General features: G+C 63.7%; 48 protein-coding genes and 2 tRNA genes (2 of these 50 only partly in view). 20 read left to right on the forward strand and 30 right to left on the reverse strand.

What is annotated here, in order from left to right; translation table 11 throughout:
- Positions 1–189, forward strand: partial view of an exodeoxyribonuclease I gene (gene sbcB, locus ACFPQ5_RS00545; RefSeq protein WP_379750843.1) — the 3' portion only. The gene continues 1,260 nt to the left of window position 1, outside the view; the window shows 189 of its 1,449 coding nt (coding positions 1,261–1,449); its start codon lies off the left edge, out of view; its stop codon occupies positions 187–189.
- A 197-nt stretch (positions 190–386) separates the two neighbouring features.
- On the opposite strand, the gene pyrF is transcribed toward sbcB, so the two are convergent.
- Positions 387–1,208 (reverse strand): orotidine-5'-phosphate decarboxylase, encoded by an 822-nt coding sequence (pyrF, locus tag ACFPQ5_RS00550; RefSeq protein ID WP_379750845.1) that lies wholly within the window; start codon positions 1,206–1,208, stop codon positions 387–389.
- A 148-nt stretch (positions 1,209–1,356) separates the two neighbouring features.
- Here pyrF and ACFPQ5_RS00555 point away from each other — a divergent pair, with 148 nt between their 5' ends.
- The 7 genes from ACFPQ5_RS00555 to ACFPQ5_RS00585 all read left to right on the forward strand — a co-directional run bounded on the left by ACFPQ5_RS00555 (position 1,357) and on the right by ACFPQ5_RS00585 (position 6,351).
- Positions 1,357–1,968: a LemA family protein gene (locus tag ACFPQ5_RS00555; protein ID WP_379750847.1), complete on the forward strand. Its 612-nt coding sequence runs from the start codon at positions 1,357–1,359 to the stop codon at positions 1,966–1,968.
- A 2-nt stretch (positions 1,969–1,970) separates the two neighbouring features.
- Positions 1,971–2,801 carry a TPM domain-containing protein gene (locus ACFPQ5_RS00560; protein ID WP_379750849.1) on the forward strand — a complete coding sequence of 277 codons (831 nt, stop codon included), beginning with the start codon at positions 1,971–1,973 and terminating at the stop codon, positions 2,799–2,801.
- A gap of 11 nt (positions 2,802–2,812) precedes the next feature.
- Positions 2,813–3,331 carry a TPM domain-containing protein gene (locus ACFPQ5_RS00565; RefSeq protein WP_379750851.1) on the forward strand — a complete coding sequence of 173 codons (519 nt, stop codon included), beginning with the start codon at positions 2,813–2,815 and terminating at the stop codon, positions 3,329–3,331.
- 67 nt (positions 3,332–3,398) lie between these two features.
- On the forward strand, positions 3,399–4,163 hold the full coding sequence (locus tag ACFPQ5_RS00570; RefSeq protein ID WP_379750853.1) for an SDR family NAD(P)-dependent oxidoreductase: 765 nt from the start codon (positions 3,399–3,401) through the stop codon (positions 4,161–4,163).
- 583 nt (positions 4,164–4,746) lie between these two features.
- Positions 4,747–5,058: a hypothetical protein gene (locus ACFPQ5_RS00575; RefSeq protein ID WP_379750855.1), complete on the forward strand. Its 312-nt coding sequence runs from the start codon at positions 4,747–4,749 to the stop codon at positions 5,056–5,058.
- A 77-nt stretch (positions 5,059–5,135) separates the two neighbouring features.
- Complete coding sequence (locus ACFPQ5_RS00580; protein WP_379750857.1) at positions 5,136–5,534, forward strand: VanZ family protein; 399 nt, start codon at positions 5,136–5,138, stop codon at positions 5,532–5,534.
- Positions 5,535–5,703: 169 nt separating this feature from the next.
- Positions 5,704–6,351, forward strand: coding sequence for a hypothetical protein (locus ACFPQ5_RS00585; protein ID WP_379750859.1), 648 nt, complete (start codon positions 5,704–5,706; stop codon positions 6,349–6,351).
- A gap of 92 nt (positions 6,352–6,443) precedes the next feature.
- On the opposite strand, the gene ACFPQ5_RS00590 is transcribed toward ACFPQ5_RS00585, so the two are convergent.
- The 5 genes from ACFPQ5_RS00590 to ACFPQ5_RS00610 all read right to left on the reverse strand — a co-directional run bounded on the left by ACFPQ5_RS00590 (position 6,444) and on the right by ACFPQ5_RS00610 (position 13,530).
- Positions 6,444–8,273: a glycoside hydrolase family 2 protein gene (locus ACFPQ5_RS00590; protein ID WP_379750861.1), complete on the reverse strand. Its 1,830-nt coding sequence runs from the start codon at positions 8,271–8,273 to the stop codon at positions 6,444–6,446.
- Entirely contained in the window at positions 8,260–9,357 is a 1,098-nt protein-coding gene (galK, locus tag ACFPQ5_RS00595) for a galactokinase (RefSeq protein WP_379750863.1), read from the reverse strand. Before galK ends, ACFPQ5_RS00590 begins: the two co-directional genes overlap by 14 nt.
- Complete coding sequence (locus ACFPQ5_RS00600; protein WP_379750865.1) at positions 9,357–10,445, reverse strand: M24 family metallopeptidase; 1,089 nt, start codon at positions 10,443–10,445, stop codon at positions 9,357–9,359. Before ACFPQ5_RS00600 ends, galK begins: the two co-directional genes overlap by 1 nt.
- A complete protein-coding gene (gene galT, locus ACFPQ5_RS00605) occupies positions 10,442–11,536 on the reverse strand; it encodes a galactose-1-phosphate uridylyltransferase (RefSeq protein ID WP_379750867.1) in 1,095 nt (364 codons plus the stop codon). The genes ACFPQ5_RS00600 and galT overlap by 4 nt, the downstream gene beginning before the upstream one ends.
- A 479-nt stretch (positions 11,537–12,015) precedes the next feature.
- A complete protein-coding gene (locus tag ACFPQ5_RS00610) occupies positions 12,016–13,530 on the reverse strand; it encodes a dipeptidase (protein ID WP_379750869.1) in 1,515 nt (504 codons plus the stop codon).
- Between the two features lie 116 nt (positions 13,531–13,646).
- Between ACFPQ5_RS00610 and ACFPQ5_RS00615 the strand changes: the two genes are divergently transcribed.
- Together ACFPQ5_RS00615 and ACFPQ5_RS00620 are read left to right on the forward strand one after the other, a co-directional pair.
- The gene (locus ACFPQ5_RS00615) at positions 13,647–14,510 is read left to right on the forward strand and encodes a pirin family protein (RefSeq protein ID WP_379750871.1); all 864 of its coding nucleotides are present in this window, start codon (positions 13,647–13,649) and stop codon (positions 14,508–14,510) included.
- 278 nt (positions 14,511–14,788) lie between these two features.
- Positions 14,789–15,811: an asparaginase gene (locus tag ACFPQ5_RS00620; RefSeq protein ID WP_379750873.1), complete on the forward strand. Its 1,023-nt coding sequence runs from the start codon at positions 14,789–14,791 to the stop codon at positions 15,809–15,811.
- A 122-nt stretch (positions 15,812–15,933) separates the two neighbouring features.
- Here ACFPQ5_RS00620 and ACFPQ5_RS00625 read toward each other — a convergent pair whose 3' ends face one another.
- Positions 15,934–16,803, reverse strand: coding sequence for a hypothetical protein (locus ACFPQ5_RS00625; protein WP_379750875.1), 870 nt, complete (start codon positions 16,801–16,803; stop codon positions 15,934–15,936).
- 274 nt (positions 16,804–17,077) lie between these two features.
- On the opposite strand from ACFPQ5_RS00625, the gene ACFPQ5_RS00630 reads away from it, so the two are divergent.
- Positions 17,078–17,863 (forward strand): hypothetical protein, encoded by a 786-nt coding sequence (locus ACFPQ5_RS00630; protein WP_379750877.1) that lies wholly within the window; start codon positions 17,078–17,080, stop codon positions 17,861–17,863.
- A 2-nt stretch (positions 17,864–17,865) separates the two neighbouring features.
- Here the strand turns inward: ACFPQ5_RS00630 and ACFPQ5_RS00635 are convergent, their stop codons facing one another.
- From ACFPQ5_RS00635 to ACFPQ5_RS00650, 4 genes are all read right to left on the reverse strand, one after another.
- Complete coding sequence (locus tag ACFPQ5_RS00635; RefSeq protein WP_379750879.1) at positions 17,866–20,016, reverse strand: hybrid sensor histidine kinase/response regulator; 2,151 nt, start codon at positions 20,014–20,016, stop codon at positions 17,866–17,868.
- A gap of 177 nt (positions 20,017–20,193) precedes the next feature.
- Positions 20,194–21,240 (reverse strand): aldose epimerase family protein, encoded by a 1,047-nt coding sequence (locus tag ACFPQ5_RS00640; RefSeq protein WP_379750881.1) that lies wholly within the window; start codon positions 21,238–21,240, stop codon positions 20,194–20,196.
- Positions 21,241–21,373: 133 nt separating this feature from the next.
- Complete coding sequence (locus tag ACFPQ5_RS00645) at positions 21,374–23,086, reverse strand: methyl-accepting chemotaxis protein (RefSeq protein WP_379750883.1); 1,713 nt, start codon at positions 23,084–23,086, stop codon at positions 21,374–21,376.
- A gap of 24 nt (positions 23,087–23,110) precedes the next feature.
- On the reverse strand, positions 23,111–23,605 hold the full coding sequence (locus ACFPQ5_RS00650; RefSeq protein ID WP_379750885.1) for a chemotaxis protein CheW: 495 nt from the start codon (positions 23,603–23,605) through the stop codon (positions 23,111–23,113).
- A gap of 303 nt (positions 23,606–23,908) precedes the next feature.
- Here ACFPQ5_RS00650 and ACFPQ5_RS00655 point away from each other — a divergent pair, with 303 nt between their 5' ends.
- On the forward strand, positions 23,909–25,771 hold the full coding sequence (locus ACFPQ5_RS00655) for a PAS domain S-box protein (RefSeq protein WP_379750887.1): 1,863 nt from the start codon (positions 23,909–23,911) through the stop codon (positions 25,769–25,771).
- Positions 25,772–25,783: 12 nt separating this feature from the next.
- Here ACFPQ5_RS00655 and ACFPQ5_RS00660 read toward each other — a convergent pair whose 3' ends face one another.
- From ACFPQ5_RS00660 to ACFPQ5_RS00680, 5 genes are all read right to left on the reverse strand, one after another.
- Positions 25,784–27,412, reverse strand: coding sequence for a M28 family peptidase (locus ACFPQ5_RS00660; RefSeq protein ID WP_379751613.1), 1,629 nt, complete (start codon positions 27,410–27,412; stop codon positions 25,784–25,786).
- A gap of 63 nt (positions 27,413–27,475) precedes the next feature.
- Positions 27,476–28,843, reverse strand: coding sequence for an HD-GYP domain-containing protein (locus ACFPQ5_RS00665; protein ID WP_379750889.1), 1,368 nt, complete (start codon positions 28,841–28,843; stop codon positions 27,476–27,478).
- A gap of 270 nt (positions 28,844–29,113) precedes the next feature.
- Complete coding sequence (locus ACFPQ5_RS00670; RefSeq protein WP_379750891.1) at positions 29,114–29,512, reverse strand: KGG domain-containing protein; 399 nt, start codon at positions 29,510–29,512, stop codon at positions 29,114–29,116.
- 258 nt (positions 29,513–29,770) lie between these two features.
- Positions 29,771–30,352: a PEP-CTERM sorting domain-containing protein gene (locus tag ACFPQ5_RS00675; RefSeq protein ID WP_379750893.1), complete on the reverse strand. Its 582-nt coding sequence runs from the start codon at positions 30,350–30,352 to the stop codon at positions 29,771–29,773.
- 25 nt (positions 30,353–30,377) lie between these two features.
- Positions 30,378–31,880 (reverse strand): PhoX family protein, encoded by a 1,503-nt coding sequence (locus ACFPQ5_RS00680; RefSeq protein ID WP_379750895.1) that lies wholly within the window; start codon positions 31,878–31,880, stop codon positions 30,378–30,380.
- A gap of 290 nt (positions 31,881–32,170) precedes the next feature.
- Between ACFPQ5_RS00680 and ACFPQ5_RS00685 the strand changes: the two genes are divergently transcribed.
- Positions 32,171–33,709, forward strand: a complete 1,539-nt coding sequence (locus ACFPQ5_RS00685) for a sensor histidine kinase (RefSeq protein WP_379750897.1) — start codon at positions 32,171–32,173, stop codon at positions 33,707–33,709.
- 82 nt (positions 33,710–33,791) lie between these two features.
- Positions 33,792–33,882, forward strand: a tRNA-Ser gene (locus tag ACFPQ5_RS00690).
- Between the two features lie 294 nt (positions 33,883–34,176).
- Here ACFPQ5_RS00690 and ACFPQ5_RS00695 read toward each other — a convergent pair.
- Both ACFPQ5_RS00695 and ACFPQ5_RS00700 read right to left on the reverse strand, forming a co-directional pair.
- Positions 34,177–35,019, reverse strand: a complete 843-nt coding sequence (locus tag ACFPQ5_RS00695) for a ParB N-terminal domain-containing protein (protein WP_379750899.1) — start codon at positions 35,017–35,019, stop codon at positions 34,177–34,179.
- A gap of 168 nt (positions 35,020–35,187) precedes the next feature.
- Positions 35,188–35,859, reverse strand: a complete 672-nt coding sequence (locus ACFPQ5_RS00700) for a recombinase family protein (protein WP_379750901.1) — start codon at positions 35,857–35,859, stop codon at positions 35,188–35,190.
- 308 nt (positions 35,860–36,167) lie between these two features.
- On the opposite strand from ACFPQ5_RS00700, the gene ACFPQ5_RS00705 reads away from it, so the two are divergent.
- A complete protein-coding gene (locus tag ACFPQ5_RS00705) occupies positions 36,168–36,746 on the forward strand; it encodes a hypothetical protein (protein WP_379750903.1) in 579 nt (192 codons plus the stop codon).
- A gap of 170 nt (positions 36,747–36,916) precedes the next feature.
- Here ACFPQ5_RS00705 and ACFPQ5_RS00710 read toward each other — a convergent pair whose 3' ends face one another.
- From ACFPQ5_RS00710 to ACFPQ5_RS00720, 3 genes are all read right to left on the reverse strand, one after another.
- The gene (locus ACFPQ5_RS00710; protein ID WP_379750905.1) at positions 36,917–37,648 is read right to left on the reverse strand and encodes a hypothetical protein; all 732 of its coding nucleotides are present in this window, start codon (positions 37,646–37,648) and stop codon (positions 36,917–36,919) included.
- Positions 37,641–38,411: a hypothetical protein gene (locus ACFPQ5_RS00715; RefSeq protein ID WP_379750908.1), complete on the reverse strand. Its 771-nt coding sequence runs from the start codon at positions 38,409–38,411 to the stop codon at positions 37,641–37,643. The genes ACFPQ5_RS00710 and ACFPQ5_RS00715 overlap by 8 nt, the downstream gene beginning before the upstream one ends.
- A 767-nt stretch (positions 38,412–39,178) precedes the next feature.
- Positions 39,179–40,453 (reverse strand): tyrosine-type recombinase/integrase, encoded by a 1,275-nt coding sequence (locus ACFPQ5_RS00720; protein WP_379750910.1) that lies wholly within the window; start codon positions 40,451–40,453, stop codon positions 39,179–39,181.
- A 484-nt stretch (positions 40,454–40,937) separates the two neighbouring features.
- Here ACFPQ5_RS00720 and ACFPQ5_RS00725 point away from each other — a divergent pair, with 484 nt between their 5' ends.
- Positions 40,938–41,261, forward strand: a complete 324-nt coding sequence (locus ACFPQ5_RS00725; protein ID WP_379750912.1) for a hypothetical protein — start codon at positions 40,938–40,940, stop codon at positions 41,259–41,261.
- Between the two features lie 49 nt (positions 41,262–41,310).
- Here the strand turns inward: ACFPQ5_RS00725 and ACFPQ5_RS00730 are convergent, their stop codons facing one another.
- The 3 genes from ACFPQ5_RS00730 to acs form a co-directional block, all read right to left on the reverse strand.
- Positions 41,311–43,602 (reverse strand): TonB-dependent receptor, encoded by a 2,292-nt coding sequence (locus ACFPQ5_RS00730; RefSeq protein WP_379750914.1) that lies wholly within the window; start codon positions 43,600–43,602, stop codon positions 41,311–41,313.
- Between the two features lie 125 nt (positions 43,603–43,727).
- Positions 43,728–44,099 (reverse strand): DUF2946 domain-containing protein, encoded by a 372-nt coding sequence (locus ACFPQ5_RS00735; protein ID WP_379750916.1) that lies wholly within the window; start codon positions 44,097–44,099, stop codon positions 43,728–43,730.
- A gap of 60 nt (positions 44,100–44,159) precedes the next feature.
- Positions 44,160–46,157, reverse strand: coding sequence for an acetate--CoA ligase (acs, locus tag ACFPQ5_RS00740; protein ID WP_379750918.1), 1,998 nt, complete (start codon positions 46,155–46,157; stop codon positions 44,160–44,162).
- 214 nt (positions 46,158–46,371) lie between these two features.
- Between acs and ACFPQ5_RS00745 the strand changes: the two genes are divergently transcribed.
- The 4 genes from ACFPQ5_RS00745 (at position 46,372) to ACFPQ5_RS00760 (ending at position 49,598) form a co-directional block, all read left to right on the forward strand.
- Positions 46,372–46,977, forward strand: a complete 606-nt coding sequence (locus ACFPQ5_RS00745) for a TIGR00645 family protein (protein WP_379750920.1) — start codon at positions 46,372–46,374, stop codon at positions 46,975–46,977.
- Between the two features lie 18 nt (positions 46,978–46,995).
- On the forward strand, positions 46,996–48,528 hold the full coding sequence (locus tag ACFPQ5_RS00750) for a fumarate hydratase (protein WP_379750922.1): 1,533 nt from the start codon (positions 46,996–46,998) through the stop codon (positions 48,526–48,528).
- A gap of 56 nt (positions 48,529–48,584) precedes the next feature.
- Positions 48,585–49,448, forward strand: coding sequence for a glutamate racemase (gene murI / locus ACFPQ5_RS00755; RefSeq protein WP_379750924.1), 864 nt, complete (start codon positions 48,585–48,587; stop codon positions 49,446–49,448).
- Positions 49,449–49,522: 74 nt separating this feature from the next.
- Positions 49,523–49,598, forward strand: a tRNA-His gene (locus tag ACFPQ5_RS00760).
- 174 nt (positions 49,599–49,772) lie between these two features.
- Here the strand turns inward: ACFPQ5_RS00760 and ACFPQ5_RS00765 are convergent.
- The 6 genes from ACFPQ5_RS00765 to dusA all read right to left on the reverse strand — a co-directional run.
- On the reverse strand, positions 49,773–51,866 hold the full coding sequence (locus ACFPQ5_RS00765) for a hybrid sensor histidine kinase/response regulator (RefSeq protein ID WP_379750926.1): 2,094 nt from the start codon (positions 51,864–51,866) through the stop codon (positions 49,773–49,775).
- Positions 51,863–53,074, reverse strand: coding sequence for an ABC transporter substrate-binding protein (locus ACFPQ5_RS00770; protein ID WP_379750928.1), 1,212 nt, complete (start codon positions 53,072–53,074; stop codon positions 51,863–51,865). The genes ACFPQ5_RS00765 and ACFPQ5_RS00770 overlap by 4 nt, the downstream gene beginning before the upstream one ends.
- Positions 53,075–53,237: 163 nt before the next feature.
- Complete coding sequence (locus ACFPQ5_RS00775; protein ID WP_379750930.1) at positions 53,238–53,660, reverse strand: hypothetical protein; 423 nt, start codon at positions 53,658–53,660, stop codon at positions 53,238–53,240.
- 235 nt (positions 53,661–53,895) lie between these two features.
- Positions 53,896–54,240 carry an energy transducer TonB gene (locus ACFPQ5_RS00780; protein WP_379750932.1) on the reverse strand — a complete coding sequence of 115 codons (345 nt, stop codon included), beginning with the start codon at positions 54,238–54,240 and terminating at the stop codon, positions 53,896–53,898.
- A gap of 78 nt (positions 54,241–54,318) precedes the next feature.
- Complete coding sequence (locus ACFPQ5_RS00785; protein WP_379750934.1) at positions 54,319–56,076, reverse strand: methyl-accepting chemotaxis protein; 1,758 nt, start codon at positions 56,074–56,076, stop codon at positions 54,319–54,321.
- 467 nt (positions 56,077–56,543) lie between these two features.
- Positions 56,544–57,237, reverse strand: the 3' portion of a protein-coding gene (dusA, locus tag ACFPQ5_RS00790) for a tRNA dihydrouridine(20/20a) synthase DusA (protein ID WP_379750936.1). It continues 314 nt past the right edge of the window; only the last 694 of its 1,008 coding nucleotides appear in the window; the start codon falls outside the window, past its right edge; its stop codon occupies positions 56,544–56,546.

The following is a 57,237-nucleotide window of genomic DNA, read 5'->3' on the forward strand; positions in this document are numbered from 1 at the left end:
GAGCAGGAAATGGAAAGCTGGGAAGAGCACCGGGCGGCGCGCTTGTTCGACGGCGCCGGCGGGGCGCGCACGGTGGATCAGTTGTTTGGGGAAATCGATGCGCTGTCGGAGACGGCGGACGAGCGGGCCGAGGAAATCCTCGGTGCGCTGTATGAATATGTAGAGGCGATTGCGCCGAGCAGGTATTGAAGGTCGTGGGGCTGTCGCCTGCCCTGCTATCGGTTGGATGAATCCGCGTGGGCACGGAGTGCCCACCCTACGGGACACGCTACGTATCCGGTTTTCGTGTGACCTTGCCGTTGACGGCGACCGTAGGGTGGGCACTCCGTGCCCACGCCGATCATGCTTACCACGACCGGCACAGGCAACAGCCCCCTGTCAGCACATCATCCCCGATACCGGTTGATCTCGTCGCGCGTCTCACGCGCAACCCGCCGCGCCGCGGCCGCAAAATCCTCACCCTCCTGCGCCGCCGCATACAAGATTGCGCGCGAAGAATTGATCATCATCCCCGTCCCGTTCGCCGTGCGACCTGCACGCACGGTCGCAGCGACATCGCCCCCTTGCGCACCGACACCCGGCACCAATAAAGGCATGTCGCCGATGATCTTGCGCACCTGCGCCAGTTCTTCCGGGAAGGTCGCCCCCACCACCAGCGCGTACTGGCCGTTGCGGTTCCACTTCTCGGCCACGAGTTTCGCCACGTGCTGGTACAGCGGCACCCCGCCCACATCCAGAAATTGCAGGTCCGAGCCGCCCGCATTCGAGGTGCGGCACAGCACGATCACGCCGCGGTCGGGCCAGTCGAAATAGGGCTCGACCGAATCGGAACCCATGTAGGGGCTGACCGTGACGGCGTCGGCGCCGTAGCGCTCGAAGGCTTCGCGCGCGTACTGGTGCGCGGTGGCGCCGATGTCGCCGCGCTTGGCATCGAGGATCAGGGGAATGTGCGGGTAGGTTTCGCGCAGGTAGCGGCAGATGGCTTCCAGCTGGTCTTCGGCGCCGAGGGCGGCGAAATAGGCGATCTGCGGCTTGAAGGCGCAGGCGAGATCGGCCGTGGCGTCGATGATGGCCTTGCAGAACTGGACAATCGCGTCCGGTTGATCCTTCAGGTGCGTGGGGAAACGCGCCAGGTCCGGATCGAGTCCTACGCACAGGAGCGAGTCGTTGCGGGTCCAGGCCGCGGAGAGTTTATCGATGAAATTCACGTCCAGCCCCTTGTCAGTAGTCGTTGCAAACCCATTATTGTACCCGCCGCATGGGCCGCGGTGGCACGACGGGCGCGACCGTGCGACCGCCAACGGGCGACTCCTGTATATTTTTATTCATTCGACAACTCGCAATGGACAGGACATCATGACGTCTTCCGTATTCTCGCGCTGGACCCGCCTGCTGGCGGTCGCCGCCCTGGCAAGCTCGCTGCTCTCGGGCTGCGGCTACAACGAATTCCAGACCAAGGACGAAGCCACCAAGGCCGCCTGGGGCGAAGTGGTCAACCAGTACCAGCGCCGCGCCGACCTGATTCCGAACCTGGTGAACACCGTCAAGGGCTACGCCTCGCACGAACGCGAGACCCTGGAAGCGGTCACCCGTGCGCGCGCCGCCGCCACCAGCTTCCAGATCACACCCGAAGTACTGAACAACCCGCAAGCCTTCCAGAAGTTCCAGCAGGTGCAGGGAGAATTGTCGAGCGCGCTGTCGCGCCTGATGGTCGTGTCCGAGAAATATCCGGAACTCAAGGCCGACACCAGCTTCCGCGACCTGCAGTCGCAGCTGGAGGGTACGGAGAACCGCATCACGGTCGCGCGCCAGCGTTATATCGCCTCGGTGCAGGACTATAACGTCACCGTACGTAAATTCCCGACCAACCTGACCGCGATGATGTTCGGCTACGAAGCCAAGCCTTCGTTCACGGTCGAGAACGAAAAAGCGATCTCGACCGCACCGACGGTCAACTTCGGTAAGTGACGATGCGCTTCCTACGACCACTCTGGCTGTTCGTGCTGGCCTTCATGCTGGCCGGCGCGGCCCAGGCCCAGCTGAAACCGGTGCCGACGCTCACCAGCCGCGTCACCGACGAGGCCGGCATGCTCGACGCCACCCAGCGCCAGCGCCTGGAAGCGGTGCTGGCTGAGCACGAAGCCAAGAGCGGCAACCAGATCGCGGTCCTGCTGGTGAAGTCGACCGAACCGGAAGCGATCGAGCAATACGGCATCCGCGTGGTCGAGGCCTGGAAGCTGGGGCGCAAGGGCATCGACGACGGCGTGCTGCTGCTGGTCGCGCGCGACAACCCGAGCTCGCTACGCCGCCTGCGCATCGAGGCCGGACGCGGGGTGCAGGGCGTGCTCACGGATGCGCAATCGAAGCGCATCCTGCAGGACGTCATCGCGCCGCACTTTCGTCAAAACCATTACTACGAGGGCCTGGTCGCAGGCGTGGGCGCGATCGCCACGCTGCTGAACCGGGAGCGATTTCCCGAGCCGGCACCGCAGGTAAGCCCTGCAAACACGGCCCAGGCAGAACAAGGAGGCGGGATCGGTATGTTTGGCATCTTGATGTTGATCTTTGGTTTCATGCTGGTGCGCTCGATGTTCAAGCCGCGCCGCTCGCGCCTGTCGCGCGGCGGCTGGGGCAGCAGCGGCGCCACCGGATTCATTCTCGGCAGCATCCTGAGTAATGCAGGACGCGGCGGCGGCGGCTTCGGCGGCTTTTCCGGCGGTGGCGGCTTCGGCGGCGGCGGCGGTGGTTTCGGCGGCGGTGGCGGCAGTTTCGATGGCGGCGGCGCCTCGGGAGACTGGTGATGGCGGACCACATGACCCACGAATCCTTCGGGCAGCGCTGCGGCCGCGTGCTGCGGCACTGGCGCAGTAGCAAGGCCGACGCCCAGCGCGCCTTCCCCGACAGCACGCTCGAAGCCGTCGCCCAGGCGATCACAGCGGGCGAGCAGACCCACCGCGGCGAAGTGCGCTTCATCGTCGAAAAATCGCTGCCGACCGACGAGGTCTGGGACGGCGTGACCAACCGCCAGCGCGCCCTCGCCCTGTTCGCCGACTACGGCGTCTGGGACACCGAGGACAATTGCGGCGTGCTGATCTACGTGAACCTGGCCGAGCATAAGGTCGACATCGTGGCCGACCGCGGCATCGACCGCAAGATCGACGCCGCGACCTGGCAGGCCGTGTGCCGCACCATGACCGAGGGTTTCAGGCAGGGCAATTACCGTGATGCCACGCTCGCGGCCATCGAACAGGTGAACACGCTGCTGCGCACGCATTTCCCGGCCAACGGCGCCCGTCCCAACGAATTGCCCGACAGCCCGATCATGCTGTGAGCGCCGGCTATCACGGAGACAGGGCCGCCGTTAGAATGACGGCAACCTCATTCTGTGAAAGCCTGCCATGAAACTCGAAAACAAGATCGCCCTCGTCACCGGCGCCGGCCAGGGCATCGGCCTGGCCTGCGCCCAGCGCCTCGTGCGCGAAGGCGCGCGCGTGATGCTGGCCGACGTGCGCCCGGAAGTGGCCGAAGCCGCCGCCGCGCTAGGCGACGCCGCCCGCTACTTCGTCGCCGACGTCAGCCAGAAAGCCGACGTCGACGCCCTCTTCCAGGCTACCTTCGAAGCCTTCGGCCGGATCGACATCCTGGTCAACAACGCCGGCGTCACCCATGCGGCCGACTTCCTCGACCTGCGCGAGGAAGACTTCGACCGCGTCATGCGGGTCAACCTGAAGTCGATGTTCCTGTGCAGCCAGGCGGCCGCGCGCGACATGCTCACGCGCCAGAACGGCTGCATCATCAATATGTCGAGCGTGAACGCCGAACTGGTGATCCCGAACCAGGTGCCCTACGTGATCTCGAAAGGCGGCGTCAACCAGCTCACGCGGGTGGCGGCCGTCAGCCTGGCCCAGCACGGCATCCGCGTGAATGCCATCGGTCCGGGCACAATTTTGACCGAACTGGCGAAACAGGCCGTGCTGTCCAGTCCGGAAGCGCGCCACACCATCCTCTCGCGCACGCCGCTCGGACGCTGCGGCGAGCCGGAAGAAGTGGCCGCGATTGCCGCCTTCCTCGCCAGCGACGACGCCTCCTACATCACCGGCCAGACCCTCTATGCCGACGGCGGGCGCCTGCCCCTGAACTACACGGTGCCGGTGCGCGAATGAACGCCGCTACGCAAGCAAACTCAGCCATATTCACAATTCGCATGTCTGGTATCTGAATATACAATTAGACAAATATATGGCGGCGCAACATAATGCACCTGTCTCCACTATTCTCCTCCAAGAAAATAGTTTTAAGCCCGCCACGAAGCGGGCTTTTTTTTGCGCCTGCACCAGGGCAGTACTTCCCGTATTGATAGATTCTCATCGGTGAAATTCGTTCGTCCCAGCGCTCTCATGCTTGCGCTAGGTCATACTCGGGTCACAATCCCTGCCTATACTGGATTCATCTGCGGTACACGCAACCGATATGCCTGACTGCAGACAGGTGTGCAACGCAAACGCGTTGCGCACCCACCGAACAAAGTCTCTTGGCCCGATCTTGGGTTGTGCCCACCTCTCTCTCCGGTGGGCATTTTTTTCTTTGGCCCTACCCGTATTGTATAAATATGAAGACCGGCCCTTGCGGCCTGTCGACTTTTGACTATGATGAAGTTCGCGCATGTCACGAAGTGCTCGCAAGCGGGATTGCCGTCAAGATTCCAAGGCGAGCGCTGCCATACACCAGACAAAGGGAGCCGGACCGATGAATTTTCAACTTTCCGAAAAGCACACCCAGCACGAATCCGCCAGCCGCCGCCAGCACGAGCATGTCGATTGCCTGGTACTGAGCGAGCTCAACCCACTGGTCGTGGTCGACCATCTCGACGGCGAGCACGCGCCGCTCACCCTCCTTACCTTCGGCAGCGTGCGCGAAGTCTGTCCGAAATGCCAGCAAGGCAAACTCAAGCTCGTCCTGCGCCAGACCTCGGTGCGCATGGCTCACCTGTTTTGCGCCGAATGCGAAAGCTGCTTCGACGCGCGCTATGCCGACGGCGCCCCGGCGCTGACCATCTGATCCCCCGTTGTAACCCGACCGTGCGGGCGCGCGGTCGCATGCCGTGATATGGTTGCTGTTTTGCCATTTCGCACGCCATGCTGCCGCTTCTTCACCTCGCCCTCCTCGATCCGCGCCTCAACCGGCTGCGCCATGCCGCCGCGATCGTCCTGTTCCTGGCGATCGTGATCGCCGGGTCGATTCCGGGCGCGCGGGCCGACGTCGGCGAATACGCATCCGGCCTCGTGCTGCATTCGACGGCCTATGCCGTGCTCGCCCTGCTCTGGTTCACCGGCAGCCGCGGCAACGGGAGCGCCAGGGCGCGCGCGACCGTGCTGACGATCGCCGTCATGGGTGCGATCGACGAATCGGTACAGAGCTTCTTCCCCTACCGCGGCGCCGACGTGCACGACTGGATGGTCGACGTCAGCGCGGCCCTGGTCGTCAGCGCCATCCTGTGGGCGCTGCTGCCGAAAGCGGCGCAGGAACGCAGTTAAGGGCAGCTGAGCCCGGCACCAGCACACATTTCCCCACACCACCTCTCCTTGATCTGGCTCATGTGATACCCGAGTCGGCTGGAACGTCGTGCCCGATTGTCCCTCTTACCGGAGTGGCAGACGTCATCGTCACGCATACCCACTGACAAAATCCAACGGAGGATCAATCATGAAACAACAACATCAGAGCATGGTCCTGGCGGGCTTGCTGGCCATGGCGCTCGGCCTGTCCGGCTGTGCCAGCATGCGCGGCGGCAGCGATGCGGGCGGCGGCGACACGTCAAGCAGCGGCGCCAGCGGCAGCAGCAGCTCGCCCGGCACCAGCAGCGGCAGCTCGAGCACGGGCGCCACCGGCAGCGACGCCGGCGGCATGTCGGGCACGGGCGCCGGCACCAGCTCGGGTTCCTCGGGGACCACGGGTACTTCCAGCAGCAGCGGCTACGACCAGTCCAGCAGTTCCGGCAGCACGACCCAGGGCAGTGCGACCGGCGCAAGCGCCGATGCCGCCAGCGGCAGCTCCCAGGCCGGCAGCGCCACCGGCAGTTCCAGCGGCGGTGCAGCCGCGGCCAGTTCCAGCCCGAACAGCACCGTGGTCTCGATCGAACTGGTACCGCGTCCCAGCAGCGGCGTGGGCGGCTCGGGCGCGACCGGCAGCAGCGGCGCCGGCGCCACGGCCAGCTCGATGAGCTCCGACCGCGTCTACCGCGTCACGCTGCGCATGGACGACGGCAGCACCCAGGTCGTGACCCAGGAAACCACGCCCGACTTCCGCAGCGGCGACCGCGTGAACCACAGCAGCGGCACCATTCAGCGCTGATGCGAGCACCATCCACCTGAGCATGCCCGGCGGCTGGGCGACCGAGAGTCACCTGGCGGCCCGTGGCCAAGCGCCGCCGCCGGTGTGCGCGTTCAGGTCGGTCCGGCGCGTTCCTTGTTATCGTCCATACCCTCGCCGCTGGCCTCGTCCTTGGCCGGCTGCAGCTGGGCATTGCGTGTCGCCGCCGAAATCACCTCGAACGGCAGCTTCGGCGTACGGTCGGCGTTCAGCAGACCGTTCGCTTCCTGGAAGGTGTCGGCGAACTGGGTGTAGCAGAAGCCGCTGAACATGAAGGTTTCGTTCACCACCTTCAGCAGGCCGCGGTACAGGTTGTGGAAGCCCTCGGCCGTGGTCGAGCGCGAGTAGCCCCAGGTGCCCTCTTCCGGCGTGCCCCGGGTATCGTAGGCGATGCCGCCGAACTCGGTCAGCACGATCGGCTGGCCGCGGTGCGGGAAGCCGTCCAGGGTCAGGATGCGTCCGCCCGGACGCCGCTGGTCGAACAGGGTGCGCACCGGGTCGCTGACTTCGTAGCGCGCCTTGACCTTTTCCGGGTCGCAGTCGTAGTCGTGGATGCCGAGGATGTCGGTGGCCGAGGCTTCCCAACCGTCGTTGCCGATCACGGGGCGCGTCGCGTCCAGTGTGCGGGTCAGGTGGTACAAGGCCTCGACGGCATTGCGATGTGCCTGCGTCAGGGTCAGGTTCGGCACGCCCCAGGATTCGTTGAAGGCGACCCAGACAATGATGCAGGGGTGGCTGTAGTCGCGGTCGATCGCCTCGGTCCACTCGCGCACCATGCGCGTGATCGCCTTCGGGCTGAAGCGGTAGGCCGAAGGCATCTCTTCCCAGACCAGCAGGCCGAGTTTATCCGCCCAGTACAGGTAGCGCGGGTCTTCGATCTTCTGGTGCTTGCGTACGCCGTTGAAGCCCATCAGCTTGGCCAGTTCGACGTCGCGTTTCAGATGGTCGTCCGAGGGGCCGGTGAGGAAGGATTCCGGCCAGTAGCCCTGGTCGAGCACCAGGCGCAGCTGGTAAGGCCTTCCATTGAGCATCAATCGGTCGCGGTTGATCGCGAACGAGCGCAGCGCCGTGTACGACCTGATGCGGTCGACCACGCGGTCGCCGCAGCGCAGCGTCACCTCGGCGTCGAGCAGGGTCGGACGTTCCGGGCTCCACAGCAACTCGTTACGGGAATCGTCGATGCCCGGGTCGGACAGCGCGATCTTGCGGTTCGCTTCGCCGCCCAGCAGCTTGTAGTGGTCGTCCGCCAGCAGGTGTTCGCCATGCCAGATTTTGACTTCGACGAACATGTCGTCGCGGATCTCGCCGCCGGCAAAGACTTCGCAGCCGATCTCGAAGGTCTCGAAGATCGGGGTCCATTTGAGCTTGTTGATGAAGGTCTTCTCGACCTGCTCGACCCAGACCGTCTGCCAGATGCCGGTCGTGCGCGGATACCAGATCGAGTGCGGTTCCAGCAGCCAGTCCTGCTTGCCGCGCGGCTTGGCGAGGTCGGCCGGGTCATCCTCGACGTACACGGTCACCAGTTGCTGGCCATCGGCCTTCATGGCCGAGGTGATGTCGGCCGAGAACGGCGTATGGCCGCCCTCGTGCTCGGCCACCAGCTGGCCGTTGACCCAGACCCGCGCCGCGTAGTCGACGGCGCCGAAGTGCAGGATGGTGCGGCCTTCGGTCGGCATCACGGTGAACTCGCGTTCGTACCAGCAGACGCGGTGGAAACCCGTGTCGGCGATACCGGACAGTTTCGTCTCCGGTGCGAAGGGCACCTCGATCTCATGGGTCCAGGCGGCGACGTCGCCCGGCAGCTTGAAGCGCATCTCGTCGTCGAAACAGAAGCGCCACTTGCCGTTCAGGCTGATCCAGTTGTCGCGTACCAGTTGGGGACGGGGATATTCAAACTGACTCATTGTTTTCCTTTCCTTCATGCGGAACCGGGATCAGGAGCCGGCCCTGGCGTCCGTTCTTGTTGTATTCATTAAGCGCGGCCTCGGCCGCCCGTTGTGCGTATCCGGCCTTGCACAGCGCCACGCAGGCGCCGCCGAAGCCGGCGCCGGTCAGGCGCGCGCCGACCACGCCTTCCTGCGCGCGCAGCAGTGCGCACAGTTCGTCGAGTTCGGGAATCGAGACTTCGTAATCGTCGCGCAGGCTGAAGTGCGATGCATCCATCAACTCGCCGAAGCGTTCGAGCGAGACGCCGTTCGCCGCTTCCAGCACGCGCAGGTTTTCCTGCACCACGTGGCGCGCACGGCGGCGCAGCGGCTCGGGCAGGGTCTCGACCGAGGCCGGATCCTGTACGTCGCGCAGGGCCGTCACGCCCAGCTTGCGCGAAGCCTCTTCGCATTCGGCGCGCCGTTCGTTGTACTTGCTGCCGGCGAGCTTGCGCGCGATGCCCGAGTCGATGACGATGATCTCGGCGTCGGGCGGCAACGGCGCGAGCCGGTGTTCCAGCGTGCGCGCATCGATGAACAGCATGTTCGATTCGTCGGCGAGACTCGAGGCCATCTGGTCCATGATCCCGCAGTTCACGCGCGCGAATTCGATCTCGGCGCGCTGGGCGATGCGCGCCAGCTTCACGTCGTCGAGTTCGAAGCCGAGCATCTGGCGCAGCGCGCGCAGGGTCGCCACTTCCAGGGCGGCGCTGGAGGACAGGCCGGAGCCGACCGGCACGTCGGTCGAGACCCAGACCCGCAGCGGCGGCACCTGCACGCCCTCGGCTTCGACCAGGCGGATGCAGCCTTCGATGTAGCTGCCGAAGCCGGACGGCGCGCTGCCTTCGGGCGCGAAGGTGACGTTGGCATCGAGCGTGCTCGAATAGAACACGAAGTGGCCGTCGTTGCTGCGGCTGAGCGCCACCGTGGTGCGCTGGGGCGTCGCCACCGGCAGCATGTAGCCGTCGTTGTAGTCCGTATGCTCACCCAGCAGGTTCACGCGTCCGGGCGCGGAAGCATTGACCTCGGGTGCGCCGCCAAAAAAGGAATCGCTTGTCACCATCAGTTCGTCTCCAGCCAAAGGGGCCGCTGGCGGCCATGCACGGTCACGGCGGGCCACTGCGGATCCAGGGTGATGTTCTCCAGTCCCTGCGGCCCGAGGAGGAAGGTGTCCTCGATCTTCAGGCCGTCAAAGCTGGGGTTGAATGCGAAGGCCATGCCCTCTTCCAGTTCGGTCGCCGTGCTGGCGGTGGCGACGATTTCGCGCGCCAGGTAGCCGGTGATGCCGCCCTGGTGGTGCTCGTTGATCGCGTCCTGGCGGTCGGCATGCTTGTAGGCCGCGTCGAAGGAGTGGTACACGGCGGACAGGGATTTGCCGGGCGTGACCGTGGCAAGACCCGTGGCCTCGACTTCCATCAGCGCGCGCTGGTCCTGCGGGGCCGGGCCGAAGCTGACAAAACGCGTCAGGTTCGCATACAGGCCATGGCGGCGCGCGCAGAACACGAGCATGGCGCGCGCGCCGATCGGCTCGTGCGAAGGCGTCGGATGGCGGTAGAGCGGCAGGCGCCGCTCGCCCGCGGCCAGCACCAGGGCTGGATGAATACCACGCCGCCAGAGCGCGGCCGCGCCGGCGCCGGCCAGCTGGTATTCGGTCCATTCCGGACGCGCCGCGTGCATGACTTCGGTCATGGCTTCGGCCGCCTCGCGTCCCAGCAGGCGGTAGCGCGCCTGCTCGGCATCATTGAGCACCAGGCGGCGCTTGAGCAGGCTGGTGGGCAGCGGCTGCTCGCCGTTGCGCGGACGGTCCGACAGCACCGGACGCTCGCCGGCCAGGCCCAGCACATAGCGCTCGCGCAGTTCGACCTGGGCCCAGGGCGTGACGTGGAAGGTAAAACCCGCCGGGACTTCTTCCTCGCGCAGGCGCGCCACTTCGATTTCGTCGGTGAGGACGACCGCTTCCTCGCGCGTGACCAGCACTTCGGCCACGCCCGTTTCCATCGTGTGCAGCACTGCGCTCGATCCGCCCGCGGTGACCCAGGCGAACCAGTCGCTGCCGCGCAGGCAGATCGCCGCGGCGCCGCTGCGTTCCAGGCATTCGCGCAGCACGGCCAGCTTGTCCGCCACCTCGGCGGCGCGCTCGAGGCCGCTCATGCGCCCTCCTCGATCGTCACATTCACGGCCTGCAGTTCGGCCGCCGTATTTTCGGGCAGCACGTCCATCGCGAACATGCCGGCGCCCAGCTCGGTGCCGGCCAGGTATTTCAGGCGATCGCGCGAGCGGTAAGGCGGATAGAACTGCGCATGCAGCTGGGTTTCCGGATGCGCCGCGCCATCGGTCGGCGCCTGGTACCAGGCCATCAGGTAAGGGAAAGGCCGGTTCCACATGGTCTCGTACTTCAGCAGCACGGTCTTCAGGCAGCGTGCCAGGCTGGCGCGCTGCACGTCGGTCAGCGACGCGAAGTCCTGGCAAGGCCCGGTCGGCATGACCCAGACCTCGTAGGGATAGCGCGCGCAGGCCGGCACGAAGGCGACGGCGTGCTCGTCCTGGTAGAGCACGCGGCGGCCGTCGGCGATTTCGTTCTTCGCCATGTCGCACAGCAGGCTGGTGCCGTGCTCGAGATAGTATTCGCGCTCCTGGGCCAGCATGCGCGCCGGCACCTGGGGCACGAAGGGATACGAATAAATCTGGCCGTGCGGATGGTGCAGCGTGACGCCCACCTCGGCGCCGCGGTTCTCGAAGGGCAGCACGTATTCGATGTGCTCCCTGGCGCCGATGCGGCGCGTGCGGTCGCCCCAGACCTGCAGCAGCAGCTCGATGCGCGACAGCGGCAGGTGCACCAGGGCCGTGGTCGGGTCCTGGGTAAACACCACCACTTCGCAGTGGCCGTTGGCCGGCGCGGTCGGTACCGTCAGGTGCGGCGGATCGTGCGATTCGAGCGCCAGCGAAGGGAAGCGGTTGTCGAACACGGCCACCTCGTAGTCGCCCGGCGGCAGTTCGGTCGGGTTCGCGGGGTCGCGCGTGACCGCCAGCGGGTTGTATTCAGGCGGCGGCAGGAAAGTGCGGTTCTGGCGGAAACCGGCATAGGTCACCCACTCGCCGCGCAGGGGATGCCAGCGCAGGTGCGGATTGGCATTCATCGGATCGGGAAACGGGCTGGGCGCGACGATCCCGTCCGGAATCGGCCGGTTGCTGTAGAGGGTCAGGTGTCGTCCGTCGGGCTTTGTCAGTTCTTTACTATGCATGGCAACGCTTCATTTCGGCAGATCACAGGCACACATGCGCACGCAAGTCGGCAGCTCCTGCATACGCGGCTAGGAAATGATCCTAACATGGCGTTTACGCCACATTTTCCGAGCAGAACGTATGTTTTTTCCAACAGTTAATGCGTTAGCGGACGAGCTGGAACGAGTGCCATGCAAGGCCTGCGTTCTCTCCTATGAAAACGCTGCGCAGGGCTGTTTCGGCCTGGCGTGCACAGCCGATTTTGTAGGCCTATACCTACAAAACGATTAGAAGTATTTACGGGGTTTGGCAAGACAAACACTTACAAGCTCAACCGGAGCGAAGAGCGGCAGGAAGGAACGCCGGCGCAGCAGCGCCGGCGTTTCGAATAAGAGCGCCTAACAAAAGCTTCAGGGCAAGGCGCACCGTCGAAGACAGTACAGACGTACGGCGAGACGGTGCAACGCAGCCATGGAGATTTTGTTAGGCGCTCTAAGGCTTACTTTGCCAGTTCGGCCAGCACGGCCGTGTACATCTGCAGGTTCAGCAGCAGCTGCTTGAGCGTGATGAACTCGTGTTCGGAGTGGCCGGTGTACACCTGGCCCGGCATGCCTGGACCAAAGCTGACCGCGTTCGGGAACAGGCGCGAGTTGGTGCCGCCGCCGATCGCCACCGGTTTCGGGTCCTTCATGCCGGTGAAGTAGGAGAACACGTTCATCAGCACCGGCAACTGCGGCGCGTCGAGGCGCTGCCAGGGTTCGCCGGTCCGCACGGTGACGTTCGCCAGTGTCAGGTTGCGGCTCTGCCAGCCATCGATGGCCGCCCTGGCTTCGCCCGTCAGCTGCTCGATGCTCTTGCCGCGCGGACGGCGCAGGTTGATCGAGACCTCGATCCCCTCGTCCTTCTGGCGGATCACGGTCGGGGCCACCGTCATCGGGCCCATGAAGCTGTCGCGGTAGGCGATGGCGCCGAACTTCTCGCCGTACAGGCCCGTGCCCACCAGCTCGTTCAGGTAGTTCACCGCGGCGCCGGCCGTCGTGTTCGGCCAGGGACGCACGGCCAGCGCATCGGCCAGCATCGCCACGGCATTCACGCCGTCCTCGGGTTTCGAGGAGTGGGCAGACACGCCGTGTGCGCTCACTTCCAGCTCATTGCCCTTGCGCGTGAATTCGTAGCGCATGCCTTCCTGCTGGGCGCCGCGTGCGCGCACCTGCGCTTCGATCTCGGGCGTCGCGTTGGCGATGGTGGCCGTGGCGTCTTCCGGGATCTGGCTGCCGAAGAAGCCGCCGCCGAAGGCCGCGATGTGCGGCTCGCCCGCAGCCGGCACGACGGCGCCTGCTTTCGGGAAGGTGACGGCGATCGTGCCCGAGGCCTTTTCGGCCACCACCGCCGGATACTCGGCGTCGAGCGTGATGTTCATCTGCGGCGGCTCGTGGGTTTTCAGGAAGTCGACCAGCGGCTGCCAGTTCGATTCCTCGCCCATGTACACGTACAGTTCGATGCGCTTGGACAGGGGCAGCTGCTGGTCCTTCAGCGCCTTCATTGCATACAGGGCGGTGGCGATCGGTCCCTTGTCGTCCTCGGCGCCGCGCGCCAGCAGCTTGCCCGGTTCGCTGGTCTGGTCCAGCACGAAGGGCGACTTCTTCCACTTCGACGGATCGACCGGCTGCACGTCGCCGTGGGTCACGATGCCGACCCGCTCCTCCCCTTTGCCCATGCCGATGACGACCACCCAGCCGTGGTCGGCGAAGTCGAAACCGAGACGGCTTGTCTCGCTTTTCAGGTAGTTCTTGAAGGCGATGTGCTGCGGGTCCTGGTCGGACGGGATCTTGGGATCGGCCACGGTGTTGAAGCTGACCAGGCCGGCCAGGGTCTTGACGACGTCCGTACGGTAGGTGGTGACGGCATACTTGGCGGCCTTCACGGCGGCGGGGCTCGGCGCCGCCGTCTTCGGTGCAGCGTGAGCGTGCAGGGCGCAGGCCAGCAGCAGGCTGGCGAGAATCGTTCTTTTCATGTTCTTCAATGTCTCCATTGCATAGGCGCAACGAGTCTAGCACAGCGTCCGGCGGCAGGCAGGCGCGCAATCCGGTATCGTTGCAGCCAAGGACAACACCAACAACGAGGCAAGACATGAGCGACAAACTGGTACGCCGCATCCACCCGGCGATGCGCGACGATATCGGCGACCTGATCACCCAGCGGCCGGTGCCCTCGCCGCACCTGGACCAGGTCGATCCCTTCCTGTTCCTGAACCACCACGGCCCGCAAACCTATGCGCCGCATAACCGCGGCCTGCCCTTCGGCCCGCATCCGCACCGCGGCTTCGAGACCGTCACCTTCATCCTCGAGGGCATGCTGATGCACAAGGACAGCGCCGGCTACGAGAGCATCATCCGCGCCGGCGGCGTGCAGTGGATGACCGCCGGCAGCGGCCTGATTCACGCCGAGATCTCGCCGCCCGAATTCCTGCAAAGCGGCGGACGGCTCGAGATCCTGCAGCTGTGGGTCAACCTGCCGCCGCACCTGAAAATGACCAAGCCGGCCTACACCGGCCTGCAAAGGGACGAGATTCCCGAACTGTCGCTGGACGGCGGGCGCGTGACCATGCACCTGACGGCGGGCGAATGGGAAGGCCGCAAGGGGCCGGTGGAGTCGCTGACCTGCGTCTTCATGAGCACCGTCGCCTTCCAGCCGGGCGGACGTCTGCGCGTGCGCGGTCTCGCACGGCGCAACGTTTTCCTGTACGTGGTGCGCGGCGCGCTCGAAGCCGGGTCGGCGCAGGACCGCATCAGCGCCTTCCACCTGGTCGAATTCGGCAGCGAGGGCGACGAGCTCGAGATAACGGCGCTGGAAGACAGCGTGGTCCTGCTCGGCCACGCCGAACCGATCGGCGCGCCGGTGGTGTCGCACGGGCCCTTCGTGATGAACTCGCGAGGCGAGATCGAGCAGGCGATTCGCGACTACCAAGCCGGCAAGTTCGGGCCGCCGATGTAAACCGCTGAAAGGTGCGCACCGTAGGGTGGGCACTCCGTGCCCACGCGGACGTTCGCACCATGTTAGCGCAATGGGAACCTGCGAAAGAAGCGCCGCGTTACCGCTTCACCGAGCGTCAACGCGGCTCAGGCTTCGCCATAAAGCGATCGCCAACACGGTGCCAGCGTCCGCGTGGGCACGGAGTGCCCACCCTACCACGGCAGTTCCGACGCCGCGGTGCGCTGCATTTTTCCAGCCTCGTTTAGAGTGAAGACATCACCACTTCACGAGATCCGAGCATGCAAGCAGTCCCCCTTGCCGCCACCACGCGCGGCTATGCAGAAACCGGCTATACCGTCGAAAACGTCCACGCCGGTTCGATCGCCGTCGTCGATACCAGCGGCCGCCTGCTGGCCTGGGCCGGCGATCCGCAGTACCCTACCTTCACCCGCTCAGCATTGAAACCCTTCCAGGCCCTGCCCTTCCTGCTGTCCGAAGGTCCAAGCAAGTTCGGCCTGCTCGAAGAAGAGTTGGCCCTGCTGTGCGCCAGCCATTCGGGCGAGGAAAAGCACCTGCACGGCGTGCGCTCCATCCTCGGCAAGATCGGACTCGACGCCGGCCATCTCGAATGCGGCTGCGGCGTGCCGCTCTACTACGAGTACAACAACATGCCGGTGCCGCAGGACCAGACCTGGACCCCGCTGCACCACAACTGCTCCGGAAAGCACAGCGGCTTCCTGGCCTGGTGCCGCCAGCACGACGTGTCGACCACCGGCTACGTCGCGCCCGACCACCCGCTGCAGCGCGCCGTGCGCGCCGCGCTGGCCGATGCGGTGCAGCTGCCGGAAAGCCAGCTGCCGCGCGGGATCGACGGCTGCTCGGCGCCCAACTACGCCCTGCCCCTGGCCAGCCTGGCGCACCTGTACGCGCGACTGGCCCAGGGCCCGCTTGATGCGCAGCTCGGCAACGCGCTCGGCCCCCTGTTCGACGCCATGACGCATCGTCCCGACATGGTCTCGGGCACCGAGCGCAGCGACCTGGTGTTGATGACGGCGGGCGGCGGCGACTGGGTCGCGAAGATCGGCGCCGACGCCGTGCAGGCGGTCGGCATCCGCTCGAAGGGCATCGGCATCGCAATCAAGATCGCCGACGGCAACAACCGCGGCCTGCACACGATCACCTACAACGTGCTGGATCAACTCGGCCTGCTCGACGACGAGAAGCGCACGGTGCTGGAGCGCTTCCGCCAGCCCTTGATCCGCAATGCGCGCGGGGCGGTGGCCGGGGATATTCGTCCGCTGTTCACGCTGCAGCACGCGTAATCTTTACGTAGGGTGGAGTCCCGACTCCACGCGTGCGGCAGGTGATCAGCCGCAGTCTTATTCATGGCCGAACGCGTGGAGTCAGGACTCCACCCTACGTTTGCAGCAGATCGCCGGTCACGTTAACTCACCAGCCGTCGAAGCATCGCCGCCAGCGGCTCCAGCACCTCCTTGTCCTGCCAGTAGCCGTTGTGCGACAGCGGATTCCAGCTCTTGAGCATCCAGCCCACCGCGCCCTGGCCGGCATTGATGGCGCGGTCCTCGACCAGCACGCGGTAGCCCTCGGACAGCGGCTGCAGCGGCCAGCCGAGGACGTCGTCGGGGTCGTACAGGTTCAGCCAGCGGAACATGGCCGTCGGCGGTGCGATCGGCTTGATGTGCATTTCCTTGTGCGCAGCCACGAAGATCGGGATATTGCAGCCGGTCGTTACCATCCCGGCGCAGGCGCCGCCCGCCAGGTACAGGCGTTCGCGCTCGCTGAGCAGGCGCCCCAGGGCCGGGCGCGACCAGGCGTCGATGTCGCGCCAGATGCCGGCCTCGACCCGCCCGCCGCCGAGCGCCTTCTGCGCATCGTAGATATAGCTCGACAGGACCTGGCAGCCGAGCGAATGGGCGAGGAAGACGACCGGCATGCCGGCATCGACCGGATTCGCCGCCGAGGCGGCCAGCAGCGCACGCGCGATCTGGCCCTGCGCCAGTTCGTAGACCGAGCCCGGGTCTTCCTTGCGGTTCTCCAGGCCGGCCGCATCGGCGAAACCGAACAGCATGAACTTGCGCAGCTGGTCGTAGTGGACCTTGCTGCCCGCATCCACGCGCGCCCAGACGGTCTGCTCGTTCTTTTGCAGGATGTCCTGGTAATACACCGAATAGAAGGCGGCGCGCTCGCGCAGGGCCGGACCGAGCCGGGTGCGCATCTCGCCGAACACGCCGGCCGCATAGTCGCGCGGCGTTTCGCCCATTCCGTGGACCGTGATCAGTGCGACCTGGGGCATGGCGGCCTCCTTCGAGATAGAGGGTAAGAAACGGCCTCATCAATGAAGCAGATTCCTAACTCCAGCTTACCACCAGCCGTAGCGCAACGGCAGCCCGCACGCCAGCGCAACAGGAAGCTTTACTCAATTAGTTGTAGGAACTATAATTTTCTTAAATATAACTGTATTTGCTCAATTGTATGTACACCCGACCGCGCCACTGGACAGGAACCACGTCCCGCCATGCTGAATGCATGAAGGCGTGCGCATGCCCGGGCGCCGCAGGGGGACAGCCATGACGCCGATCCTCTTTCCGCAGTACGCCGACGCGATCCGCGACCTCGACCTGGCGGCGATCGATTCGGCAGCGAGCCTGCCGGAACGCTTCCTGCTGGCGCGCGAGGGCAAGTTCAGCGTGCACTACATCCCCTTCGAATATGTGAACCCGGCGGCGCGCATCGTGGTCGTCGGCATCGCGCCCGGCTTTGCGCAGTGGAAGAACGCGATGCGCGAGGCCCAGCGCCGCATCAAGGCCGGCGCCGGCCAGGACGAGGTGCTGCGCGCGGCGCGCCTGGCGGGCGCCTTCAGCGGCGCGATCCGCCCCAACTTCATCGCCCTGCTCGACGCCATCGGCGTGCAGCGCTGGCTCGGCATCGAAGGCTGCGCCTCGCTGTTCGACGCGCATGCCCACCTGGTGCAGATCAGCGCCATCCTGCGCCACCCGGTGTTCGTGGACGGCCGCAACTACAGCGGCACGCCGGGCATGGCCAAGCTGCCTTTTCTCCGCGAGCAGGTGCTGCGCTATTTTGCCCAGGAGGCGGCCCGGCTGCCCGACGCGCTCTACATCCCGATGGGCGGCAGCGTGGCCGAAGGCCTGGACTGGCTGGCGCGCGAAGGCGTGATCCGGCGCGACCGCATCCTGCACGGCCTGCCCCATCCGTCCGGCGCGAACGCCGAGCGGGTCGCCTATTTCCTCGGCCGCAAGGAGCGCGCCACCCTGTCCTCGCGTACCAATGCGCGCCAGATCGACGCCTCGCGCGCGACGCTGCTGGCCCAAATGGCCTCCCTCACCGAGGGATAGGATCAGGCACGCGGCGCGCTCGCCGCATCCTGCAGGATGCGCACCAGCGCCCCCATGTCGACCGGTTTCACCAAATGGTGCGCAAAGCCGGCCTCGCGCGCCCGCGCGCGGTCCTGCTCGCCCCCGTAGCCGGTGGCCGCGATCAGCACCGCATCGTGCAGCCCGGGCTGCGCGCGCAGCAAGGCGCCGAGCTGGAAGCCGTCCATGTCCGGCAGGCCGATGTCGACCACCATTGCATCCGGCAGCTCGCGCGTGGCGCGTTCGAGCGCAGCTCGCGCCGTGTAGTCGACCGCCACCACGTGGCCCTGGACCCGCAGCAGCGTCGCCAGGCTGTCGGCCGCATCCTCGTTGTCGTCGACGACGATCACGCGCAAGGGGCGGAAGGCCGCCGCATCGGCGGGACGCGCGGCGCCGGCGGACGATGCGTCGCCCTCGCATTGCGGGCATGGCAGCTCGATCGTGAAGGTGCTGCCCAGCCCCACCCCCTCGCTCGCCGCGCGCGCTTCGCCTCCGTGCATCTCGACCAGCTTCTTCACCAGCGCCAGGCCGAGCCCGAGGCCGCCCTGCGAGCGCGCCAGCGTGCGCGCGCCCTGGCTGAAGGGCTCGAACACGGTCGGCAGCAGGTCGGCCGGCATGCCCGAGCCGTTGTCGCGCACCTCGATGCAGGCGCGGCCTGTCCCCACCGTGAGCGTGATGCGGATGGTGCCGGCCGGCGGCGTGTACTTCGCCGCGTTGTTCAGGATGTTGACGACCACCTGGATCAGGCGCGTGGCGTCGCCGCGCACCCGCACCGGGCCGCCGGGCAGGACCAGGTCGACCCGGTGCGACTTCTCGTCGATCAGCGGGCGCGCCTGGTCCAGCGCGCTGCGCACGACCTCGCACAGGTCGACCTCGTCCACCTGCAGCGTGACCAGGCCGCGCGTCACGCGCGAGACGTCGAGCAGGTCGTCGATCAGGCGGCTCATGTGCTTGACCTGGCGGCCGATGATGGCGCTGGCCTGGCGGATGCGCGGCTCGTCGCGGAACTGGATGTTGAGCAAGGCCGCCGAACTGCTGATCGGCGCCAGGGGATTACGCAGCTCGTGCGCCAGCATCGCCAGGAACTCGTCTTTCATGCGGCTCAGGCGCTCGGCCTCGACCCGCGCCGCGCGCTCGCTCTGCAGCAGCGCGTCGCGCTCGCGCGCCGACTTGCGCAGCGATTCCTCGACGCGCGCGCGGCGCACGGCCTCGCGCGTCTGGCGCGCCACGTCCTCGGCCAGGGCCAGTTCGGACGGGCTCCAGCGCCGCGGCGCGGCCGCGTGCAGGTAGAACACGGCCGCCAGGCGCCCGGCCTCGATGATCGGCACCACGATCATCGCGCGCGCGCCGATGTCCGCATACCCGGCCGCATAGGGCGCGGTCATGGGATCGACGCGTACGTCGTCCAGCCCCAGCGAACGCCCGGCGCACAAGGCCTGGCGCGCCTGCGCGCCGAAGTTGTCGAGCACGAGCGTCCGGCCGGCCAGGCTGGCGATGCTGCCGTCGGTCCAGTCGCGCTCGACGCTGACCGTCTGTCCTGCCCCATCGATCTCGCCGTAGCCGACCCGCCCCACGCCGAGGTGGCGGCCCACGAGCGCGCTGGCCGCTTCCATGATCTCCACCGGATCGAGCAGTTCGCGCAAGGTGGCGCCGAGCTCGCGCTGGAAGCCGTGCTGCCGGGCGGCGAGCGCGCGTTCGGTGGTATCGGTCAGCATGCACAGCACGCCGGCGACTTCCTCGCCTTCGCGCAGCGGCGAGATCGACAGTGTGATGTAGTGGCGTGCCGCATGGCCCGGCCAGGCGATGTCCAGCGGCAGGTCCTGGAGCAGCGCCGTCTCGCCGTCCAGTCCCGCCTCCAGCACCGGCATCAGGCCGGACCAGGAATCGGTGAAGGCCTGCTGCAAGGGCTGGCCGAAGGCGGCCGGATGGCGCTCGCCGAGCAACTCGACGAAGGCGTCGTTGTAGACCAGGCGCCGTTCAAGGCCCCAGGCCGCGAACATCGGGAAGCGCGAACCGAGCATCAGGGCGGCGACGGCGCGCAAGCCCTCCGGCCACGGCATGCCGCCGGCCAGCGGCACGGCGCGCAACAGCGCGCGCACGCCCTCGCTGTCGGCATCGAACGGAAGTGCGCGCATCGCTCGGTTCATGCGGGATGAATGCCCGGTCGGCCCTGTTGTAATCAGCCGATTATAGCCGCCGAACGCGCACCAAAACAGCGCGCCGCGGCCTTCCGTGACCGGGTCATGCAGGGCGAATGAAGCCTATGCGCGGCGGGTCGAAACAGCGGTGAATTGGCGACAAACCGGGTGCGCTCAGGCCTCGCTCGAAAACCGGAAGCGCGATTCGGTGGCGTAGGTCTCGCCGGGCCGAAGGATGGTATTCGGGAAGGACGGCTGGTTCGGCGAATCGGGAAAGTGCTGCGGCTCCAGGCAAAAGCCGCTGCGGTAAGGGTAGCTGCGGCCCTTGCCCGCGAGCGAACCGTCGAGGAAGTTCCCGCTGTAGAACTGCACGCCCGGCTCCTGGGTGAACAGTTCCAGCACCCGGCCCGAACGCGGCTCGCGCACCCGCGCCGCCAGGCGCAGCGCGCCCGGCGCTCCATTCAGGACGAAACAGTGGTCGTAGCCGCCGCCGTGCCGCAGCTGTTCGTCCTGCGCATCGATGCGCGCGCCGATCGGGTTTGGGGTGCGGAAGTCGAAAGGCGTGCCGGCGACCGGCATCAGCTGCCCGGTCGGAATCAGGTCCGCATCGATCGGGACGATATTGTCCGCATCGATCATCAACTCGTGGCCGAGGATGTCGCCGCCGGCGGCGAGGTTGAAGTAGCTGTGCTGGGTCAGGTTGACGGGCGTGGCGCGGTCGCTCACGGCCGAGAAGCGCACCACGATGGCGTTGTCCTCGCCGAGGCTGTAGCGCACGGTCGCATCCAGGGCGCCCGGATAGCCCTGCTCGCCATCGACGCTGCGGTAATCCAGCACCAGCTCATCCCCCTCGATGCGCGAGCGCCACAGCACGCGGTCGAAGCCCGGCACGCCGCCGTGCAGATGGTTCTTGCCGTTGTTGACCGGGAGCGTGTAGTCCTGGCCGTCGAGGCTGAAGCGGCCGGCGGCGATGCGGTTGCCGTAGCGGCCGATCAGGGCGCCGAAATACGGGCTGTCGCCGAGGTAGGGATCGAGCGTGTCGAAGCCGAGCGCGACGTCGGCGAACACGCCCTCGCGGTCGGGCACGTGGATCTCGGCGATGATGCCGCCCAGGTCGAGGATCCTGACGGTCATACCTGCCGCGTTGGTCAGCGTGAAGACGTGGACTTGCCGGCCGTCGGGCAGCCGGGCGAAGGGAGCTTGCTGGATGGGCGCTTGCACTGGGTCGGATCCTTGTCGTGGCCTGTCGTGATGCGATGCTAGCACGGGGGCCGGTGCCCGCCGCGCAGGCTTGCACGCACGAAAAAAAGGCCTGCTTGCGCAGGCCTTGTCACACTCGATCAGACGGCGTGGATCAGAACTCTTCCCAATCGGCTGCGCCTGCCGCCACCTTGACCGGCCGCTTCGCGGCGGCCGGGCGTGCCGGAGCCGCTGGACGCTGGGCCGGGCGTGGCAATGCAGGCCGCGCGACGGTGGCCGGTACCGCTGCCGCCTGGACTGCCGGCGCCGCCTGCGCCATGCCGCCTGCGACCTTGAAGACGCTGACGGCGCGCGCCAGGTTGGCGGCCTGCTCCTGCATCGAGGCCGACGCTGCCGCCGCTTCCTCGACCAGGGCTGCGTTCTGCTGGGTCACCTGGTCCATCTGGATGACGGCTTCGTTGATCTGCTCGATGCCGGACGTCTGCTCGGCGCTGGCGGCGGTAATCTCGCTCATGATGTCGGTGACGCGGCGCACGCTCTCGACGATTTCCTGCATCGTCGCGCCGGCTTCGCCAACCAGTTTGCTGCCCGCTTCCACCGCCTGGGTCGAGTCGCCGATCAGGCCCTTGATTTCCTTGGCCGCCGCGGCCGAACGCTGGGCCAGGTTGCGTACTTCCGAAGCCACGACTGCGAAGCCGCGCCCCTGTTCGCCGGCACGCGCCGCTTCCACCGCCGCGTTCAAGGCGAGGATGTTGGTCTGGAAGGCGATGCCGTCGATGACGCCGATGATGTCGGCGATCTTGCCGGCCGAGCTGTTGATGCGGTCCATGGTGCCGACCACGTCGCCGATCACGCGGCCGCCGCGCTCGGCCACTTGCGAGGCCGCGTCGGCCAGGACATTGGCCTGGCGCGCGTTGTCGGCGTTCTGCTTCACCGTCGAAGTCAGCTCTTCCATCGAGGATGCGGTTTCTTCCAGCGCGCCGGCCTGCTGCTCGGTGCGCGCCGACAGGTCGAGACTGCCGGCCGCCACTTCGCTCGATGCGGTGGCGATGGTCTCGGTGCCGCTGCGCACCGCCATGACCGTGTTCGCCAGGCTTTCGTTCATGGTCTTCAGCGCTTGCAGCAGCTGGCCGGTTTCGTCCGTGGTGGTGACCTCGATACGGCTGGTCAGGTCGCCGGCGGCGACGGTGTTCGCCACGTCGAGGGCGCGCGCCATCGGACGGGTGATCGAACGGGTGTTCCACCATGCGATCAGGCCGGCCAGTGCCAGCGAGACGACGGCCAGCACCGTCATCATGGTGCGCGTCGATTCAAACGTCGACTGGGCCTCGGCGGCGGTCTTGGCCGCGATCTCCTTTTGCAGCGCCAGCTGGTCGATGACCGCATGCTTCAAGTCGGCCAGAATTGGACGCAGCACGTCCTTCAGGTAGCGCCGCATTTCCGTTTCGTCGCCGCTATCGATGATCTTGAACAGTTCTTCCTGCGCCTTGACGTAGCGTTCATGCGCGGCCGACATGCGCTGGTGCAGCACGATCGCGTTCTGGTACACGAGGCCCTTGCCCAGCTTGTCCAGGTTGTCCCGCGCCTGACGGCGCGACGACGCGATTTCCTCGCGCTGCTTCTGGCGGTCCGCGGGATCGGTCGTCAGGATGATGTTGCGCATCGCGATGGCGGCGTCGTTCACCTCGGACAGCACCTCGGTGGTGGCGACGATGTTCGGAATGCGGGCGTTTGCCAGGTCTGCCGTGCCTTCATTGGTTCGGCCCAGCATGTTGATGCCGAAGATCTGGATGCCGACGAGCAGGACGCACAAGGCGCCGAAGCCGAGCGCGAGGCGCTGGGCGATTTTCAGGTTTGCGAGTGTCATGAAAAGTTGTTGAAAAAAAGTGAATCAGGCGGCCAGCGGCAGTGCGGTCGACACGTTCGACACCAGGCCCATCTCGGGCGCGGTCATCAGGCGCTCGATGTCGAGCAGGATCAGCATGCGTTCGCCGACCGTGCCCAGGCCATGCAGGCACTCGGCATCGATGCTGCCGCCCAGCGCAGGCGCCGGACGGACCTGTTCGGGCGCCAGCGTGACGACGTCGGACACGCCGTCCACGACCATGCCGATCACGTGCTGGCCGATGTTCAGGATGATGACGACGGTGAGGCCGTCGTAGCGCGCCGCGCCCAGGCCGAAGCGCAGGCGCATGTCGACGATCGGCACGATCTGGCCGCGCAGGTTGAGCACGCCCAGCAGGTAGGCCGGTGCGTTGGCGATGCGGGTCGGCGCTTCATAGCCGCGGATCTCCTGCACCGTCAGGATGCCGATGCCATATTCTTCCTTCCCCAGGCGGAAGGACAGTACTTCGATGTCGGTCCGTTTGCTGCTTGTTTCGACCACGTTTAACTCCAGAAATCATGAGAGGGCATACGGAGCCCGATATTGAATGAGGGAACTTTAAATTTCCCCTTGGAAACCATATTACGGCGTGCAGCCGGCAAACTCGATGGACGTTTGTTAACTCTGGTGAAAAATTTGTGAAATCACGCACCGGTTTGGCGCAAACGCGACAGAATTGCAGGTCCGTCAAGGCGCGCCGAAAAAGCGCGCCCAGCCTCCCTGCGGCGCCGATCTGCTACAGTCTGGATATCCTCCGTACATGCACGATGCGTAGCTTGCCGCGCGCATCCGAACCAGGAACCCATGCCAGCAGCCAGCCCACCGCCCGACGAACTCGAACGCCAGCAACTGCTCAGGTCACTCGACCTGCTCGACACCGAGGAAGAGGAAGTCTTCGACCGCGTCACCCGGCTCGTGAGCCGCCTGCTGAAGGTGCCGATCGCCCTGTTTTCGCTGGTCGACGAGAACCGCCAGTGGTTTAAGTCGCGCGTCGGCCTGGACGTCAGGGAAACGCCGCGCGAGCAGGCCTTCTGCGCCCACGCCATCCTGCAGGACCAGCCGCTGGTGGTTCCCGACGCCACCAGCGACGAGCGCTTCGCCGACAATCCGCTCGTCACCGGCGCGCCGAACATCCGCTTCTACGCCGGCGTGCCGATCCGCTCGAGCGGCGGCCTGCCGATCGGCACCCTGTGCGCGATCGACGACAAGGCGCGCGTGCTCACCGCCGACGAACTGTGCGTCATGATCGACCTGGCCGACATCGTGCAAAAAGAGGTGCAGTACCGCGAACGGCTGGCGGTGGCCGGGCGCCACGTGCTGCGTTCGCAGTCGGTCCTGAACGCGAGCGAGGCGCGTTTCCGCTCGATCTTCGACCTGGCCAGCGTCGGCATCGCGCTGGTCTCGCCGGTAGGCGGCTGGGTCAGCGTCAATCGCGAACTGTCGCGGATGCTCGGCTATGCGCCCGAGGAACTGCAGCGCCTGACCTTCCAGCAGATCACCCATCCCGAGGACCTCGATCTCGACCTCGACCTGCTGCAGAAGCTGCGCAGCGGCGAGCTGGAAAGCTATACCCTGGAGAAGCGCTACATCCGCAAGGACGGGACGACGGTCTGGGCCAACCTGGACGTCAGCGCCAAGCACAACGAGGACGGCGCGGTCGAATACTTCATTTCCGTGATCAAGGACATCAACGCGCAGAAGGAAGCGGAAGCGGCCCTCGGCGCGCTGCATGCCGACCTCGAGGCGCGCGTGGCCGCGCGTACCGAGGAACTGCGCGAGCGCGAGCTGGAACTGCGCAGCGTGATCGAGAACGCCAACGACGCCTACATCGGCCTGGACCAGGCCGGCGTGGTCACGGTCTGGAACCGCGCGGCCGAGCAGACCTTCGGCTACACGGCCCTTGAGGCGATCGGCGTCGCGCTCGACCGCCTGATCATCCCCGACACGCTGACCGGCGCCCACCGCGAAGGCATGTTGCGCTACGTGACGACCGGGGCATCGACCGTGCTGGGCAAGCGCATCGAGGTGCCGGCGGTGCGCAAGGACGGCTCGCCGCTGATGGTCGAACTGCGCATGAACGTCCTCGAACTGCATGGCCAGAAGATGTTCAGCGCCTTCCTGCACGACATCACCGAACGCAAGGAAGCCGAGGCGCGGCGCGAATACGAGAGCCGGCACGACATGCTGACCAACCTGCTGAACCGGCGCGCCCTGCTGGAGACGCTGCCCATCGCGCAGGCCCGCGCGGCGCGCAACGGCAAGAGCATGGCCCTGCTCTTCATCGACCTGGACGGCTTCAAGGCCGTCAACGACGACCACGGCCACGACGCCGGCGACGCGGTGCTGCGCGCGGTCGCAAGCCGCCTGCAGGACGTGGTCCGCAAGACCGACAGCGTGTTCCGGCTGGCCGGCGACGAGTTCACGGTGCTGCTCGAATCGATGAGCGACACCTTCGGCGACGCGCGCCAGGTAGCCAGCAAGATCGTCGCCGAGGTGGCCCGTCCGGTGAAGGTCGACGGCGCCAGCGCCAATGTCGGCGCCAGCATCGGCATGGCGGTTTTTACGCCGGACGGCAAGGCCAGCGCCGAAGACCTGATCAGGGAAGCGGACCGCCAGATGTATGCGGCCAAGCGCGCCGGCAAGGGGCAGGTGTATCCGCGTCCTTGATGGCGCCCATCTTCAGCGCTTGACGCTGCCGAAGGCGTCGCCCGCCTTCCAGGAAGGCATGGCCGGCGCATTCGCCACCGCATAGCCCAGGTTCAGCGTGAACTGGGCTTGCTGGGTCATGCCCGACAGGTCCCAGTTCGCGTGGTACTCGTCCGTCACCTGGTGATAGTCGCCCTTGAAGCCGACCATCGCGGCGCTCGCCTGCGCGTGGTCGTGCTCGAAGCTGAAGTGGCCGTCGCCCGAGAACACGGCCGAACCGACGTTGAAGGCCGGGACGCCCGCTTTCGCAAAATTGAAGTGGTCGGCGCGGAAGTAGGCGCCCGAGAGGTCGGGGATAGTCGGCGCCAGCTTCAGGCCCATCTTCTTCGCCACCTGGGCCGCGGTGCCGTACAGGCTGCTGCGCTCGGCGCCGGGCACGCCGATATCCTTCGTGCGGCCGACGAAGTTCAGGCTGTCGAGATTCAGGTCGGCGGCCGTCTTCGCCAGCGGCACCACCGGGTTGGCGACATAAGCGGCGCTGCCCAGCAGCCCCTGCTCTTCGGCCGCCGGCCACAGGAAGACCTGGGTGCGGCGCGCGGGTTTGCGCACCGCCTCGGCCGCCATCGCCAGCAGCGCGGCGCTGCCGGTGGCGTTGTCGACGGCGCCGTTGAAGATGCGGTCGCCCCCTGCGGGCAGGTTCTGGTCGATGCCGAAATGGTCCCAGTGCGCCGAGTAGACGACGGCCTGCTCCTTCAGTTTCGGATCCGTGCCCGGCACGATGCCGACCACGTTGTATTCCTCGACCTGGCGGATCGCCGATTTCAGCGTCACGCGGGCGCGCGTCTTGAGTTCGACCGGAGAGAAGTCGCGCCGCTCGGCGCGGGCACGCAACTGGTCGAGGTCGAAGCCGGCGCTTGAAAACAGGGTGCGCGCCATGTCCTCGTGCAGCCAGCCCTCGATGCGGTTGCCCTGGCCGGCCAGGTGGAAGCGCTCGTGCGAAAAACTGTTGGCCGGCACGCTCCAGGCGTAGGACGCCGAGGGCGTGGTGTGGATCAGCAGCGCGCCGGCCGCGCCGCGCCGTACGGCTTCCTCGAATTTATATAGCCAGCGGCCGTACCAGGTATAGGCCTTGCCGGCAAAGCGCTTCGGTTCCTCGCTGGTGGGCTGCGGGTCGTTGACCATCATGACGAGGATCTTGCCCTTGACGTCGACGCCCTTGTAGTCGTCCCATTTTTCTTCCGGCGCGCTGACGCCGTAGCCGACGAAGACCAGCGGCGCGTCGAAGGCGACATCCGTCTGTCCGCTGGCCGTGCCGAACACGATGCCTTCGCCGATCTTCGGCTCGAGGCGCTTGCCGCCGGCCTCGAAGCTGACCGTGCTGCCCGGCAGCAGGCGGCTGCCTTCGATCGCGACCTTCTGGCGGTAGCCGCCGCCCGGGATGGGCTGCAAACCAAGTGCCGCGGCTTGGGTTTCCAGGTAGCGCACCGTCAGCGCACCGCCGCGCTGGCCGGTGCCGCGCCCTTCGAGCAGGTCGTCGGCCAGGAAGGACAGGTGGGCGCGCAGGGCCGCTTCGGACACGGCGGGCGCTTCTTGCGCGAAGGCGTTGCAGGACAGGCTGAAGGCGGCGCAGGCGGCCGCGGTGCTCAAGGGGCAAAGGCGCATCGTATCGTCGTCGGTAGTGGATGGGGTGGCCACATGTTACCCCAGCGCGCCTGCCGCCGGCGATTACAGCGGCACGCGCTCCAGGGCGTTCTTGAGCGCCTGGAAGCAGCGCGGATCGAGCGCCGTGCCGACCGTCTTCTCCATCATCTCGAGCGCCTGCGGAACGGGAATCGCGCCCCGATACGGACGCTCGGCGGTAATGGCGTCGAAGATGTCGGCGGTGGTGATGATGCGCGTTTCGAGGTCGATCTGGTCGCCCGCCAGGCCGCGCGGATAACCGCCACCGTCGAGGCGCTCGTGGTGGGCGCCGGCGATGCGGCCCAGTTCCGCGAAGGCGCCGATGCGGCCCAGGATGATCTCGGTGAATTCCGCATGGCGGCGCACCGCGGCCCATTCTTCGCGGTCGAGCGCGCCCGCCTTGTCGAGCACGCTGTTGCTGACGCCGAGCTTGCCGACGTCGTGCAGCAGCGCGCCGCGCTTGAGCCAGCGGCGCCGCTCGGCCGGCAGCCCGAGGGCTTCGGCGATCATGTCCGTGTACAGGGCCACCCGGCTGCTGTGGCCGCTTGTGTAGGGACTCTTCGAGTCGACCACCTGGCCGAAGGCGGCGGCGATGTCGTCGAGGTAGTCGTCGTCGAGCGGGATCGTGTGTTCGGCCGGTTCCATCGCGAATACGGCCCGGTCGATGTCGGACGCGGCCAGCATTTGCCAGAACGCCTCGTTTTTCGCCGCGCGTTCGAAGGCGTCGACCAGGCGCGGATCGAACCAGCTGCCGGCGCGGGCACGTGCCTCCTTCAGGGCCGCCGCCGGGCCGCCCTCGGCATGGAAGACGTCGATCACCTGCGCCAGCAAGGCGATACGCGAATAGACGGGAATCGCCTCGCCTGCCAGCTGCGCCGGCTTGCCCTTGCCGTTGAAGTGTTCGTCGAGGCTGTAGATGCCGGCGGCGACGCGCTCGGGAAAGCGCAGCAGGCGCGCGATCTCGGCGCCGCGCGAGCAGCGGGTTACGATCATTTCCTGGGCGATCGCCGGGCCGTCGCGCAGGATCGTCATCACGCTGCGGAAGCGTTCGGCCAGGCCCGCCTTCAGGCCGGTATGCTTGAGCACGAAACCGAGCACCTGCGGCAGGCTGTCGCCCACCGTCTTGAAGTCGCGCTTGAAGTCGAGATCGTCGGTGAGATAGAGCTCGCAGATGCGGGCGGCATTGCTGCTGCAGCCGAGGTCTTTCAGCAGCAGCGTGTAATACAGTTCCCAGAGCTGCTCGGGACTCATGCCGGCATCGCGTCCGATATGCATACCGATCCAGCAGACGCGCACGCAATGTCCGGCCGGCTGGCCTTCGGTGATGTCGAGCGCGTAGCTCAGCGAGCCGATCAGCTCGGAAAGTTTCAGGTCGGTCGGCTGGATGGCGGCGGCGTGCGGGAATCGGTCCATGGTTTTGGAATTGCCGAGATGAAAGATTTGATTGTACTCAGCAATATCGACGCGTGCGCATGCAGGGCTTCTTAAGCACGCTTCGCCAGCCGATTTGTGCGTTTCTGTCGTCAGGCGGCCACGGAAGTCCCAATGCGAAGCGCCGCGCATGCGGTCGGGAGACCGGTTGCGCGGCGCGTTTTCGCACGGCCGGAAGGGAGAGTTTCCGCCGCATACTGCATGCGCCTGGCCGGACGCCGATCGGTCGCCGGCCAGGGTAGCGACGCAAGCTCAGCGATTGTCGTCGTTCTTGCGGCTTTGACGGCCGGCTTCGGCATGCTGTTCAGGAGAGCCGCCGCGGGTGTTGCCACCCTGGTTGCCGCCCTGGTTGCCGCCCTGGTTGCTACCTTGATTGCCGCCGCTTTGCTGGTTGCCGTCGTTCTTGTGGCTCATCGAGCCTGCACGGCGTGCTTCTTCCGAAGTGAATTCGTGGGCATTGCCCGAAGCATGCGCCGCACGGCCGCCTTCGCTGGCGATCTCGCGCTGACGCTGCGGATCCATCGATGCGAAACCGCGGTTGCTGGTATCGCCGCTCTGCCTGCTGCCCTGGTTACCCTGGTTTCCGCCTTGGTTACCGCCTTGATTGCCCTGCTTGCCGCCCTTGTTGCCGCCTTGATTGTTCGCTGCCATTGTTGCCTCCTGTTATCAAGAAAGTCCCTGCCTGTGGCTGGCTGGGACAGGGGACCATCCTAGTCAGCATGGCCCATTATGACCACCAAGGTCCGGCCGTCGCCGGGTAGGACCAGGCCTTATCGGCGTGTCGGCCCAGACTTCCAATCATGGCTCAACGCCTATTATTTTTATGTCATCGTGATCTTATTTACAGCGAACTCGACGTTATCTTTCAAGCGGAGCACCGACCCGGATCGGTGCTCCACGGGCTAAGAATCAACCCTGTTTGCGGCGACGTGCAGCCATCATGCCGGCCATGCACAGGGCCGGCAACATCAGCGCGAAGGTCGACGGTTCGGGCACCTCCGCGCTGATCACGAAGGTGTCGCCGGCAGCCAGGCCGCGCGTGTCGAGCAGCCAGTCGGCGCCGCCGGCGGCCAGCAGCGGATTACCGAAATGGAACTCGGCCCACTCGGGCGAGGCGAAGGCGATGCTGGCGTAATCGAGACCGCTGCTGACGCCGCCGAGCGCGCCGAAGGTCGGCGTCACGCTGCCGGCGGACAAGAAGGAAATGCCCTGCAAGTTGAAGTGAAAGCCGTTCAGGGCGGCGCCGCTCAGGTTGCGCACGATGGCGTTCAGGCTCAGCGGGCCAAGCAGGTCGGCTTCCTCGAGCTGGAAGCGCAGCATGGTCGGGCTCAGGTGTTCCAGATCGAGGTCGAAGGAGACGGCGCCGGGCGTGCTGAAGTCCGACACGGTGTTGGCGGACGAGCCGCTCGAGTTCAGCAGGAGCGCGGCCTGGGCCGAGCCGGAGAAGGTCAAGGCGGCGGCGAGCACCGCGGCGAATTTGGCGAGTTGCATATTGTTCCTTAATGTGCGTGGAGGCTTACAGCGGGCCCTTGGCCCAGGGGCCGGCGATGGCAAAGGTGATGCCGGGCGTCTGGATGTTCACGAACAGGTAGCGTCCGGTCGGATCGAAGCAGGCGCCGGCGAACTCGTTGCCGCGGTGATCCCCGGCCAGGCCGGCCTGCTTGCCTGCGCCCTGCAGTTGGGTCGCGCTCAGGACGACATTGTTCTTGGCGAAGATGTAGGCATCGCCCTCGTCCGTGATGCCCATCAGGCGCTGGCCGAAGCCGAAGGAGTCGGTGGCGGCGGTCGAAGCGTCCTCGCAGACCAGGATCGCGTTGCGCGGGCTGACCGTCAGGTTGTCGCCCATGTTGCCGACCAGCGGGCTCGGGCTCGAGTAGATGCAGGTGAGCGTTTGCGTGGCCAGGTCGAGTTCCCAGATCGCGCCGCGCTGGACGGCGCCGCCCGAGGTATCCATCACGAACATCTTGCCCTGCGCATACCAGATGCCCTCGCCGCGGTTCATGCGCAGCGCGCCCAGCTGCCAGCCCTGCACGAAAGGACCGGCCGCGTTCGTGATCGGCACGCCGGCCTGGCCGACGGCGTCGCCGCGGTTGGCATCGGGATCGGCGATTGTCACCCACTCCAGCGCGTAGCGTGCATTCAGGGGCGCCGTCGCCAGGTTCACGTTCGGCATGCCTTTCACCTTCGCCATCTGCAGCACGCCGCCTAAGGCCAGCGAACCGTGCGCGCCATTCTTGACGTCCGGCACGTAGCGATAAAAGCCCGACTTGCCCGAGCTGTCCTCGGTCTGGTACACATTGCCGGTAGCCGGATCGACGGCCGCCGCCTCGTGCGCGAAGCGGCCCATGCCGACGATCGGCAAGCCGGTAGTGCGCGCCGGATCGGCGTGTACTTCGAACACATAGCCGTGCTTCCTGCCGGAGGCGCTCACTGCATCCGAGCCGACCTCTTCGCAGCTGAGCCAGGTGCCCCAGGGCGTGATGCCGCCGGCACAGTTGGTCTGCGTGCCGCCCAGGCTCGGCGTCATACCGACCCAGTTCCCATCGCGGAAAATCAGGTTGGTCGTGCCGCCGCCGAACTTGCTCGACGAACCGGCCGTGTTGTTGCCGCTGTCGTAGACGCCGGGTGCGTTGATGAAGTTGCCGGCCGAAGTCGCGCCGATCTCGTGATTGCGCACCAGCACCAGTTCGCTGCTGCGGCCGACCTTGCGCGCCACGACGACACCCATGCCGTCGTGCCCGCCCGGGCAAGCCAGCCCATTGGCCATCGTATCGCCGCGCCAGCCGAAGCTTTTATAGGTAAAGCCCGGCGGCAGCTGCAGCAGCGGCAGGCCGGTCGTCAGGTCGGCGGTCGGGCGGATCGGCCCATAGGGGCTGTCGATCAGGGCGGTCGCGCCATTGGCGGCCCGGGTTTGCTGCGACTGCATCGCCATGAACGCGCCCACGAAGGGCAGCGCCGACGCCCCGGCGACGCCCTTGAGCAGATTGCGCCGCGATGGCGAGAGATTATCGTTGGTCATGCTGTGCATCTCCGAGTAATTGAAGCGAGCCGGGACTTCCGGCAAGGATGGTCGGGGTACGGCCCGGCTGCGCAGCGGGGATGCATGCATTACAACAAACAAAGATGTCCGTTCGATGACAGCAACATGACACGTGGGGATTTTTTACCGGCCCATCGGGCTGCCGGAACAGGGTGATGCGGGCGCACGCTTACAATGAGGCATTTATTGACGATAGGGATAACTTGGAAACGTCATCCACCCGCTTGCTTGCGTGCCGGACCTTCCTTGCTCTCTGCCTTGGGCTGGGATTGGCCAATGCGGCCGGCTGGGTGCTCGACATCCCCGTGCTGATTTCCCTGTTCGAACGGCTTCCCAAGATGGTGCCGTGGACGACCGCGCTGGTCCTGTCGAGCGCGGTCGGACTCTGGCTGCTGCTCGATGCACCAGCCTCGCGCCGGGCCGCAAGCATGCTCGGCGCGCTGGTCTGCGCCGCCGGGATCGTCATGCTGGCCTGCTACCTCGCCGGCGCCGCGCCGCCGCCCTTCCTGCTGTCGCGTCCGGGAGTCCAGACCGCGGTTACCCTGTCCTCGCCCTTGACGGCCGGCTTGTTCGCCTTGCTCGGCATGGCGCTGGCCTTGCTGGCGCGCGGCCACAACGTCAAGCTCGCCCAGTTGTCCGCCATGGTCGTGCTGCTCGTGTCGCTGCTCAACCTGGCCGGCTATTTTTTCCAGGACACGCGGCTGTATGCGCTGCTACCCGGCAAAGGGGTGTCGATCCCCACGACCCTGGCGGCGATCTCGCTTGCCTGCGTCACGCTGATGCTGCATCCGGCACAGGGCATCATGGTCGTCGTGGCGGCAGCGTCCTCCAGTGCCCGCATCGCGCGCTGGCTGCTGGTGTCGGCGCTGGCGGTCCCCGTCCTGCTCGTCGCCGTCGCCATGGCGGCCCTGAACAGCGGGCTGTACGACGCGGAGACCCTGCTTCCCTTGCTGGCCTGGGGCACCATCGTGCTGCTGGCGATCCTCATCTGGCGCTTTGCCTTCCAGCTCTACGACGTCGACCTGGCACGCAGCTCCGCCCAGCAAGAATTACAGATGGCCTTGCAAGACCTGCGCGCGGAGCGCGACCGCAAGGACATCTTCCTGGCCACCCTCGCCCACGAGCTGCGCAATCCGCTCGCGCCGATCCGCTCGGCGGCCGAGGTGCTGCGCTACCTGCGCGAGCCGGACAAGACGCAGACCGACAAGCTGAGCGGCACCATCCTGCGCCAGGTCGATCACATTGCGCACCTGATCGACGACGTGATGGACGTGGCGCGCATCGGACGCGGCCAGCTGGTGCTCGATGCGCGTCCGGTCGAGGTCCAGGCCGCGATCGTGGACGCCCATGAGCAGGTCCGCCCGACGATCGAACGCAAGCGCCACAACTGCCGCCTCGACCTCGCCGCCGAACCGGTGACGATCGTGGGCGACCACCAGCGCCTGGTGCAGATGATCGCCAACCTGCTCAACAATGCCGCCAAGTACACCCCGGAAGGCGGCGAACTCGACGTGCGCCTGCGGGCCGATGCGCGGCAGGTGGAGATCGCCGTGATGGACAACGGCGCAGGCATCGACGCTGGCCTCCTGCCAAAGGTCTTCGACACCTTCACCCAGGCCGAGGTGACGCCCGACCGGCGCGAAGGCGGCCTGGGATTAGGGCTGGCATTGGTCAGGCGGCTGACCGAGCTGCACGGAGGAACGGTCCGCGCGGAGAGTGCCGGCCCAGGTAAGGGCAGCACGTTTACGGTAGTACTGCCGCGCGCGGGAGCCGAAGGCAGCCAAGAGGCCGTACCCGATCCAGGCTAGCCGTCCGCAAGGGCGGCGGGATTATGCTTGAACTGCCGAGAATTGTTGCTATAATAGGCGGCTTCGCGAGAGCGGAGCATCAGGAGAGATGGATGAGTGGTTTAAGTCGCACGCCTGGAAAGCGTGTATAGGTTCATAGCCTATCGGGGGTTCGAATCCCCCTCTCTCCGCCAAGTTTAATACCCCTTCGTAAGTCCTTGATTTAAAAGAAATTTTCAGGATTCATGAAGCCCCATTTGGAGTAGCTATTTGGGGTAACGAATGGGGTAAGTCAACCATCCCAAAGCGACCGCCAAAGCTTCCCAGCACGGGGCAACGCCGCTGCCGCACCCTTAGACTTTCAAGCCCTGCCAAACCCGTCCAGAAGCGCGCCTAGGTAGTCAAATTTGACTGGTACTTGCGCTTGACTACCTAAGGCGGTTTCAGGGCTTCTTGGGGCTTCCTTTGCCTTCCTTTGGGCTACGGGGTCAGAATTCGTTCGGATCAGCCTTGGACCAACTGAAGTCCTCAGGGTCCACGTTGTGCATCTTCAGAAAGTGGTCCGTAAGGTTGCTATCGTATTTCCTGACGGCTTCCCAGAACAGTTCGGGCTTGCGTTTGAATTCCTTGCCAAACGTATCGCTGAGCTTCTGGGCGACCTTGGCAATCCGCTTGTCGCGCCATTCAAAATCAGGTTCAAAGTCTTCTTCTTCCTTGCCTTGGTATTTCCTAAGGGCTTGATGCCAAGTCAGTTCATCCAGGTCAAGACCCGGATCGGTTTCCTTCAGGGTCCGCATGACGTTCCGCATCTGGATAATCGTCGGCTTGGAAATCGTGGATGCGTCTACCAATTGGTTCAACGACAAGCCCGTGCTGATGACCAGCCGCCAAGCTGCGTTCGTCTTCTCCGACTTCGACATAGCCAGCTTGTCTTTGGAATTTCCCTTCAGGGCTTGTCCAATCGCTTCGTCCAGCGTTCCAGAGAACACCGTCACAGGGACAGGGTCAGCGTACCCGATGGCCTTGTATGCCTTGTAGCGGTGATGACCGTCAATCAATGCCCAGCCGTCGCCAATCCAGAATACCGTCAGCGGTTCCAAGGGCTTCTTCTTTGCCGCCTTGGTCGAATTCTTGATGACCTTGACCAGCGTTTGCACATGGTCGTCCGAAGCCCATTGGGCGTCTTCCCGATGCTGGAACACTTGGGGGATGATTTCGATGGATTCCAAGGGCAGGGAATTGGGGATTGCTGGCGGTGGCGAACCAGCTTTGATCCTGCCTTCGATGATGACTTTACTTCTTACTAAACTGTTGGTGTCCGTGGGATTCATTGGTGCCTTTGCTTTGTCTGTGAGCTTGTACAAGCGTCCGTTGCCATCATCCCTATAAAAAAAATTTACAGGAATGCAAGGAAACTAACGTCTTTCTTCTGTTTCGCTACGTCCGGCCTTGATTCATCGCTACGGGGCTTTGCTAACGCTTCGTGGCCCCTGTTGCGATCATCCAAGCCTTGACAGTAGGTTCGATACAGAAGTCTTGTACCAAGCGCCGCCACGCGGGGTTCTGATGCCCCGTTCGTTCAAAGCTTTAGTGATCGCACCAAGCGATGTAATCCCTTCAATTGCCAAACCTTGCAGTACAGGCCGCAAGTCTTCGGCATGTGCGTCTGCCTGACATTGGATGGCCCGCACCCCGGCTGTATTGCCCTTTCCAGCGCGTTTCAAGGCTGCTGCGCCGTTGGGGTTGCCCAGCACCGTCCCGCGCCGTTTAGCGGCTTCTAAGGCTTCCTTGGTACGCTTAGAAATGGCTTCCCGTTCCTGTTGGGCTACCAAGGCCATGATGCCTACGGTAAGTTCGTTCGCATCGGGCATATCGGCCGCAATGAACTTCACGCCAGAGTCCCTAAGGGTCAGCAGGAAGGCCGCATTGCGCGAAAGTCTGTCCAGCTTTGCAATGACCAATACTGACCCCGTAACCTTCGCCAGATGCAGGGCTTCTGCCAGCTTGGGCCTCGCGTTGTCTTTGCCGGATTCGACTTCCACGAATTCCCGCACGACGCTGGCATGCTTGGAGTCGGCATAGGCTTGGATCGCGCTACGCTGCGCATCGACACCAAGACCGCTACGGCCTTGTCGTGCTGTAGAAACGCGCAGGTAGCTAACAATTTTCATGGGGTTTCCTATGGGTATAATTTCAAGTAACGACCGTTAGTGGATTTTATACCTTTAGCATCGCAAACGCAACACGGGCGCAGCGGAATGCAATGTTGTGCTATTTCGGGTATTCGCAATTTTCGAAGTCTTCAACAACGCTATCTATGCAAATTAATAGCTTTACTCTAGAATTTGCTTTAAAGACAAGATGGCGGCGACCGGGGCGTTTGCAGCTATCTTAATTTATATGATCACTATCCGTATAAACGGTAGCAAGCTTGCTAACGAGACAGTTACCAGATAGTTGGAATGATGAAGGAAATCACTTGGCTAATACAGAGCCGTTGCCTGCACAAGACTGGCGATTTAAGACTGCGGACGAGCATAAGGCAGAGTTCAAATCTAATGAGGCTCGTTTTGACATATTGGTGCCATATGACGCTGATGAGCTTTCAATTGTCCTGAAAGGCCATCTACTAATTGAAGAACAATTACGATTAATTGTCCGGTCGCTATTAGCAAACCCGGAGTATTTTGATAAGGCTCGACTTAACTTTGCTACCCTGCTAAAGCTTGCGAGGGCAGTTGCAGGACATTTTAATCAAGGCGCTTGCTGGGCAGCTGCTGACAAATTAAATACTTTGCGTAACCATATGGCGCACCAAGTTGAGCCTATAGCAGCCCCTGCACTGTTAGAAAGATTCTATGCTGTTTGTGAAGCCGACGAACGTTGGTCTAACATTCACGCTCTACCACGAGGCAGGTTAAAGCTAAGGGCATACATATGCGCTACTTGGGTTGTTTTCGATGCTCTACGAGCGGTTGTTCAGGTCTGCGTGCGAACTTGCCCGAACCCTTTAAACAATAGGCCATCAGGTTATGATCTGCCTAAGGATGTTGAATGAGTCCTTTTTGTTTTTCTTCGCAGGACGGCATTAGCTTGTCTTTTCAGGAACGCAGTTGAAAGTTATCTTCTGAAATTGTTGTAGAGTTTTCCAGTAACGGGTCGCTTTCCATAAAACGATTCAGCCTATGCCAAGTACTTTCGGATCAAACCAATAGGATTGTCTCAACATTAGTACGGGTCTAAAGAAAAACCTACGTCATCCATAACGGCTAAGAAATCTGCGTTAGATCGTAAGTAATTTGAGGCAGGGTATGCCGTGAATTGCATAGCCATCACTACTAATCGTAACTGGGCAAATTCAGTAAAATTAATTAGTGTGCGCAAGAACTCGCGGCGAATACCTTTATCAAAACCTCGATCATCTGATAACCTTTCGCAAATCACCTGTACAGTGATATAAAATGAACGAAGAATTCCAAAAATTTGTTCGTTCACGTCTTCTTCTTCAAGATAAGCCGAGACCTTATCGTCTTCTTCGTTGGCTTCCCGCAACTCTTCAACTTTATTCTCTAGATGAATTACGGCAGCAGTCGCATACGTATTTTTATCGACGCCGCCGGTTGAGATTTTGAATGAGGAAAACATTTCCCGCTGCGAATTTATCATGCTAAAAAATAGCGTGGTTACTGCTTTTATCTGCTCATTTTTTTCGTTTTCTTTCAATTCTTTCCGAAGGTCATGGTTCGCATCGTTTTGAAGAGTTACGGACCTTATTAGCAATATTAAAGAAAGAAAACTCAAGACAGGGTTGACCGTACCGCCAACATAGTCACCGAACGTTCCCCATACTGCAGGGTCTTGCGCAAAGCCGAGATTGAGCCGGTATGCAAACCAAAACACGTACGAACCCACAGACAAAACGGCCAATATAATTGCTACAAGAACGTATCGGCTAATCATAAATTCCTTTCACAATATATTTCACAACTCTTCCGTCTTTCAGTTTTATTGGACTTACTGATAGTTTTACGAAATCCCATTTATCCTTTGGTACCCCGTTATTTTTATCTAGATTAATAGAGAATCGCTTTTTGGCTTCAAATTTCACATTAACATACTCTGTATTAAACCCAAACGCAACCGTCTCTAATTCATCTTTTAGCTGAAGTCGTCCATTGCCAGTTTTCGTGTTGAAACGGGTAATTCCAGCGACTATATCAATAACTTCCTTTGATTCGCCCGCCTCCAAGACCTTTGCAGTCTCTTGGTTGATAGCTACCAGTTGCAGCTGCCGATCGCGACTAAATCGGTACCTAAGCTTAACATCTTGATTAAATTTTATAGAAATGTCATGCATGTTTTCTAAGGCAGATTTCCTTAGCTGAGTAATTAAATCATCTGATTTCGCGCCCAACCTGTCTACAATTCCTTGGGCTTCTAAAGACAAATCTTCAACATGCTGATACATTGCTTCATTAAGGTAATAAGATACCAATTCAGCGTATGTGGTTTTCTTAATTTTCTGAAAGCGCGTTTCGAACTTCGGATCGCAAAGCTCTACTGAAAATGCAATTCCATAAGACCCCTTAAAACTGTGCTTAAGTAGAGTTCTTACCTTACCTTTATGAGTTTGTCTTTCAGGTACCCTTTCCGTCACTATTGTTTCCACAATGCAACGAACTGCATCTGACGCTCCGGTGAATGTGTTGAGACCAGCTTTCATATCAATTTCATTCTGATCCGTACTGACTACAGCATCAAAGCTTAAAGACATAACTTACCTTCTATTTTGGATTGTGTTGATTATTGTTATTTTCCCTATGGTAACATGCTTTGCTAGTTAAGAGCTTCGGAATTACCTTGCTGCTTCGTTTCCTAGGTCCTGACTGACGCATAGTGTCGTCCCTTTCAATTTTTAGTAACTTATCGTCGAAAAGGCCGTATAGATGCCTATAGTAGGTATGAGGCTCGCACGCATCGCCCGTCTTTCGGTTATAAGCAATGTATGGATGACTGAGTGCGTCAACAGGGTCGTTTCGAAGAACGTAGAACCGAAAGCTGATACGGCCAACGAAGGAAGACTTGAAGTGCGATCAATCGACCATGAAAGTGGTGCGCAGGGCGATACCTAGGCCTATCTAACCGGTGCTCTAGGTTGCTTATGGTCTACCATGGCCCAACTGGCCCAACTGGCCCGGTGCATTGGCGAGCCATACGAAGCGCCAGCAGGGCTAATATCAGATGCCCTCATAGCTGTATTTGGTTCGGCAATGTCGCCAGGGATGCCGCAGGCGCAGGGTAATTTAGCGGTGCAGTAGACGCGCTGGACAGGTAGCGGCTGAGTAGCCTGCTTTTTTTCCTGTCCTGTCCAAAGTACCCCCTTGGGTTCGCCTATCGGACAGATTCAAAAAAGGGGTTAAAGGTCGATTTCTATTGTTGTTGTTGGACTTTCAACGAGTGCGCGCGTTTTCTGTACGCATTCCGCTAGGGTCAAACGGCGGGGTAGGCGATCTTATGGACCGCATCCCGTTTCTGCTGCATGCTGGACCCGCCCGAATACAGCCCGTAGGTGATCGTCTTTTTTTCGTGGCCGAGAATGTCAGATGCCACCCCCTCGACTACCCCCGCCTGTTCGAGCAAAGTGCCCACGGTCTTGCGGATACTGTGGAATACCTTGTCCCGGCCCTTGAACCCCATATCGGTCTTGAGCCTGCCAAATCGCTTTCCAAGGGCTTTGCCCCGTTCGCCGCGTGCGTCGATGTTCAGGCCATGAATAACGTATTCGTCGCTATGGTCGGCCACTAGCGCGGCAAGGATGGGGACCAAAACGGGATGCATGGGGACTTCGCGCACCGCCGCCTTTGTCTTCGTGCCTTTGAAATGGATGAATTCTTCATTCAGGTCAAGCGCGGCCTTTTTCAGCATTGCCAGTTCTTCAATCCTTGCGCCCGTATACATGCCCAACGTAATCAACAAGGAAAGTTGCGCATCCGTCTGTGCTACAGGGGACCGCAGGAACTCAACAACTTCCCCGGCAGTAAAGGGCTTGACTTCGTTCTTCTTGGTGGCGGACTTCGGAACAGCCAGCTTCGCATGGGTAAAGGGGTTCGGGTCACGCGGTACGATTTCGTATTCGACCAAGTAATTCCAGAACGTTTCCGCTTGGCCGATCATGCGGGTAATGGTCTTTGCCGCAAGGTTGTCGTCGTTTGCCATAGCGTCAACCCATAGCTTCAGGTTCTTCGGCGTGACTTCCTGATCATTGTCAAACCGCTTCAGGAAGCGTTCGACTGCGGCCTTGTAAGCTGCTTGGGTCTTGATGTTATGGTTACGGTACTGTTTAAGATAGTCGTCTTTGTGGTCGGCCAGAACAACTCGACGACCGATAGCAACTTCAAATGCGGCCTTAGCTTCGGGCACGGTAATTTGGCGATCCTGCACCATGATTTCCAATTGATCGATCATGATACCTTCGACAACTTCCCTATCGCTCGGAAGATCATCATCAGCAGGTTTGGTGCTGGCTTGACGCAGTTCCTTGGCCCATTCCTTCGTCCATTCCCGAACGTTCAGGCCAGTGCGCGCCGTATAAACTTCGCGCTTCCATGCTGCGACCATTTCCGCACCGATGATTGCTGCCTTGCGCTTATCCCCCGTACCCGTGGTACGCCAGAGTTCAGACTTGTTACCGAACTTGCTACGAACGTCCTTGGGGATGGTAAGACGGGCGTGATACGTCGAGCCTTGCAGCTTCAGATTTGCCATGCAAAATGGGTTTTGGAGTAGAAAGTTGGAGTAGTGTAACCGGCAGAAACCCAGCAACCAAGCGGCTTATAGGGGATTTGTTGTTTCCGTCCGACAATCCCCCTCTCTCCGCCAGGAAACAATGCAAAAAGCCAACCCACGGGTTGGCTTTTTGCATTGTTTCCTGGCGGAGAGAAGCAGAGCCCCTGCGGGCTCTGCGCGGGGGATTCGAAGGCCTCGCCCCTACCGGGGCGTGCCTCTTCGAATCGTCCGTCTGCCGTCGCCCGGACGGGCGACGGCGCCGCGCGCCGAGGGCGCGCGCTGTAACGCCAGATCTGACGCCGCGGGTTGCTCAAACTCAGCAACGCGTGGGCATGCCCACCCTACGGTACGCAACGGCCACGATCCAATCGGAAATCCCAAACAGTTCAACAACAACCTGTTGAACCCACCTCCCATTAATGGCAAACTGACACCTCCAGCGCAGTCAACCAGGAGCCACCCCATGACCACCATGACCGGCGGTAACATCCCCGCAACCAAACTCTCCGCCAAACGCCTGCTCCGCATCACCCTCGTCACCGCCGCCATCCTGATGGCCCCGCTCATCGCGATGCAATTCACCCGCGAAGTGAACTGGACCCTGAGCGACTTCGTGATCATGGGCATCCTGCTGATGGGCACCGGTCTCCTGTTCGACCTGGCCGCTCGCAAGATCCAGACCCGCAAGGCCCGCCTCATCACCATCGGCGTGATCGCCTTCGGCTTCCTCTTCATCTGGGCGGAACTGGCCGTCGGCCTCGTCGGCAGCCCCTTCGCCGGCTCCTGAGCCGCAGCGCCGCAAACGAAAAGGCCGCCCGTGAAGGCGGCCTTTTTCATTACAGGTCGTACTTCACTTCCGCCAGCCAGGTCCGCTGCGGATACGGATGGAAATTCCAGTACTTGTAGTTGTTCAGATTATCGATCCCCAGCGCCACACTCCACTGTTTGGAAAGCCGGTACGTCGCCCGCAAATCCGCCGTGAAATACTTGCTCGCCCCCTGATACGCAAACCCGTTCGGATCGGAGTTATCCAGCGTCGAGAACTGGTCCCCACTGTAGCGCGCAGCCAGCGTCACCGCGAACCGGTCATTGAAGCGATACGACGCCACCCCAGTCGCCCGCCACTCCGGAATGCGCGGCTGGCGCTTGCCCACACTGGCCGGAAACTTGTCGTTGCGCTCGATCGTCGAATCGGTCCAGGTGAGACTCGCATTCAGGTCGAACCCGGGCTTGAACACGTCCGTCACGCCATAAGCCAGCTCGATGCCCTGCGTATCGATGCGCCCCACATTCTGCACATTGGTGACGTTCGGCGTCACCAGCACATTGGTCTGCGAATACAACGCATCCTTCGTGCGCTCGCCGAAGGCGGTGAGGCGCAGCGAGCCGGTCTCGAGCTTGCGTTCGGCCGTCAATTCTCCGGTCCAGGAGCGCTCCGGCGCCAGGTTCGGATCGTTGTTGATCAGCACGCCCGCGCCGTTCACGCCGCCCTGATAAAGCTCGGAGACGGTCGGCATGCGCACCGCGCGGCCGAGCGAGGCCTTCAATGTCCAGTCCGGCGTGACCTGCCAGGCCAGCGCCGCCTTGGGCGAAGCATAGTGTTCGCGCCGCTCGCCATGCGCCACGGTGGCGGTCGCGTTTGAGGTCAGGCCGTCGCGCGCTTCCCAGCGCTCCAGGCGCAGGCCGAGCACGGCTTTCCAGTCCGGTGCGAAGCGCCAGGTGTCCTGGCCATACAGCGCCTGGGTCCGGGTGCGGCCGCTGAAGGCGGAATTACGCGCACCAGGCGCACCGTCGATCCAGTTGCCGGTAGCGCGCTCGATGCTGGCCAATTTGTAGGCTTCGCGCTGGTAGCCGAACTCGACGATGTGGCCGCTACCTTTCCCCTGCGGGCGCCAGATGCCTTTCGCGGCAAAGGTATTCCAGCCGGTGCCGCTGCCGTCGACGATGCGCCCTGCCCCGCCGTTCAGGGCGCCCGGCAGCGCCACTGTCGCGGCGCGCAGCTCGTCCTGGTCGTAATCGTAGAGGCTGGCCGCGAGTTCCCAGTCGAACACGCCTTTCGTGTTGCTCTTGACCGACAGGCCGTGCATCAGGTGGCGCAGTTCCTCGTTCGAGACGTTGAAATCGGTCTGCCCGAGCGTGTAGGTGCGGCCTCCTATCGTGACCGGTCCGCTGTTGACAGGCTGGCCCGAGCCGTTCGCCAGGAAGCTGGCGGGCCGGCCTTCCGATTCGTTCTGCCACACGCCCAGCACGTAGGTCGCGCGCACGGTCGGCGAAAAGTCGTAGGCCAGCTTGGCCTTCAGATGATCCTGCACCGTGTGGTATTGGGTCGCCGTGCCGAGGATCAGCCAGTCGCGAAAGCTCCGGTCCTGGCCCGGCACGGCGCCAGTGACAGTATCCGCAGCGCCGGTCGCCGTGCCGGCGGTCGGCAGGCGCGTAACAAAAGTCTGCGGCTGCCCATCGCTGTCATTGCGGCTGACATCGATGAACCAGGACCAGGCCCCCTGCCGGTTGCCGAGCGAGACGCTGCCCTGGCGGCCATTGAAATCCTCGTGCGTGTTGTAGAGCCGGAAAGGCTGGTGCGACAGCGAGAACCTGGCGTGCGCCTCGAAGCGGCGCGGCATGCGCGTCACGTAGTCGACCACGGCGCCGACGGAATTGCCGCCATAGGCCGCCGAGAACGGTCCGTAGAGCACGTCGACGCGCTCGATCTCGCTGGGCGTGACCATGCCCCAGCGCGGGGCGAAGGTGGCACCGTTGCCGAGATAGTTCGAGAGCAGGATGCCGTCGGCGTACACGGCCGAGCGCGCGCTGTTGCCGGTGCCCGAAGCGCGCGTGGACAGCACGGCGTGGTTGTAGTCGCCGATGTAGCGCTTGCGCACCAGCAGGCTCGGCAGGTATTTCAGCGCGTCTTCGGCATCAAGGGCGTTGATGGTGCGTGCGATCTCGTCCGCGGTGATGCCCTCGATCGTGGTCGGGATCTGGGTCGGCAGCGAGCTCGGGCGGTTGCCGGTGACGACCACCGTGCCCATCTGTTTTTCGCGGGCGACGGCACCGCTGTCTTGCGCATGGGCCGTGCTGGCGAACGCGGCTGCGATGGCGAGCGCGAGGGTGGATTGGCTTCGTTTCATTCTTCTTCCTGTTCGATACGGTCACGTCACGCGGACACACGACATTGGATGTCGCGACATCGGCGCGTGTGCGAGACGTGTGAAAGCTGCGTGCCAAAAGGCATGCGTACTGGTTCAGCGTGGAATCAGGAAAGAAGCGGCGGCGCGCGCGATTGCGGCGCGGCCCAGTGGAACAGCGGCGCGGGCGCCTGGTAGAACAGCGAAGGGAAGGAAGCGCCGCCGACCGCAACCAGCGCCAGGGCCGATTGCGGCAACAGCCCTGGAGCATGATGCTGGTCCGAGCAGTACGGACAATGCTTGAGTGGATCGGGACCGAGGTCGGGCAGACCGGGCAGCTTCAGCTCGACCGTGTGCCCGGCCGCGCTACAAATCGGAAAGTCGAACGACTGCGACGCCGCAGGCGCGAAGGCATGCGAGAGCGTCGGGGCCAGCGCGCCGAACAGCATCGCGAAGGCCGCGATCCACGTAGTCAGCGCATGTCGAACAATCCGTCTCATACGCAAATTATAACGAGGCCCGGTCCGCGCACGGAACGCGGGCGGGCTCCTGCACACAAATCAGGCCGATTCCTTGAGCTGCTCCAGAATCGCCGGATTTTCCAGCGTCGACACGTCCTGGGTGATGGTCTCGCCCTTGGCCAGCACGCGCAGCAGGCGACGCATGATCTTGCCCGAACGCGTCTTCGGCAGGTTGTCGCCGAAGCGGATTTCCTTCGGCTTGGCAATCGGACCGATTTCCTTGCCGACCCAATTGCGCAGCTCGGCAGCCAGCTTCTTCGCCTCTTCGCCGGTCGGACGCGCGCCCTTCAGCACCACGAAGGCGCAAATCGCCTCGCCCGTGGTGTCGTCCGGCTTGCCGACCACGGCCGCTTCGGCCACGTTCGGATTGGCGACCAGCGCCGACTCGATTTCCATCGTGCCCATGCGGTGGCCCGAGACGTTCAGCACGTCGTCGATGCGGCCGGTGATGGTGAAGTAGCCGGTGTCCTTGTTGCGGATCGCGCCGTCGCCGGCCAGGTAGTACTTGCCGCCCAGCTCTTCAGGGAAGTAGCTGGTCTTGAAGCGCTCAGGGTTGTTCCAGATGGTGCGGATCATCGACGGCCACGGACGTTTTACGACCAGGATGCCGCCCTGCCCGTTGGGCACGTCGGCGCCGGCTTCGTCGACGATCGCCGCCATGATGCCCGGCAGCGGCAGCGTGCAGGAACCCGGCACCATCGGCGTGGCACCCGGCAGCGGCGTGATCATGTGGCCGCCCGTTTCCGTCTGCCAGAAGGTGTCGACGATCGGGCAGCGTTCCCCGCCGACGTTCTTGTAGTACCACATCCAGGCTTCCGGATTGATCGGCTCGCCCACCGAGCCCAGCAGGCGCAGCGAAGACAGGTCGTATTTCTGCGGATGGAATTCAGGATTGACGTCGGAAGCCTTGATCAGCGAGCGGATCGCGGTCGGCGCCGTGTAGAAAATCGAGACCTTGTGCTTGGCGATGGTTTCCCAGAAGCGGCCGGCGTTCGGGTAGGTCGGCACGCCTTCGAACACGATCTCGGTGGCGCCGACGGCCAGCGGGCCGTAGGCGATGTAGCTGTGGCCGGTGACCCAGCCGATGTCGGCCGTGCACCAGAACACGTCGCTTGGCTTGATGTCGAAGGTCCATTTCATCGTCAGCGCGGCCCACAGCAGGAAGCCGCCGGTCGAGTGCTGGACGCCCTTCGGCGTGCCGGTCGAACCCGAGGTGTAGAGGATGAAGAGCGGATGCTCGGCATCGACCCATTCCGGCTCGCAGTCCGCGGACTGGTTGTCGACCAGGTCGTTCAGCCAGATGTCGCGGCCCTTATTCCAGGAGATGTCGCCGCCGGTACGCTTGTAGACGATGACGTCCTTGATCGTATCGCAGCCGCCCAGCGCCAGCGCCTCGTCGACGATGGCTTTCAAAGGCAGCGACTTGCCGCCACGCTGTTGCTCGTCAGCCGTAATGACAGCCACCGCGCCGGCGTCGATGATGCGTTCCTGCAGGGATTTCGCCGAGAAGCCGCCGAACACGACCGAGTGGGTCGCGCCAATGCGGGCGCAGGCCTGCATCGCGGCCACGCCTTCGATCGACATCGACATGTAGATGATGACGCGGTCGCCCTTCCTGATCCCGCGGGATTTCAGGCCGTTGGCGAACTTGCAGACGCGCTGGTGCAGCTCGCGGTAGGTCACGTTGGTGACGGCGCCGTTGTCCGCTTCGAAGATAATGGCCGTCTTCTCGGCATTCCCGTTCAGCAGGTTGCGGTCGAGGCAGTTGTAGGAGGCATTCAGCTGGCCGTCGTTGAACCATTGGTAGAACGGCGCGTTCGATTCGTCGAGGGTCTTGGTGAAAGGCGTTTGCCAGTCGAGGTGTTCCCTGGCCAGGCGGCCCCAGAAGCCTTCGTAGTCGCTGGCCGCTTCCGCGCACAGCTTGTCGTAGGCTTCCATGCCGGCAATCGCGGCGTTCGCAGTAAATTCCTTTGGCGGCTGGAACACGCGGTGTTCTTGCAAGCCATGGTTCTCGTCGGTGATCTCGTTCTCGGCCATGCTAGTCTCCATCATGTAGTAGTTTTGCCAGACACCTTAGGCGTGCTCGCTTACTGAGCGCTTACAGCTTCGACACTGCACGCCCTTCCCTATTCCAGTGCGATTTTACCAAGCTTGCCACAAAGCGGCGCTATTCGAGGTGGTGGTCTGCAAGCGTGCGCCAGAGGTGTAAAATGATGGGCTGAATTTTGTCGGAAACCTGGAGCCGTACTCGATGTCGCAAAACCTCCCCGCAAACGAACAACGCAAGCTCACCCCGCTCAACAACCTGATTTTCGCCAGCCGCTGGCTGCAGTTGCCCCTCTACCTGGGCCTGATCCTGGCGCAGTGCGTCTACGTGTTCCATTTCTGGGTCGAACTCACGGACCTGATCGGCGCCGCTTTCGGCAATGCCGATTCGCTGCAGCATATCCTCGAGGCCGTGGGCATGACGGGCGGTCCGAAAAAGCTGACCGAAACCACGATCATGCTGGTCGTGCTCGGCCTGATCGACGTGGTCATGATCTCGAACCTTCTGATCATGGTGATCGTCGGCGGCTACGAGACCTTCGTCTCGCGCATGAACCTGGAAGGTCATCCGGACCAGCCGGAGTGGCTGTCGCACGTGAACGCCTCGGTCCTGAAGACCAAGCTGGCCATGGCGATCATCGGCATTTCGTCGATCCACCTGCTGAAAACCTTCATCAACGCGGGCAACTATGACCCGAAGGTGCTGGTCGCCCAAACGGTCATCCACATCGCTTTCCTGCTGTCGGCCCTGGCCATCGCCTGGACCGACCGCATTACCACCGCAACGCACCACCAGCCCAAGCATTACTAACATCCAACGAGAACAGTCATGACAGTCATCAAACAGGAAGACCTGATCGAATCGGTCGCCGCCGCGCTCCAGTACATCAGCTACTACCACCCGGCTGACTACATCCAGCACCTGGCGCGCGCCTACGAGGCCGAGCAAAGCCCGGCGGCGAAAGACGCGATCGCCCAGATCCTGACCAACTCGCGCATGTGCGCCGAAGGCAAGCGCCCGATCTGCCAGGACACCGGCATCGTCAACGTCTTCCTGAAGATCGGCATGGGCGTGCGCTTCGAAGGCTTCAGCGGCTCGGTCACCGACGCCGTCAACGAAGGCGTGCGCCGCGCGTACAACTTCGCCGACAACAAGCTGCGCGCCTCGATCGTCGCCGACCCGCACTTCGAGCGCAAGAACACCAAGGACAACACCCCGGCCGTGGTCCACATGGAACTGGTCGAAGGCGACACCGTCGACGTCAAGGTCGCTGCAAAAGGCGGCGGCTCGGAGAACAAGACCAAGTTCGTGATGCTGAACCCGTCCGACTCGCTGGTCGACTGGGTCCTGAAAACGGTGCCGCTGATGGGCGCCGGCTGGTGCCCGCCGGGCATGCTCGGCATCGGTATCGGCGGCTCGGCCGAAAAGGCGATGCTGATGGCGAAAGAGTCGCTGATGGAAGACATCGACATGTACGAGCTGAAGCAGCGCGGCCCGCAGAACAAGCTGGAAGAACTGCGTATCGAACTGTGCGACAAGATCAACGCGCTCGGCATCGGCGCCCAGGGCCTCGGCGGCCTGACCACCGTGCTGGACGTGAAGATCAACATGTACCCGACCCACGCCGCATCGAAGCCGGTCGCCATGATCCCGAACTGCGCGGCCACCCGCCACGCCCACTTCGTGCTGGACGGCTCGGGCCCGTCGTACATCGAACCGCCTTCGCTGTCGACCTGGCCTGAAGTGCACTGGACCCCGGACACCGAAAAATCGAAGCGCGTCGACCTCGACACGCTGACAAAAGAGGAAGTCGCATCCTGGAAGCCGGGCCAGACCCTGCTCCTGAACGGCAAGATGCTGACCGGCCGCGACGCCGCGCACAAGCGCATCCAGGACATGCTGGCCAAGGGCGAATCGCTGCCGGTGGACTTCACCAACCGCGTCATCTACTACGTCGGCCCGGTCGATCCGGTGCGTGACGAAGTCGTGGGCCCGGCCGGTCCGACCACCGCGACCCGCATGGACAAGTTCACCGACATGATGCTGGAGAAGACCGGCCTGATCTCGATGATCGGCAAGGCCGAACGCGGCCCGGTCGCGATCGAATCGATCCAGCGCCACAAGTCGGCCTACCTGATGGCGGTCGGCGGCTCGGCCTACCTGGTGTCGAAGGCGATCAAGTCGGCCAAGGTCGTCGGCTTCGAAGACCTGGGCATGGAAGCGATCTACGAGTTCGAAGTCCAGGACATGCCGGTCACCGTCGCCGTCGATTCGACCGGCACCTCGGTGCACCAGACCGGTCCGAAGGAATGGGCGGCGAAGATCGAATCGCTGAAGGGCATTCCGGTCAACGTGGCCTGATGACGTTTGGGTGGACGGCTCTCGCCGTTCACCCATTGACGTTCGCATACCCGCCTATGCCTACTTCCCTCCCCGACGCCCCCATCGGCATCTTCGATTCCGGCGTCGGCGGCTTGTCCGTCCTGCGCCACATCCGCGCGCAACTTCCGCACGAACACCTGCTCTACTTCGCCGACTCCGGCTTCGCCCCCTACGGCGACAAGCCCGAACACGTCGTCACCGCACGCGTGCTGGCGATCGGCGCCTTCCTCATCGACCAAGGCGCGAAAGCCATCGTCGTCGCCTGCAACACAGCCACCGTCGCCGCGATTGCCGCCCTGCGCGCGCGCTATCCCGGCATGCCCATCGTCGGCGTCGAACCGGGCCTGAAGCCTGCGGCAGCCAGCAGCCGCAACGGCCTGGTCGGCGTGCTGGCCACCGAGCGCACTTTAAGCGGCGCCAAGTTCCTGCTGCTGCGCGACCAGGTCGCCGAGAACACCGGCGCGCGCTTCCTGCTGCAGCCCTGCATCGGCCTGGCCGACCAGATCGAGTTCGGCACGCTGGAGTCGAGCGAGACCGACGCCCTGCTGCGCCGCTTCATCTCGCCCCTGCTCGATGAAGGCGCCGACGCGCTGGTGCTCGGCTGCACGCACTATCCGCTGGTAGTGGCGTCAATCGAACGCGTGATTGCCGCCTGCACAGATCGTCCTGTCACCCTGATCGATACCGGCGAGGCGGTGGCACGCCAGCTGGCGCGGCTGCTCTCGGCGGATGGCATCGCACGCGCAGCCGGCGACGTGCCCGCACGCCTCGACGGCTACACCAGCGCCAGCGGTACCGCCTTGTCGGCCGCCTTCAATGGCCTGCTCGGCGTCGATCCGCCTGTGCACGAGGTCGTCGCGGACGCCGGCCAGGGCATCGTGATCGGACCGAACAATTAGATTTGCCAGTTTGCTTCGGAGTTTGTATAATCTTGTTCTGTCTCGGCAGTGCTGAGATAGAAAGCAAGACAATGGTGGCTGTAGCTCAGTTGGTAGAGTCCAGGATTGTGATTCCTGTTGTCGTGGGTTCGAGTCCCATCAGCCACCCCAAAGATTCAAGCGAAAAGCCCGGTCGATGACTGGGCTTTTTGCATTGCTGCCTTCGCTTTTCATTCACGGCCAGTCACTCGCTCGCTTGACGGATCTGCATACGCGGGACTGCGTGGGCACGGAGTGCCCACCCTACGATACTGCCTAACCGACTGGCTTCACCCCGTGGATGGCCTATATACGGACTGTCTGCACCCGCGCAATCGTCTCGATCAGCTCATCCGCCGCCACCGGCTTGACCAGGTGCGCGGCAAACCCCGCCTCTTCCGACATGCGCCGGTCTTGCGCCTGCCCGTAGCCGCTAACGGCCACCAGGACGCTGTCGCCGCAGCAGGGCAAGTTCCTTAACGCGCGCGCCAGTTCGTGGCCGCTCATGTCCGGCAAGCCGATGTCGAGCAGGACGACGTCGAATTCGTCCTGCGCGGCGGCCGCCAGCGCGGCCTGGGCGGAATGCTCGACCCGCACGCTGTGGCCCGCGGTCTCGAGCAGCATGCCGAGCGTGGCGGCGGCGTCGACGTTGTCGTCGACCACCAGAATGCGGCGCGCAGCCGCGGGCACGGGAACAGACGCGGCGCGCGCAGCAGGCGCCATACCGTCGGCGCCAGCCAGCAAAGGCAGGCGCACCGTGAACACGCTGCCCTTGCCCTGCCCTTCGCTCTGTGCTTCCACGCTGCCCTCGTGCAGCTCGACCAGCTTCTTGACCAGCGCCAGCCCCAGCCCAAGGCCGCCCTGGGCACGGTCGGGCGTGCGCTCGGCCTGGGTGAACAGGTCGAACACGACCGGCAGCAGCTCAACGCCGATGCCGATGCCGTTGTCGCGCACCTGCAGGACCGCCTGCCCTTCCTGTTCTTGCAGCGACACCTGCAGCGCGCCGCCGTCGGGCGTGTATTTTGCCGAGTTGTTGAGGAGATTGACCGCCACCTGGATCAGGCGGATGCGGTCGCCGCTGACGAACAGCGGCTGCGGCGCGATCTCGAGCGCCAGGTGGTGATGTCGCCCCTCGACCGCCGGCATGATCTGCTCGACCGCTTCGCGCACGACGGCGCCGAGTTCGACCTGCGTCTTGTTGATGGTGACCAGGCCGCGCGTCACGCGCGAGACGTCGAGCAGGTCGTCGACCAGGTGGGTCATGTGGGCCACCTGGCGGCTGATCACTTCGCTGGTCTGTTTGATCCGCGGCTCATTCGCGAACAGCACGCGCAGCAGCTGGGCGGCGCTGCTGATCGGGGCCAGCGGATTGCGCAGCTCGTGCGCGAGCATGGCGAGGAACTCGTCCTTGCGCTGGTGTTCGCGCTGCAGGTCGGCCTGCTGGCGCTGCAGGTGGTCGAGCATGCGGTTGATGGAGCGGGCCAGGGTCACGGTCTCGCTGCTGCCGGCCAGCTCGGCACGGCGTTCGCTGATGCCCTCCTCGCCCAGCCTGGCGGCGAACTGGCCGAGCCTGCGCAGGTCGCGCGTCAGGTTGAGCGAGAGACGTGAACCGAGCAGGAACACGACCAGGGCCAATGCCGCGGCGGTGGCGACGATCAGGCTGTATTGCGACCAGGGCGTACCCAGGTCGTCGTCGAATGCGGAGACGTCGAGGCGCAGTTTCAGGCCCAGGTGCGCGAATTCTCCCGGCACTTTCACCGGCATTTCCAGGCTGTGCGCCTTCGGCGCCACGCGCGCCTGGCCCGTCCAGGTCAGGACCGAGGCCGGCACCGGCCGCAAGTCGCCCAAGCCGATCTTGTAGGCGAGCGCGCCCTCCGGCGTGTTCGTGCGCGAATAGCGCAGCAGGCTGACGCCGACCAGCTCCGCACCCTGCGGGCCATCGAAGATGGCGGCGGTGTCGCGGCCCCGGTCGATCTGGGCGCGCAGCCAGTCCATCTGCGGCGCGTCGAAGCGTTCCTGGCCGTTGCCGGCAATCGGCTTGCCCTCGAAATCGGTGAACAGGACCTGGACCGGAATGCCGTTAATCTGGCGCAGGCTGCCCAGGAAAGGCGTCAGGTAGGTTTCGCGGCCGGCGCTGTCGACCAGGGCGGTGGCCAGGATGGGACTGTTGGCCACGTCCGTCATGCGCGAGGCCAGCGTCGCGAGCGTGCTGCCCACCATGTTCGCGTTATAGGCCGTCTCGCGCTGCTGCAGCACGGCGACCGCGGCGGCATGCTGGCGGTTCACCAGCCAGAACGAGGCCGCGGCCACCAGCAGGACCGCGGCCGCGGTCAGGACGGCCGCCGCGATCGCAAAGCGCCGCGTCAGGCTGCCGGGCCGCAGCGTGGACCACATGGTCATCGGTCGTCGGTCGGCACCAGCGTACCGTCCGGACGATAGCGTGCGATCAGGAGTTCGCGTTCGCCCAACGCCTCATGGCGTCGGGGCGTGAACGGCGGCGCATAGGTCTTGATCAGGCCGCGGTGCACTTTCAGTTTTTCCAGGGCGTCGCGCACCGCCTTGCGATCGGTGCTGCCGGCCAGGTCGATCGCCCTGGCGAGGATGTGCATCAGGTCGTAGCTGTGCGCCACGCCCACCGGTCCCTGGATGTCCTCGATGCGGCGGATTGTCGAGACCGCCGCCAGGCTTTTCATGAAGCGCGCCAGCTGCTGCCTGTCGGCCCTGAAGAAGGAAAAGGTCTGGATCACGGAGAAGTCGACCTGCTGCAGCGCCGGGCCGGCCTGCTTGGTGAACTCGCCGCCGGTCACGCCCCAGTGGCTCAGGATGGGCAGGTGCTGCGCCTTCGGCAATGCCGCGACTTCGCGTACCAGCACGGCCGCCTCGTCGTCGTTGGCGACCAGGACGATGGCCTGGGCACCGGCGCGGCGCAAGGATTCGTAGCGGGCGACCAGGCTCTGGTCGCGCCAGTTGTACCACGCCGTCTGGACGATGCGCAGATCCCTGGCGCCGGCGACATACTCCTCCGCCGCGGCCAGGTTGCTGCGTCCCCAGGAGGTATTCGTCAGCAGCAGGCCGACGCGGCGCAGGCCGCGCTTGCGCGCCGTCTCCAGCAGCTTGGGCATCGCCAGGCTGTCGCGCAGCGACAGGCGGTAGACGTAGTTCGGCTGCATGCCGTTATCGACGATCATGTCGGCCGAGGACCAGGGCGCCATGAACAGGGTTTTGGTCGCCTTCAGGGTCGGCAGCTCCTCGATGACGACCGGGCTGAAGCGGCCGCCGAACACCGCGACGAGATCGGGCATGCGCGCGAACTCCTCGATGTTGCGGATGCCGCGCGCCGGCAGCGAGCGGTGGTCGCGGGTGACCAGCTCGAGCGGCCGTCCGCCCAGCACGCCGCCGGCGCGGTTGATCTCGCCGATGGCGGTACGCAGGCCCAGTTCCACGGCCTGGGCAGAGGTGCTGTTGTCGAGGCCGAATTCGGCATCGAGTCCGATGCGTACAGGTGCCGGCCCGGCCACGGCGCCCGCGCAGGACAGGACCAACAGCGTGCCCAGCGCGAGCAGGCGTACGAGGGCGGAACGGCGGCGGTCGGCGGTGAAAATCGGCATAGGCGGGACGAAAGTGAAGTCCAGTATTGTAATCGTTTAGCTCGAAACCCCTACGCACGGCCCGGGGCGTTGCCGGCTCAGCCGTGCGCAAATGGAAAAAGCCACCTGCAGAAGACTGCAGGTGGCTTTTCCCGTCAGGCGCCGGCTTGGCCGGCCCGTTTGACTAGTAACGGTTCGGATTGTTCGGACGCGCATCGGCGCGGTTCGGGACGCCGTCGTTGTCGCGGTCGCGGTCCATGCGGTTCGGGATGCCGTCGCGGTCGCGGTCGCCGCGCTGCCAGCCGCCGCGCTCCAGGACCCAGCCGTTATCGCGCTGGCGCCACTCAGGGCGGGCATAGACGTAGCCGGTGCGGACGCGCTCGTAATGGCCTTTGGTCCAGACATAGCGGCGGCCATTCCAGTTCCAGTAACCCGGGACCCATTCATAGCCGCGGCGTGCCGCAGGAACCGCTTCGCGGCGCAGCGGAGGCGGCGCCTTCTGCACGACGATCACTTCGGTTCGCGGGTGATGCTGTGCTTGCGCCACCGGGGTGAAGGCAGCGGTACTGATCACGGCAGCTGCAACAGTGAAGAGGATTCGTTTCATGGTAGTGCTCCTTTCGGTTCGGTGTGAGATCACTATAGCCAAACGTTCCAGTGCACAGTAGAACTGATGCAAGTGCTTACAATCGATACATTTGGCAGGAATCCATTAACAGACTGGAAACCTTATGCTACTCCGCCGCCGTTTTTTCCAGCGCACGGACGAGTTCGCCAACGCATGAAACAAAACAGCCGGCGCTAGGCCGGCTGTTTTGTTTCATGCAGGATACTGCGAGAAATTAGTCGAGCTTCCATGCGTAGTCGACCTTGGCCCAGGTCTGGGCTGGCGCGCCGTCCTTGGTGCCCGGCTTGAATTTGCAGGCCGACAGGCCTTTCTGGGCTGCCTTGTCGAGGCCTTTGAAGCCGCTCGACTTGTCCAGCTTCGAATCGGCGACGCTGCCGTCGGCGTTGACCAGGAACGACATCGAGGTCGTGCCCTGCTCTTCATTCATCAGCGATGCTTTCGGGTATTCGACCTTGCACTTTGCCGGGTCGAAGGAGGCTGGGGTTTCACCGGCGAAGGCCGAGCCGGCGACAGCGGCGAAAGCGATGGTGGCGATGAGGTTCAGGGTGCTTTTTTTCATGATTATCGTTCCTAAAGATGAGTTGGTCTGCCGCTGACTGCTGCGGTCTTTCAGTGTCTCCGGCGAAATTGCCGTAATTTAAAATTCTTCCCATTCGTCGTTGCCTGCGGCAACCGGGGCCTTCTTCGGCTTGGCCGGTGCGGCGGCGGCGGGCTTCTTCAGGGCAGGACGCGCTGGGCGTACTGCCGGGGTGCGCACTGCCGGCAGGGTCGTTGCCGGTGCCGCCTGTGCCACGGGTGCCGCCAGGACCGGTTCGATGCTGTGCTCCTCGCCTTCGACCAGCTTGAAGATGCTGACCACGCGGCTCAGTTCGCCGGCCTGGTCCTGCAGGCTCTGGGCGGCGGCGGCTGCCTCTTCGACCAGGGCTGCATTCTGCTGGGTCATGCTGTCCATCTCGATGATCGACATGTTGACCTGTTCGATGCCGGCGCTCTGCTCGGCGCTGGCGTTGGCGATCTCGCCCATGATGTCGGTCACGCGTTTCACGCTCGCCACCACTTCGTCCATCGTCACGCCGGCCTGGCCGACCAGCTTGCTGCCGCGCTCGACCTTCTCGACCGAGTCGCCGATCAGGGTCTTGATCTCTTTTGCCGCCGCAGCCGAACGCTGGGCCAGGTTACGCACTTCCGAGGCGACGACCGCGAAGCCGCGGCCCTGCTCGCCGGCACGTGCCGCTTCGACGGCCGCGTTCAGCGCCAGGATGTTGGTCTGGAAAGCGATGCCGTCGATGACGCCGATGATGTCGGCGATCTTGCTGGCCGAGCTGTTGATCTCGCCCATGGTGCCGACCACTTGCGAGACCACGTCGCCGCCCTTGCGGGCCACGTCCGAGGCGCTGGCCGCCAGCTGGTTGGCTTCGCGGGCATGTTCGGCGTTCTGGCGCACGGTGGTGGTCAGGGTTTCCATTGCCGAGGCGGTCTTTTCCAGCGAGCTGGCCTGCAGTTCGGTACGCGAGGACAGGTCGATGTTGCCGGCGGCGATTTCACGCGAGGCGGTGCCGATGGTCTCGGTGCCGCGGCGCACCTGGCCGACGATGTCGACGAGGCTGTTGCGCATGCCGTTCATTTCGGCCAGCAGGCTGCCTTTTTCGGCGGTACGGGTGTCGATGGCGATGGCCAGGTTGCCGTGGGCGATGCTGCCGGCAATCCTGGTGGTGTAATCCGGTTCGCCGCCGAGTTGCTTGATCAGGCCGCGGGTGATGACCCAGGCTGCGGCCACGCCCATGGCGACGGCGGCGATCAGCATGGCGATCATGAAGTTACGGGCATTCACGAACGCGCTGGCCGCTGCTTCCTGGCTCTCGGCGCTCTGCTTGTCTTCCAGTGCGACCAGTTTGTCCAGCGCTTCGGTCCACTTCTTCTGGACCGGACGCACTTCCTTGATCATGACGCGGGTGGCGCTCATGGCGTCGTTGGCCAGGTAGAGCTCGGAGGCCTTGGCAATGGCAGGCATCGCGGTCGCTTCATGGCCCTTGATCTCGGCCAGCAGGGCCTTCTCGGCGTCGCTGCCTTCGGCTGCGAAGATCTTGCCGACCTTGTTCTGGGCGGCTTCGTACAGGGCGGTCTGTTCCTTGAACTTCTTGAGTTCCGGCTCCATTTCGGTGGCGTCGGTCATCAGGGTCAGCACGCGCAGCGAAGCGAGGCGGTCATGCACGTTGTTGCGCATTTCGATGACGGCACGGCTCGACACATTGTTGACGCTGACCACGTGGTCGAGGCGGTCCTGGATCTGCGCCATGCGCAGGACGCCCACCACGGTGACCGCAACGAGCAGCACCAGCACCAGGGCGAAGCCCAGTCCCAGACGCATGCCGACTTTCATCTTCGATAAATTCATTTCGCTTCCTGTCTGTTGATCAGATTTGCTTCGCTGGTGCTGTCATGAGATGCATTCCATACGGCAAGTTGCTCGTAGGATAAATCAAAAGCTGGCCGCCAAGAAACTGAAAATTGTGGATTTCCACAAATATGTGAAGCTGGCGGATCACGTCTGTTGCAAATCTTCAATTCCGTGGTCGAAATTATGTCTGCGGTCTTGCCTCAGGGCAAGCACGGGTTTGACCTGTCTACACAAATATGCATTTTCGTGTAGTAAATTTCCTACAGGAAAGCGAAAGAGAACGTACGTTCTTGTCGAGCTCACTACATTCAGTGACACAGGGCAATCGGAATGAATTTCAATGCAATGATTTACTTGCAACACAGCAGGCATCGGGCATGCGCAGGGGCGCGCCTGTCGATGCAAGTGGAGAAAAGAGACAGCAGGCGGCAGCCATTCCGGCCGCCTGCAGGGTAGGACGAGACTTACAGGGAGCGGATCTGCGCTGCCGCTTCGAGCAGCAATTCCGGATTGGCCGTGGCCAGCTTCTTCGGGTCCGACAGCATCTGGCGGAAAGCGCGCGCGCCCGGCAGGCCGGCCGTCAGGCCCAGCATGTGGCGCGTGATGCTGTTGAGCTTCAGGCCGTGGCCGCCGTATTGCGCCAGCTGCGCCGCGATGTAGGGCACCATCGCCGCCAGCACCTCGGCGCGCGTCTTCGGCATCGCATCGTCGCCATAGAAACGGGCGTCCCAGTTCGCCATCCAGTAGGGGTTGTGATAAGCCTCGCGCCCCAGCATGACGCCGTCCACGTGCTGCAGGTGCAGCGCGATCTCGTCGTCGGTCTTGATGCCGCCGTTGATGATGATTTCCAGCTCGGGGAATTCGCGCTTGAGCTGGTAGGCCACTTCGTAGCGCAGCGGCGGGATCTCGCGGTTCTCCTTGGGCGACAGGCCCTTCAGGATGGCATTGCGCGCATGGACGATGAAGGTGCGGCAGCCGGCCTCGGCGATCGTGCCGATAAAGTCGCGCACGAAGCCGTATTCCTCGTTCTTGTCGATGCCGATGCGGTGCTTGACCGTGACGTCGATCGTCACCGCATCGCGCATCGCCTTGACGCAGTCCGCCACCAGCTGCGGCTCGTTCATCAGGCAGGCGCCGAAGGCCCCGCGCTGCACGCGC

This window comes from Massilia suwonensis (assembly GCF_042655665.1).
Taxonomy (GTDB): domain Bacteria; phylum Pseudomonadota; class Gammaproteobacteria; order Burkholderiales; family Burkholderiaceae_D; genus Telluria; species Telluria suwonensis.

Bases quoted from the DNA above. Each gene is read 5' to 3' on its own strand.
- ACFPQ5_RS00675 (WP_379750893.1), bottom strand. From the start codon at position 30,352: ATGCAACTCGCCAAATTCGCCGCGGTGCTCGCCGCCGCCTTGACCTTC.
- ACFPQ5_RS00775 (WP_379750930.1), bottom strand. From the start codon at position 53,660: ATGAAACGAATCCTCTTCACTGTTGCAGCTGCCGTGATCAGTACCGCT.
- ACFPQ5_RS00710 (WP_379750905.1), bottom strand. From the start codon at position 37,648: ATGATTAGCCGATACGTTCTTGTAGCAATTATATTGGCCGTTTTGTCT.
- ACFPQ5_RS00680 (WP_379750895.1), bottom strand. From the start codon at position 31,880: ATGACCAACGATAATCTCTCGCCATCGCGGCGCAATCTGCTCAAGGGC.
- ACFPQ5_RS00590 (WP_379750861.1), bottom strand. From the start codon at position 8,273: ATGAGTCAGTTTGAATATCCCCGTCCCCAACTGGTACGCGACAACTGG.
- galK (WP_379750863.1), bottom strand. From the start codon at position 9,357: ATGGTGACAAGCGATTCCTTTTTTGGCGGCGCACCCGAGGTCAATGCT.
- ACFPQ5_RS00730 (WP_379750914.1), bottom strand. From the start codon at position 43,602: ATGAAACGAAGCCAATCCACCCTCGCGCTCGCCATCGCAGCCGCGTTC.
- ACFPQ5_RS00580 (WP_379750857.1), top strand. From the start codon at position 5,136: ATGCTGCCGCTTCTTCACCTCGCCCTCCTCGATCCGCGCCTCAACCGG.
- murI (WP_379750924.1), top strand. From the start codon at position 48,585: ATGCCTACTTCCCTCCCCGACGCCCCCATCGGCATCTTCGATTCCGGC.
- ACFPQ5_RS00630 (WP_379750877.1), top strand. From the start codon at position 17,078: ATGACGCCGATCCTCTTTCCGCAGTACGCCGACGCGATCCGCGACCTC.
- ACFPQ5_RS00620 (WP_379750873.1), top strand. From the start codon at position 14,789: ATGCAAGCAGTCCCCCTTGCCGCCACCACGCGCGGCTATGCAGAAACC.
- ACFPQ5_RS00615 (WP_379750871.1), top strand. From the start codon at position 13,647: ATGAGCGACAAACTGGTACGCCGCATCCACCCGGCGATGCGCGACGAT.
- ACFPQ5_RS00735 (WP_379750916.1), bottom strand. From the start codon at position 44,099: ATGAGACGGATTGTTCGACATGCGCTGACTACGTGGATCGCGGCCTTC.
- ACFPQ5_RS00565 (WP_379750851.1), top strand. From the start codon at position 2,813: ATGACCCACGAATCCTTCGGGCAGCGCTGCGGCCGCGTGCTGCGGCAC.
- ACFPQ5_RS00720 (WP_379750910.1), bottom strand. From the start codon at position 40,453: ATGGCAAATCTGAAGCTGCAAGGCTCGACGTATCACGCCCGTCTTACC.
- ACFPQ5_RS00645 (WP_379750883.1), bottom strand. From the start codon at position 23,086: ATGACACTCGCAAACCTGAAAATCGCCCAGCGCCTCGCGCTCGGCTTC.
- ACFPQ5_RS00570 (WP_379750853.1), top strand. From the start codon at position 3,399: ATGAAACTCGAAAACAAGATCGCCCTCGTCACCGGCGCCGGCCAGGGC.
- ACFPQ5_RS00770 (WP_379750928.1), bottom strand. From the start codon at position 53,074: ATGCCGATTTTCACCGCCGACCGCCGCCGTTCCGCCCTCGTACGCCTG.
- ACFPQ5_RS00780 (WP_379750932.1), bottom strand. From the start codon at position 54,240: ATGAAAAAAAGCACCCTGAACCTCATCGCCACCATCGCTTTCGCCGCT.
- ACFPQ5_RS00750 (WP_379750922.1), top strand. From the start codon at position 46,996: ATGACAGTCATCAAACAGGAAGACCTGATCGAATCGGTCGCCGCCGCG.
- ACFPQ5_RS00600 (WP_379750865.1), bottom strand. From the start codon at position 10,445: ATGAGCGGCCTCGAGCGCGCCGCCGAGGTGGCGGACAAGCTGGCCGTG.
- ACFPQ5_RS00635 (WP_379750879.1), bottom strand. From the start codon at position 20,016: ATGCGCGCACTTCCGTTCGATGCCGACAGCGAGGGCGTGCGCGCGCTG.
- acs (WP_379750918.1), bottom strand. From the start codon at position 46,157: ATGGCCGAGAACGAGATCACCGACGAGAACCATGGCTTGCAAGAACAC.
- ACFPQ5_RS00655 (WP_379750887.1), top strand. From the start codon at position 23,909: ATGCCAGCAGCCAGCCCACCGCCCGACGAACTCGAACGCCAGCAACTG.
- ACFPQ5_RS00715 (WP_379750908.1), bottom strand. From the start codon at position 38,411: ATGAAAGCTGGTCTCAACACATTCACCGGAGCGTCAGATGCAGTTCGT.
- ACFPQ5_RS00610 (WP_379750869.1), bottom strand. From the start codon at position 13,530: ATGAAAAGAACGATTCTCGCCAGCCTGCTGCTGGCCTGCGCCCTGCAC.
- ACFPQ5_RS00555 (WP_379750847.1), top strand. From the start codon at position 1,357: ATGACGTCTTCCGTATTCTCGCGCTGGACCCGCCTGCTGGCGGTCGCC.
- ACFPQ5_RS00785 (WP_379750934.1), bottom strand. From the start codon at position 56,076: ATGAATTTATCGAAGATGAAAGTCGGCATGCGTCTGGGACTGGGCTTC.
- ACFPQ5_RS00660 (WP_379751613.1), bottom strand. From the start codon at position 27,412: ATGCGCCTTTGCCCCTTGAGCACCGCGGCCGCCTGCGCCGCCTTCAGC.
- ACFPQ5_RS00625 (WP_379750875.1), bottom strand. From the start codon at position 16,803: ATGCCCCAGGTCGCACTGATCACGGTCCACGGAATGGGCGAAACGCCG.
- ACFPQ5_RS00665 (WP_379750889.1), bottom strand. From the start codon at position 28,843: ATGGACCGATTCCCGCACGCCGCCGCCATCCAGCCGACCGACCTGAAA.
- ACFPQ5_RS00670 (WP_379750891.1), bottom strand. From the start codon at position 29,512: ATGGCAGCGAACAATCAAGGCGGCAACAAGGGCGGCAAGCAGGGCAAT.
- ACFPQ5_RS00560 (WP_379750849.1), top strand. From the start codon at position 1,971: ATGCGCTTCCTACGACCACTCTGGCTGTTCGTGCTGGCCTTCATGCTG.
- ACFPQ5_RS00700 (WP_379750901.1), bottom strand. From the start codon at position 35,859: ATGAAAATTGTTAGCTACCTGCGCGTTTCTACAGCACGACAAGGCCGT.
- galT (WP_379750867.1), bottom strand. From the start codon at position 11,536: ATGCATAGTAAAGAACTGACAAAGCCCGACGGACGACACCTGACCCTC.
- ACFPQ5_RS00725 (WP_379750912.1), top strand. From the start codon at position 40,938: ATGACCACCATGACCGGCGGTAACATCCCCGCAACCAAACTCTCCGCC.
- ACFPQ5_RS00765 (WP_379750926.1), bottom strand. From the start codon at position 51,866: ATGACCATGTGGTCCACGCTGCGGCCCGGCAGCCTGACGCGGCGCTTT.
- ACFPQ5_RS00745 (WP_379750920.1), top strand. From the start codon at position 46,372: ATGTCGCAAAACCTCCCCGCAAACGAACAACGCAAGCTCACCCCGCTC.
- ACFPQ5_RS00695 (WP_379750899.1), bottom strand. From the start codon at position 35,019: ATGAATCCCACGGACACCAACAGTTTAGTAAGAAGTAAAGTCATCATC.
- ACFPQ5_RS00575 (WP_379750855.1), top strand. From the start codon at position 4,747: ATGAATTTTCAACTTTCCGAAAAGCACACCCAGCACGAATCCGCCAGC.
- ACFPQ5_RS00585 (WP_379750859.1), top strand. From the start codon at position 5,704: ATGAAACAACAACATCAGAGCATGGTCCTGGCGGGCTTGCTGGCCATG.